Genomic DNA, 56,860 nt, shown 5'->3' on the forward strand with positions numbered 1-56,860 from the left:
CACGTAGGTTCCGCTGACCGCGGGCATGGCCCAGGCGACCATGATGCAGGAGACCACGATGATCCGGGGCACCGGGCGCAGCGTGGCCAGCAGCAGCGCCACCAGCGTGCCCACGACGATGGTGGTGACCACCGCGACCACGGCGAAGACCACCGTGTTGAGCAGGGCGACCCGCCACAGGTAGGGGTCGGTGAGCAGGGCGGCGTAGTTGGCGAGCCCGACGAAGTCGGACTCGCCCGAGACGAGGTTGCGCAGCTGGTACTCGCGGAAGGACAGCCACACGATCCGGGCGAGCGGGAGCAACAGCAGCAGTCCGATGACCGTCAGCGCGGGGGCGAGCAGCACCCAGGGCAGGAGCGCCCTGCGGCCGCGGTGGCCCAGGAGCGGCGCCCGCCGCGGCCTGGGCCGTCGCGAGGACGGCTCGGCGGAGCTGCGGACCTCGGGCCCCGGCTCGCTGTCGGCGGTGCCCAACCCGACCGGTGTTCGCACGTGTCTACCCCCCGTTGAGGATGCGCTCGATCTCGTCGGCCGCGTTCTCGGTGGCCTCGTCCACGGTGGCCTCGCCGTTGAGGATGTCCTGCTGCATGCCGACCAGGACCTTCTCGGCCTCGACCTGGGTCCAGGCGGGGGTGACGGGCACGCCCCGGCTGGCCTCGTTGAGCTGGACGGCGAAGGGCTCCAGGATGGGGTCGGCGGAGGAGGAGAAGGTGTCGACCCGGTCGACCACGCCCGGGAAGAAGCCGGTCTCCTCGGACCAGCGCATGCCGAACTCCTCGCCGGTCAGGTGCTGGACGTACTGCCAGGCGGCCTCCTCCTGGCCGGTGCCCTCGAAGACCGACAGCAGCGAGCCGCCCGCGAAGGAGGGCATGTACCCGCCGTCCTGGCCGGGCAGGGTGAAGGAGCCCAGCCTGCCCTCCAGGTCGGGGTTGGCCTCCAGGATGGCCTTGGGGTTGGCGCTGCCGAGGATGGCCATGGCGGCCTCCTCCTCCGCGACGGCCTCCATGACGGCGATCTCGTTCCAGTTGACGGCGCCGGTGGTGGAGGTGTTGTCCTCCAGGGCCAGGCCGGTGAAGAACCCGATCCCGGCACGGGCCTCCTCGCTGTCGATCTCCGAGACCCAGGTGCCGTCGGGCTGCTCGACCGCGATCTCCCCGCCGCCGCCCCAGATCCACGGCATGACCGAGTACTGGGCGTCTCCGGGCACGGGGAAGGCGATCATGTCCTCCTCGGCCTCGGACAGGGCCAGGGCGGTCTCGCGCAGCTCCTCCCAGTTCTCGGGGACCTCCAGGCCGTGCTCCTCGAAGACGTCGGTGCGGTAGACGACGGAGCGGATGGAGGCGTACCAGGGCACGCCGTAGACACCGTCGTCGAGCTGGCCCATCTCCATCAGGCCGGGGATGTACTGGGAGGTGTCGATGTCGTAGCCGGACAGGTCGTGCAGGGCTCCGGCGTCGGCGAAACCGGGGGTGAAGGTGTTGCCGAGCTCGGCGACGTCGGGCATGGTGCCGCCCGCGATGGCGGTGGAGATCTTGTTCTGGGCGTCCTGCCACGGCACGAACTCGACGTCCACCTCGATGCCGGTCTCCTCGGTGAACGCGGCGTTGGCCGCCTCGAAGAACCCCGTCTCGTCGGGGTTGGTGCCCTGCATGATCCAGACCAGGAGGCCGTCGGAGCCGGAGGCCCCGCCTCCTCCGCTCCCGCACGCCGTCGCGGCCAGGACCAGCGCCGCGGCGGCGGCGGGGAGCGGAACGTACTTGTGGGTTCTTCTGCGGGCCATCGGCACGCCTCCCGTTCCTTTCGAGGGTCCCCTCAGGGTTGGTAGGAAACCTACGTAAAGAACCGCGTCGAGTGAAGTAAACCACTACCTTTTGTGTCTGAGCCGTTAGGAGGCTGGACATATCCGGAGTGTCGCGGCCGGTACGGCGTGTCGCACGAGTCCCTTTCGTCCCGTTTGTCCCTTGCTGTGCGCCCTTACTCGGACAGTCCGGTGACCTGGCGCAGGGTGGACAGGAGTTCGGCGCGCTTGTACACGGCCAGGCCGATGGCCGCGCCGAAGGCGGCGAGCATGTGCACGTAGACCATGGGGTCGCCCCGGGTGAAGCGCTCCGCGGCCTCCTCCTCACCGACCGAGTGGGCCTCCCACGCGGTGGAGACGGCGAACTCCAGCTCGGGCGGGAGCATCTCGGCGACCATGCGGGCGACGGCCTCGCGGGAGTCGGCGGGCTTCCACACCACGCCGGTCTGCTGCACGCGGCGGCCGAGGAAGGCGGCGATGACCTTGAGCTCGGACGTGACGGCCTCGACGTCGTCGGCGGCGCGCGGGACGACCTCGTCGAGCTCCTGCCGGTTGCGGTCGGCGTAGGCCTCGATCAGGTCGATCGCGGTCCGCTTGACGTGGTCGGGCGCGTCGGGCGCGGGCGTGGTCCCGTCGGTGCTGCCGTCGGAGGATGAGGACACGTCGTGGTCCCTTCTGGTGGGTGTGCGGCCGGGGTGTGCCGGGCTGGGTCCCGCCGGTCTCGCGGCGGGGTGTGCGTCCGCCGGACACGCCCCGGGTCCATAATGCCGCGAAGCGGACCCGGCCGACCCCTGACAGGCCGAAGGTCCTCCCCCGGCGAACAAGGAGGGGGGAGGACCTTCGACGCGCCCGCGCGGGCGGCGCCCCGTGCGGTGGTCCGCGGCGGCGGGTGGGGCGGCAGGTCAGAACCAGGGGCGCAGCGGCACGTGCGCCTCGGTGCCGTCCAGCTTGACGCCCAGGATCTGGTGCAGCTGCACCACGTCGCGTTCGAAGCCGAGCACGCACCCGGCCATGTAGAGCCGCCAGACCCGGGCGGTGCCCGCGCCGACCTCGGCGACCGCCTCGTCCCAGTTGCGGTCCAGGTTGGCGCCCCAGTGCCGCAGGGTCAGGGCGTAGTGCTCGCGCAGGTTCTCCTGGTGGCGGATCTCGAACCCGGCGTCGTTCATGGCGGTCTGGATCCGGCCGGGGCCCTCCAGCTCCCCGTCGGGGAAGACGTAGCGGTTGATGACGCCCCTGCGGTTCAGGGACGGCAGGTCGTTGCGCGGCCGGGTGATGCAGTGGTTGAGCAGGCGTCCCCCGGGCACGAGCTTGTCGTTGAGCGAGGCGAAGTAGGAGGCCAGGTTGTCCGCCCCCACGTGCTCGGTCAGGCCGATGGAGCTGATCCGGTCGTAGCTGCCGTCCGGGACGTCGCGGTAGTCCATGTGGCGGACCTCGGCCAGCCCGGACAGTCCCTCCTGGGCGATCCTCTTGGCCGCCCACTCGGCCTGCTCCTTGGACAGGGTGACGCCGAGCGCACGGACCCCGTGCTCGCGGGCGGCGTGCATGACCATGCCGCCCCAGCCGCAGCCCACGTCGAGCAGGCGCATGCCCGGCTCCAGGCCGAGCTTGCGCGAGATGAGTTCGTACTTGCGGAACTGGGCGCTCTCCAGGGCTCCGTCGAAGCGGCCGACCCGGTCCCGGGCCCCGTCCTCGTCGTCGAAGACGGCGCAGGTGTAGGTCATCGACGGACCCAGGACCATCTCGTAGAAGGCGTTGGAGACGTCGTAGTGGTGGTGGATGACCTCGGCGTCGCGCTGCTTGGAGTGGCGCCAGCCCAGTCCGCTGAGGCGGCCCTGGCGCATCTCCTGCGGCGGCGGGGCGACCCGGTTGACGAACTTGACCCAGCCCACCGACCGCGCGATCTCGACCGCGTCGCGCACCGAGACCCCGAACCCGTCGGCGAAGACGAAGTCCGCCATGCGTCTGAGGGCGGTGTACATGTCCCCCTCCAGCACCAGGTGGCCTGAGACGTAGGCCCGGGCCAGGCCGACGGCGTTGGGGGACTGCGCCAGGTAGTTCACCGCGACCGGGGTCCGCACGTGCAGGGCCACGTCGCTGCCGGGGTCCCCCGCGCTGCTGCCGTCGTAGGCGGTGAACCGGATGGGCGCGTCGGGTCCGACGACGCGTTCGAAGATCTCAGCGAGCCGCATTGCTCTGTCCTTCCCTCATACCGGACGCGGTGACGTCCCCTCGGGTCGCGTCCCGTGGTCTCGTGCCGTCAGCGGTTGCGTACGCACTTGGCGTACAGGTCGAGCAGCCGGCCCTCGGGGTCGTAGGCCTCCTTGAGCCCGGCGTAGGCGGTGCCGTTGTACAGGCGCCAGAACTCCTCCTCCTCGTAGAAGGAGTCCGAGTACAGGGACTTGTGACCGCCCAGCTCGGCGACCGTCTCCTCCACCAGGCGGTTGTGGTGGGCCCGGCGCTGCCCCGGCTTCATGTCGACCAGGCCCCAGAAGCCGAAGTTCACGTAGAGGCGGTCGTGGTCGAGCGGGTAGAGCGGCCACACGTGCTCGCCCCCGCCCTGGCCGGGGCGGCGGGGCTCGCGGAGCCGGAGGGGGCACATCCACACGGGGGTCATGCCGATCTCGGCGTGGTAGGTGTCGAGGAACTCGGCGCCGCGTTCGACGCCCACCTCGATGTCCTGGATGAGGGGCTCCTTGGGCCGCCGCCCCCGGTAGTGGTTGAGGAGGCGGGAGAAGTCGGTGCGCCGGTCCCAGGCGACCAGCCTGCGGTAGACGTCGGAGCGCTTGAGGGAGCGCGGCCACAGTGCGCGCACCAGCGGGTGCTGGGTGCCGAAGGCCCGGGAGCACCAGAACCAGTCCGTGTCCCAGCGCCACAGGTAGTCGGCGATGGTGAGGTAGTCGCCGGGGCCGCTGCCCGCGTAGTGCTGGATGGACCGGTAGTAGACCTCCTGGCCGGTGTAGTCGCTGGTCCAGGGGGCCTCGTCGGTGAAGCGGGCCAGGGTCAGGTACAGCTCGTCGGGGCCGAAGGCGACCCCGTCCACGAAGTCGACCGGCTGGCCCTCGTACTCACGGTCGGCGCAGACCAGGGCGAGGGCGTCCATGGCCTCGGCGGCCTTGTGGAAGCGCACGTGGCGCAGGTGCACGTACGGGGAGACCGGTTCGAGTTCGACGCGCAGGCGCAGGCTGTAGCCCAGGGTCCCGTAGGAGTTGGGGAAGCCGTGGAAGAGGTCGCTGTACTCGTTGTCCCTGGTGGCGGTGACCACGTCGCCGCCTCCGGTGAGGATCTCCATCTCCCGGACGGCCTCGTGCGGCAGGCCGCTGCGGAAGGAGGAGGACTCGATGCCCATGCCGGTGACGGCGCCGCCGAGGGTGATGGTGCGCAGCTGGGGGACGACCGTCGGCATGAGGCCGTGCGGCAGGGTGGCGGCGACGAGGTCCTCGTAGGTGGTCATGCCGCCGACGTCGGCGAGGCGTTCCACGGGGTCGACGGAGATGACGCCGGTGAAGGCGGACACGTCCAGGGCCGGGGCGCCGGTGGGCTCGCGGAACCGGAAGAGGTTGGATGTGGGCTTGGCCAGGCGCACCGGTGCCTCCTTGGGCAGGGCCCGGTAGTCGCGGCGCAGCTTGTGGACCGCCGCTATGTGCTCGGCGAGCCCCGTCCGCGTGGAGGTGGCGCTGCCCGTGCCCTGCTGTTGAGGAGTCATCCCAGTTCCCGTTCCGGTGTCGGCGACACGCACTCGCGTGCCGGATCGGCCATGGCCGCCAGGCGGCTGGGACGGCCGATCCACTCAGTTCTACCTACCGGTAACGGCTTTGTGCCACCCCATTTGTTCCGTGTCTTGCCCCTAGTCGTCCTGCCTGCGGTCGCGTCCGGGACACGGGTGCCGCGGGCGGATCCGACGCCGCCGGGCGGTGCCCCGCCGGTGCGGTGCGGAGGTGGTCGTAGGATCGGGATTCGTGCGTATCGCTCTCGTTGACTCCGGTATCGGCATGCTCTCGACCGCGGCGGCCCTGCGTGTGGCACGGCCGGACGCCGACCTGTTCCTGTCGATGGACCCGGACCACATGCCCTGGGGTCCGCGTACCCCGGACGAGATCGTCGCGCGCGCCCTGGCCGGGGCCCGGGCCGCCCAGGAGGCCGCCGGGGACGCGGCGCTGGACGCCGTGGTGGTGCCGTGCAACACCGCGTCGGTGCACGGGCTGGCCGAACTGCGCGCCGAGTTCGAGCCGGACGTCCCGGTGATCGGGACGGTTCCCGCCATCAAGCCCGCGGCGGCGGCCGGAGGGCCGATCGCGGTGTGGTCCACCGCCGCGACCACGCGCAGCGGCTACCAACGGCAGCTCGTCGAGACCTTCGCCCGCGGCGTGGAGGTGACCGCGGTGGCCTGCGCGGGGCTGGCCGAGGCGGTGGAGTCGGCCGACCCGCGGCTGATCGACGACGCGGTGGCCTACGCCGCCGAGCTGACCCCCGGCGACGTGCACGGCGTGGTGCTCGGGTGCACGCACTACGACCTGGTGGGCGCGCAGATCTCCGCGGCCCTGGGCGGGCGGGCGGAGCTGTTCACCGCCGCCGGGGCGGTGGCCGCGCAGGCCCTGCGCCGGATCGGCGAGAGGCCCGTGGGCACCGCGCCGGGCAGGGTACGCGTGCTGGCCAGCGGCCGTCCCTCCCGGCTGCCCGCCGCCGCGCTGTCCTACCCCGCGGGGCGCTCCCTGGCGTCCGGGGTGGGCGCGGCGACCGTGTGAAGGCGCTCCCCCGCTGACGGGCCGGACGCCGTGACCGTCCGAGAGCGCCCTCGTGCTGACGGGCCGGGCATCGCGACCGCGTGAGGATGCTCCCCCCGCCGACGGGCTGAGCGCCGCGACCGGGCCAGGGCGTTCCCTGTCGGGGCGTCCGCGACCCACCCGTCAGGGGTGGGGCGCCAGGGTCCCCTGCCCTGGGGCGCCGGCCCGCACCGGACCGTCCAGCGCGCCGGCGGCGAGGGTGCTCACGAGGGTGCGCACCCCGACGGTGTCGTTGTCGTGCAGAAGGGTCTCCAGCAGGGACAGCGCCGCGCGTTGGTCCCCCGGCTGCTCGCGCACGTGGCGCCACTGGGGCTCGGTGGCCGCGTCCGAGAGCATCAGGGTCCGGCCGACCTGGCCGAGCGCGGTCAGCAGCGGGGTGTCGTGCGGCATCCTCTCCAGGGCGGCGTTGACCTGTTCGGCCTGCTGCTCGGGGTCGACCTCCTCCACGGGCTGCGCCCGCAGGAAGTCCAGCACGTCCTCGGCCGGGGCCAGCGGCCGGGCCGGGGGCATCATCGCGATCATGGCGCGCGCCTCGGCCAGGTCGCCCAGGATCTCCTCGGTGCTCCCCAGCTCCCCGATGAGCCGCTCCGCCCTCTGTGCGGAGCAGGTGGCCACCCAGCGGGCGCCGCGGACCGAGGCCAGGCGGGCGGCGGACAGGGCGAGCTCGGCTCCGCGGCGCGGCGCCCCCACCCGCTCGAAGTAGCGCGACCAGGTGGTCACCCGCACTCCCAGCCGCCAGTCGTTGCGCACCGCGCCCTGGCACACCAGGTTCTCCACCGCCTCCACCCACGCGGGCCGCAGACTCGGGTACGCCTCGGCCTCCTCCACGGTGGGCAGGGGGACGATGGCCTCCTGGGGCGGGCAGTGGCCCAGGCGGACCAGCCAGGACAGCAGCCGCGCGCGCTCGAAGCGGATGCGCCGGTGCAGGGCGGCCCGGCGCGGGTTGGCCTCGTCCAGGACCAGCTCCGCCTCCATACGGTCCAGCACCTCCAGCGCCTGGGCGTGCTCGTCCTGGTGGCGCAGGGCTCTGACGAGGGTGAACACCCCGTCGGCACCGAGCATGGCCGGGCCGGTGGCGGTGTGCTCGTAGCGCCGCAGCTCGTTCTCGGCCCGGTCGGCCATGTCCTCGTCGATGAGCAGGTTCACCCGGGCGAGGGTGAAGGAGGGCCAGGCGGGGGTGCGCTCCCAACCGGCCAGGCGCCGGGTCGAGAGCAGTTCGCGGCGCTGTCCGGTGGTGCCGCGGGCGTCGATGTTGGCGTGGCAGCGCACCAGGGTCTCCAGCAGGGACACCGGCAGCGGGCCGTGGACCAGGGGCTCGGGTTCGTCGTCGGCCGCCGCGCTCACCTGGGCGAGCGCGCGCCCGCCCTCGGCCAGGGCCCCCACGCGCACGGCCAGGGGCCAGTGCGCCAGGAAGAACAGGGTCGGCGGGCCGAAGACCCCCGGGACCGCGGCCTCGGTCGCGCCCGCCTCGGCGACCAGTCGGCGCGCGGTGCGCAGCGCCGAGCGGGCCACGGCCTCCACACGTACCGGGTCCCCGGCCTCGCAGAGCACGGGCAGGCTCGCGACCGCCTCGGCCAGCTCCGTCTGCCCGACCGCCCGGAGTCGTCGTGCGGTCTCCCCCGCCCACGTCCACATCGGCATGGTCTGCACCCCCTGTAAGCACCACGTGAGAACAGAACGTAGCAGCGCGGTGACAGGGCTGTCCGGAAAACGCGCAAAGCCGCGGAGTACGGGGATAGGCGTCCTGTCGGGGCCGTCCCGGACCGCTAGACTCGGGGGCCGTGGCGCCCGGCGGGGGCCTTCGCGAGGTCCCGAGCATCCAGCCGCGCCGAGCCGCACCGAGCCGCACCAAGGGGACATGAGCGCCGATGGGATGGCGAGACCGTTTCGGACTCCGCAAGGCCAACCGCAAGGGCAAGGCCCGTTTCGACCGGGAATCCGAGGATTCGGACATCAAGGCGCTGATCGAGTTCGCCAAGAGCCGGGTGGGTGTGGAGTTCTTCGTCGAACCGGAGACCTTCGCCACGCGGGCCACGGCGGTCGCGGTCGCGACGGACGGCGAGTGGATCCGCCGCCGGTGCGGTTCGCCCGACGTGATCCGCAAGGTGGCCAGGGACCTGGCGGTCCCGGCCTACGACGTGCAGATCGTCGGCTACCCGCAGCGGATGCGCGACTGGAGCGCACGCAACAAGCGCGGCCTGTCACTGGACGAGTGAGGGTGCGCGGGCGTACCGGGCGAGCGTAAGACTCGCCACACCGACACGCTGTTGGGGATGGTCCGAAACCCGCGACCGGGTCATTTTGGGCATTGATGACGAGTCCTTGCCGTGACTTCCTCGCCGAACGGGTTCCCTAACGGGCTTCATCCGTCGCATACTCGCCTCGGAGGGGGGACTCTGATGAAGCAGGATCTCACGGCCCTGTGCTGCGACTGCGGCACGATTCGCGAGGTGAGCGACTACCAGAGTGTGGGCGAGGCGCAGTCCGCCTACGGACTGGCCCGCTGCGTCGTCTGGCGCAAGTGCCGCACCTGCGGCTACCGCACCTACCACGCCTACATGCGCGCCGACGAGGACCGCGACGAACTGGAGGACGCCCTGCGGTTGGACGGCGCCCTGGCGGCCGAGGCCCTCGACGAGGAGGTGGAGCAGCTGCGGCTGTGCGGGGTCGAGGTCGGGCACGCCCCCGTCCCGGCGATCTGGGACGGCCAGTCCGTGGGCATGGTGACCCAGCGGCTGACCGACCGCGCCTACTCGATCGTGCTGGACCCCGAGGCGTCCGTGGTCTCCCGGCTCAAGCTCATCGACATGATGTGGAACGAACTCCTGGTGGGCGAACACGACGACCGCTGGTTCATCCAGGAGGCGGAGGACGACGGGTCCCCCGCATACGCGGTCCGGCTGTTCGGCTACCGCACGCGCGGCTGAGGCCGGACCGCGCTCGCGCGGCCCGGCCCCGGCGCCCTACCCGGCGGCGGGTTCGGGCTGGCCCGCGAGGCGGCGCAGCGCGGACCTGGCCACCGCCGGATCGGTGGTCCCCCAGTAGGGCGGCAGGGAGGCGCGCAGGAAGCCGCCGTAGCGGGCCGTGGCCAGGCGCGGGTCCAGGACGGCGATGACCCCCCGGTCCTCGGTGGAGCGCAGCAGGCGCCCGGTGCCCTGGGCGAGCAGCAGGGCGGCATGGGTGGCGGCCACCGACAGGAAGCCGTTGCCCCCGTGCGCGGCGACCGCGCGCTGGCGCGCGGAGGCCAGCGGGTCGTCGGGCCGGGGGAAGGGGATGCGGTCCACGATCACCAGGGACAGCGAGGGTCCGGGCACGTCCACGCCCTGCCACAGCGACAGGGTGCCGAACAGGCAGGACCGCTCCTCCTCGGCGAAGCGGCGCACCAGCTGCCCGGTGGAGTCCTCCCCCTGGCACAGGATCGGCTGGTCCAGGCGCTCGCGGAGTTCCTCTGCGGCCTGCTGGGCGGCGCGCATGGAGGAGAACAGGCCCAGCGCGCGGCCGTCGGCGGCCTCGATGAGTTCGCTGATCTCGTCCAAGTAGGCGGGCGCGAGGCCGTCGCGGCCGGGCGGCGGCAGGTGGGTGGCCACGTAGAGGATGCCCCTGCGGGCGTGCTCGAAGGGCGAGCCGACGTCCAGCGCGCGCCAGCGGGGCTCCCCGGCCGCGCGGTGCGGGCCGTCCTCGTCGTCGGGACCGTCCTCGTCCCGGGGTTCGGCCGGTTCCGGGCCGCGGCCCGCGGCGGCGCGCTCGGCGGCCTCCTGGGCCACCTCGCGGCCCAGGCCCCACTGGTTGGCCAGCGAGGCGAAGGAGCCGCCCAGGGTGAGGGTGGCGGAGGTCAGCACCACGGTGCGGTCGCCGAAGAGCTTCTCGCGCAGCAGTCCGCCCACGCCGAGCGGGGCGACGTGGAGCGCGGGTTGGCGTCCGGGGGTCTTGGTCAGCCAGACGACCTCGGTGCGGTCGCGCAGGGCGGGTTCGAAGGACTCCAGGACGCGCACGGCGGTGTCGTGCACCTCGCCGAGCGCGGCCAGGGCCAGGCGGCGGTCGCTGGCGCCGTCCGGGTCCAGCTCCCCGGGTGAGGGGCCGATGGCGGTGACGCAGGCCGAGGCGGTGTCGCGGGTGGCGGCGACCGCGTTGGCCAGGGCGTCGTCGATGTGGTCCAGGCGTCCGTCGGGCGACTCGGTGAACATCAGGGCGAGGCCGTCGGCGCACTCGGTCAGGCGTTCGCTGATCCCGGGTTCGACCAGGCGGGCGGCGCGCTTGGCCGCGGCGTTGACGGTGCGCTCGCCCAGGACGCCGGTGGCCACGGAGGTGGCGCGGTCGACGAGTTCGTGCGCCTCGTCGATCATGATCGTGTTGTGCTCGGGCAGGATGTGGTAGCCCTGCGACATGTCGATGGAGAGCATGGCGTGGTTGGTGACCACCACGTCCACGCCCTGGGTGGCCTCGCGGGCGAACTCGGCGAAGCACTCCTGGCCGAAGGGGCAGATGCGGGCGCCCATGCACTCGTTGGCGGCCACCGACACCTGGCGCCAGGCCAGGTCGCTGACGCCGGGCACGAGTTCGTCGCGGTCGCCGGTGACGGTGTCCTCGGCCCACTCGTGCAGGCGTGCCACCTGCCGGCCCAGCGAGGAGAGCTGGCGCGGGTCGAACAGCTCGGTGTCCTCGGCCTCCTCGCCAGCGGTCTGGAGCCGGTTGCGGCACAGGTAGTTGCGGCGGCCCTTGAGCACGGCGAACGTGGGCTCGCGGGGCAGCATCGGCGTGAGGGCCTTGGCCAGGCGCGGCAGGTCGCGCTCGATGAGCTGGTTCTGCAGGGCGATGGTGGCGGTGGAGACCACCACCGTGCTCTCCTTGGCCATGGCGTGTCTGATCGCGGGCACCAGGTAGGCCAGGGACTTTCCGGTGCCGGTACCGGCCTGGACCACCAGGTGTTCGCGCTTGTCGACCGCCTCGGCCACGGCACCGGCCATGGTCGCCTGGCCCTCGCGGCGGCTGCCGCCCAGGGCGGCGACAGCCGCGTCGAGCAGGGTGGGAACGTCGGGGAGATCTGCCACGGATCGACAGTACCGGCCGTGGAGGACAGGGCGGACGTTGTCCACAGGCAGGATCGGCCGGGGCCCGGCCGATCCTTCCCGGAGGCGCTTCAGCCCATCGTGGCCAGCAGCTCGTCCAGGGCGTCCATGGACTGCTTCAGGCCGTACTCCATGCCGGACTCGACCATGCCGTCGCGGTCCTCGACGCTCTGGAACACCGTGGTCGACGTGTAGAGGGTGCGGCCGTCCCCCTCCTCCAGGGTGGTGGTCTCCAGGCACACGTGCCCGGGCATGCCCTCGAACTCGAAGGTCTGCACGAAGCGCTCGGGCGCGACGACGTCGTGGACCACGCCGTGGAAGGCGTACTCCTGGCCGTCGGGGGCGCGCTCGACGAACCTCCAGGAACCGCCCCGGCGCAGGTCCGCGTGGTCGATGACGGTCTCGTTCTCCTTGAGCCCCACCAGCGGGCGAGGTGCTCGGCATCGGTCATGGCCCTGAACACCACGTCGCGGGGCGCGTCGAAGCTGCGCGTGACGACGATGTCGTGCCGTCCGGGCTCGGCGATCACCGTGAGGTCGCTCATGACTGTCCTCCTGTGGTCTGTGCCTGCTGGATCCGGCGGATCTCCGCGTCGAGCCGGTCGAAGCGGTCCTCCCACTGGCGGTGGTAGCGCTCGATCCACCCCGTCGCCTCCTCCAGGGGGGCGGTCTCCAGTCGGCAGGGGCGCCACTGCGCGTCGCGGCCCCGGCTGACCAGACCCGCCCGCTCCAGCACCTTCAGGTGTCGGGAGACCGCTTGAAGGCTGATGGGAAACGGTTCCGCCAGCTCGTTGACGGTGGCCTCGCCCTCGGCGAGCCTCGCCAACAGCGCCCGACGGGTCGGGTCGGCCAGTGCGGCGAACGTGAGACTCAACGGGTCGGTCGCCATCTGCGTATTCAACTTTCCTGTTAATCAACCAATACGTTGATTATGAGCCACAGCACACTACGGGTCAAGGGTGAGGGACCACTTCGATCAAACAGAAGAAGGCCGACCGCGCCCCCGGTCGCAGGGGCCCAGAGGCGAAGCATCACGTCACGGGAGAGCGCCCCGCCCACCCCGCCGACCACCACGGCCCCGACCACAGGGGGCACCCCGGGGGGGGTTCGGGGGCCTCCCCCCGGAAAGCACCAAGGGCGACCCGGCGAGCGCGTTCACGCGCGAGCAGGGTCGCCCTTCGTCCGTGGAGCTATGGGGATTCGAACCCCAGACCTCCTCCATGCCATGGAGGCGCGCTACCAACTGCGCCATAGCCCCGTGTGCCGTTCGGCAACGGTTCGAGTCTATCGGACGCGCGGGGGTGGGATGACCAGCCGCGGTGTCGGCCGCCCCACACACCCCGCGCTCCGGAGCAGCCGGGACACGCACCCCGGAACCCTCTTCGACCGCCCCCGGAAGGGGCACATGAGAGGACATGAGCGACAGACCACGACAGAACCCGGTCGACACCCTGCTCCGCTGGGAGGACCACGGCGCCGTGTGGCGGGTGGTGGGGCGGACCGCCTCCGAGGTGACGGTGGCCCTGTGCCGGTGCGACGGGGGCGAGGAGGTGGAACGCCTGGTCTCCGACGACCCGGCCCTGCGCGCCTTCGTGGACGAACGGCTCAGTCCTCCTCCAGCTTCCTGATCGCCTTCCAGTCCGCGGTCCCGGGCCCGCGCGGCGCGTGAGAGGAGGAGCAGCGGCGTCCGCGCACGGCCGGACGGGTGCGGCGAGTTCACGCATGTGCGACGGTCACGGTCCCGAACGGGCCGAAACCCCAGCCCAGGGCGGCGGCCTCCACCCTCGACGCCCCGGCGGCGCGCAGGAGGTCGCCGATCCCGCCCCGGGAAGCGGACGTTCCACCGGTGCTGACGGCGCGGCTCGAACACGGAACCCGGGCGCACCCACCGCAACCGCAACCGCAGGAGGAGCGTCTCGGAGAGAAGGGAACGCGGCCTCAACCGCAGGGGTTCGGAGGCGAAGCCCCACGTTGCGGGAGAGCACTCCACCCGCCCGCCGATTCCCGCGACCCCGACCACAGGGGGGTACCTCGGGGGGGTTCGGGGGCTCTCCCCCCGGAAAGCACCGCGGGCTGCGGCGAGCCGGTCGACGACCGGCGAGCAGCAGCCCGCGCAACGTGGAGCTATGGGGATTCGAACCCCAGACCTCCTCCATGCCATGGAGGCGCGCTACCAACTGCGCCATAGCCCCTTGTATGCCGGGCGGTTCCCCCGCTCGGCGATGGAATTACTGTACCGGAGGTTGGGAGTGGGTTGCGACCTCGGGGCACTCGGGTGGACGTGCGGTGGCCGGTTTCCGCGCCGAATACCCTGGAGTGGTGCCCGAATCAAAGCTTGAGATCCAGATGCTCCACGACCGCCTGCTGGTGAAGTCGGTCCCGGACAGGACCGAGCGGCGCAGCAGCGCCGGCCTGGTCATCCCGGACACGGTCAAGCTGGCGACCAGGCTCGCGTGGGGGGAGGTCGTCGGCGCCGGGACCAGTGCCCGTCACGTCAAGACCGGGGACCGGGTGCTCTTCGATCCCGAGGAACAGGGCGAGGTCGAGCTGAACGGCGAGCGCTACGTGATCCTGCGCGAGCGCGACGTGCACGCCGTGGCCAACGAGGCCCCCGAGCGCGGCACCGGCCTGTACCTGTAGTCCTCTCCCCCGCGGGTTCCCCGACGCGCCGCCCGGGGCGGGCGCCCGTCCTCGCGCCGCCCCGGGTCAGTCGCCCGTGCCGTCGCGGTTGGGGTTCGCGATGGCCTTGACCAGCGAGTGCACGCACAGGTTGAGGGCCTCGTAGGCGGGCGTGCGGCTGACGCTCACGTAGGCCCAGGCCGCGTAGAGCCCCGACCACAGGAGCTGCTGCGCCCATATCGGGGTGATCCTGGGGTCGATGCTGCCGTCGGCGTGGCCGCGCTCGACCAGGGCGAACAGGGCCCGGTCCGCCTCCCCGCACTCCTCCTCCAGCACCTCGTCCCAGGAGTCGTCGGACCCGAAGGCCAGCATGATCACCTTCTGGAGTCCGAAGTACTCGGGCACGAGGCGCCGGAAGGCCTCCAGACCGGTGCCCTCGGTGGTGCGCGCCCGTTCGGTGGCCTCGTTGATGAGCTCGTCGGCGTACTCGCCGAGGGCGCACACCAGGTCGGCGCGTTCGGCGAAGTAGCGCTGGAGCGTGCTGCGCGCCACACCCGCGGTTCTGGCCACCTGGGACAGGGGGGCCGAGGAGTTCTCCCCGAGCACCTTCACCGCCGCTTCGAGGATCGCGCGCCGGGTCCGGGCGCGGGTCCTCGTCTCTTCGTCTGAGGGAGCGCTCTTCACCATGCCCTCATCCTAGGCTTATCGGTAATTGGTTGACAATAATCGGTCACCTATGACCTACTTTGAAACATGACTGATCCATCGAAAGTAGACACCGGCTCGAAACCGGGTGCGCCCGAACCCCGGTTCGCCCAGCTCCGGGTGCTGTGGTCGTTCGTGCGCCCGCACCGGAACAAGCTGGCGCTGGGCCTGGTGCTGGCCCTGTTCGGCTCGGCGCTCGAACTCGCCAACCCGATGGTGATCAAGCTGGTCCTGGACACCGTCTCCGGCGGGGGCGGCCTGCTCGTGCCGATCGCCCTGCTGCTGGGCCTGTTCGTGCTGGGCACGGTGTCCGGCCTGTGGCACTGGATCCTCCTGGGCACCGTCGCCGAGAAGGTGGTGCTCGACGCGCGCACCTCGCTGGTGCGCCGCTACTTCCGCGCAGCGCTCATCCCGCTGTCGCGCCGCTCCTCCGGCGAGCTCGTCACCCGGGCGACCTCCGACACGGTCCTGCTGCGCGAGGCCGCCTCCAGCAGCGTCATCAGCCTCATCAACGGCGGCGTGCTGCTGGTGGGAACGCTGGTCATGATGGGCGTGCTGGACCTGTTCCTGCTCACGGTCACCTTCGTCGCGGTGCTCGTGGTCACCGTCCTGTTCCTGACGCTGATGCCCGCCCTGGCCAAGGCGCAGGAGAGGGCGCAGAACTCCCTGGGCCTGATGGGCGGCATGCTCGACGGCGCGCTGCGCGCGGTCCGCACGGTCAAGGTCAGCCGGGCCGAGGAGCGCCTGAGCGGCCAGATCCTCGAACACGCGCGGGAGTCCGCGCGGCACGGCGTGCGCTCGGTGCGGCGCGAGGCGGTCGCCTGGACGATCGCGTTCAGCGGGATCCAGCTCGCCATCATCTCCATCCTGGGCGTGGGCGCGCTGCGGGTGTCCTCGGGCGCGATCGAGGTCTCCACCCTCATCGCCTTCCTGCTCTACGCGTTCACCCTGATGACCCCGGTCATGGAGCTGTCCCAGAGCGTCACCACCCTCCAGTCGGGCGTGGCCGCGGCCAAGCGCATCCGCGAGGTGGAGGCCATTCCGCTCGAACCCTCCTCCGAGGCGGCGGACACGGACGCGCCGGTCCCCTCCCCGGACGGGGACCGTTCGGGCGCGCTGCTGGAACTGCGCGGGGTCACCGCGCGGTACGCGCCCGGCGCCGAGTCCGCGCTGGACGGCGTGGACCTGGCCGTCCCCCGGCGCGGGCACACCGCGATCGTGGGGCCCTCCGGCGCGGGCAAGACCACCGTGTTCTCGCTGCTGCTGCGCTTCCTCGAACCCGAGGAGGGGCAGCTGTTCCTGGACGGGACCCCCTACCGGGAGCTCACTCCCGGGCAGGTGCGCGGCCGCTTCGCCTACGTCGAGCAGGACACCCCGGTCGTCCCCGGCACCATCCGGGAGAACCTGCTGTTCAACCACCCCGACGCCACCGAGGAGGAGGTGCGCCGGGTCCTGGGCCAGGTGCGGCTGGCCGACAAGATCGACGCCCTGGAGGAGGGGCTGGACACCCCGCTGGACGCCACGTCCTTCTCCGGGGGCCAGCGCCAGCGCATCGCCCTGGCCCGCGCCCTGCTGCGCTCGCCGGACGTGCTGCTGCTGGACGAGGCCACCTCGCAGGTGGACGCGATCACCGAGGCCGCCATCACCGAGAGCGTGCGCGCCCACGCCGCGCGGGCGGCCGTGGTGACCATCGCGCACCGGCTGTCCACCGTGATCCACGCCGACACCATCGTGCTGATGGAGGACGGACGGGTGCGGGCCAGGGGCACGCACCGGGAGCTGATGGACCGGGACGACCTGTACCGGGAGCTGGTCACGGCACTGCACATCGCCGAGTCCGGGGCTCCGGACCCGGGCGGTGACCGGGCCGAGGCGGACCGGGTGACGCCGGTCACGTGAGCGCGCGGTAGCATCCGGCCAGAACCGGTGGGCGCGAGCGGTTCGACGGCCGCGGCCGCGGGGGCACGCCTCCCCGCGGCCCGGTCCGTCCTCTTCTCCGTCCCGTGCGCCGTGCCCCGCGGTGCCCGTACCCGGCGCCGCGGCGCCAGCGAGGGAACCATGACCGACTTCGCCCAGTACCAGGACGGCGTCTACGCCGACGCGACCAACGGCATCCTGCCCGGGCTGCCCTACCACCACGAGGACCTGCGCGACCTGGCGGAGAGGGCCATGGAGCCGGGTCCGTTCGGCTACGTGGAGGGCGGTGCGGGACGGGAGCGCACCGCCCGCGCCAACGTGGACGCGTTCGCCCGCTACGCGCTGCGCCCGCGCAGCCTGCGGCCGGGGGCCGAGGGGGCGGGGGGGCTGGGGGTCACCCTGTTCGGCAGGGAGTACGCCGCGCCGCTGCTGACCGCGCCGATCGGGGTCCTGGAGCAGGTGCACGAGGAGGCGGAGCTCGCCGTGGCCGAGGCCGCCAACGCCGTGGGCGTGCCGATGGTGCTGTCCACGGCCGCCTCCACCCCGATGGAGCGGGTCGCCGAGGCGGTCGACTCCTGGTGGTACCAGTTGTACTGGCCCGGCGACGACGCGCTGGCCGAGTCGTTCGTGCGGCGGGCGACGGCCGCGGGGGCGGAGGCGGTCGTCGTCACCGCCGACACCAAGCGGCTGGGATGGCGGCCCCGCGACCTGGCGCTGGGCCACCTGCCGTTCCTGCGCAGCCAGGGCACGGCGAACTACTTCAGCGACCCGGAGTTCCAGTCCCGGCTCAAGGCCGACCCGGAGCCGGGCGGGGTGTTCACCGAGGCGGTGTTCCACTTCCTGGGCGCGTTCGCCAGCAGGTCCCTGAGCACCGACAACATCGCCCGCATCCGCCGGTGGACGGACCTGCCGGTGCTGGTCAAGGGCATCGTGCGCGGGGACGAGGCCGCCGACCTGGTGGCGGCGGGCGTGGACGGGATCGTGGTCAGCAACCACGGCGGCCGGCAGGTCGACAACGCCGTGGCGGCGCTGGACGCCCTGCCCGAGGTGGTGGACGCGGTCGGCGACCGCGCCGCGGTGCTGTTCGACTCGGGTGTGCGCTCGGGCGCCGACGTGGCCGTGGCGATGGCGCTGGGGGCCGAGGCGGTGCTGCTGGGGCGGCCGTGGGTGTACGGGCTGGCCGTGGGCGGCGCCGCGGGTGTGGAGCACGTGCTGCGCGCGACGCTGGCCGAGTTGCAGATCACCGCCGAGCTGATGGGCAAGGACGCGAAGGACCTGGACGGGAGCGACGTCGTGCGCCGCTGACGCGGACACGGAGCCGGTCCCGGAGACGCCGCGCGCCGCCGGGACCGGTCCGCTTCCTTCCGGTCGCGCTGTCAGCCCTTGACGGCTCCGGAGGTCAGGCCCGCCACGATCCTGCGTTGCAGGACCAGGGCGAAGATGATCAGCGGGACCGACACCAGGACCGACGCGGCCATGATCTGCCCGATCGGGTTCTCGTAGCCGACCCGCTGGAAGGTCGCCACAAAGACCGGGACCGTCTGCACGTTCAGGTCGTTCGGGGCGAAGGAGAAGGCCAGCAGGAACTCGTTGGTGGCGTACACGAAGGTCAGGATGGCCGCCGCTCCCACGCCCGGCGCCGCCAGCGGCGCCACCACGCGCAGGAAGGCCTGGAACGGGGTGGCCCCGTCCACCTTCGCCGACTCCTCGATCTCCTTGGGGATGCCCGCGAAGAACGTGGTGAGGATGAAGACGGCCAGCGGCAGGGTCAGCGCCACGTACGGGATGATCATGCCCGCGAAGGAGTTGAGCAGGTTGATCCCGGTCCACTCGTTGAGCTGCAGGTACATCTGGTAGAGCGGGTTGACCAGCGCCACCGGCGGGAACAGGGTCGCGACCAGGGTGGCGGCCAGGATCGCGAACTTGCCCGCCAGCGGCAGCCGGGCCAGGGCGTAGCCCGCCAGCGAGGCCACCGGGATGCAGATCAGCGTGGTCACCGTCGCCACGATCAGCGAGTTGCGCAGCGCGAACTGGAAGCCCTGGTTGAAGATCTCCCGGTAGTTGCTGAAGTCGAAGGGCCCCTGGAAGATGTTCGGATCGGTGATCGCCGCCGATCCCGTCCGCAGGCTGGTCATGCCCATCCACAGGAACGGGAACAGGCACCACAGCAGCACCACGGCCAGCCCGAGCAGCTTGAGGGTGTTGCCCACCGCCGGGTGGACGCGTCGGCGCGGCTTGTGCACCGGACCGCTCGGCCTCACCGTCTCGGCCGTCATCGCTTCTCCTTCCGCGGCGCCTCACCGATCATGTGGCGGCCCATCCGGCTGATGAAGGCCAGGCCGACGAGCATGACGATGACGAACGTGACCGTGGACAACGCGTTGGCGTAGCCCAGGTCCGGGTCCCGGACCAGGTAGCGCTGCGCGTAGACCGACAGGGTGGCCAGCGAGTTCGAGTAGCCGGTGAACACGTACGCGAAGTCGAACATGCGCAGGGCGTCCACCGTGCGGAACAGCAGGGCCACGACGATCGACGGGCGCAGCAGCGGCAGGGTGATGTTCCAGAAGCGCTGGAGCGCGTTGGCCCCGTCCACCCTGGCCGCCTCGTAGTAGTCCTTCGGGATGGTCTGGAGGCCCGCGAGCAGCAGCAGGGCCACGAACGGCGCGGTCTTCCACACGTCGGCGCTGATGATGCCGACCATCGACCAGAACGGGTCGCGCAGCCAGTTGATGTCCGTGCCGAGGACGGCGTTCACGAAGCCCGGGTTGGGGTCGAACATGAACCGCCACACCTGCGCGGCCACGGCGGTCGGGATGACCCACGGGATCAGGATGACCGCGCGGGTCAGGCCCCGGCCGAGGAAGGCCTGGTGCATGATCAGCGCGAAGGCCATCCCGACGAGGAACTCCAGCGACACCGACGCGACCGTGAACACCAGGGTGTTCCAGACGGCGTTGAAGAAGCCGGAGTCGGTCAGGACGCGGACGTAGTTGTCGACGCCGGTGAACTCCTGGCGGAACCCCCGGATCTCGTAGAGGCTCATCCCGATCGCGTAGAAGACCGGGAAGAGCGCGATCACGGCCATGAAGGCGAACGACGGGGCGAGGAAGATCCGCCCCATCGCACGCTCACCCAGGCCCCTGCTCACGCGGACTCTCTGGGTCGTCGCCATGTGACCTACTCTTGTTCGAGCGCGTCGTTGGCCGCCTGGTCCACCGCCTCCAGGGCCGTGCCGGACTCCTCCTGGCCCCGGAAGGCCGGGTGCAGGTTGTCCTGCACGGCCAGGGACAGCGAGTTGTAGCCGGGCACCGGCGGGCGGGCCTGGGCCTGGGCGAGGATGTCGCCGAGCATCTGGAAGTCGGGGTCGTCGGTGTTCTCGTAGGCGCTCGCCATGGTCGGCGGCAGGCTGTTCTGGAGCAGGATGTCCTGCGCCTCGGGGTCGGTGGCCGCCCACAGGACGAACTCGCGGGCCAGCTCCTTGCTGTCGCTCAGCGTGCTGACCGCGTTGTTGAGACCGCCCAGCGCGCTGGTGGTGCCCTCACCGGTGAAGGTGGGCAGCGGGGCGACCGCGAAGTCGTCCGCGACCGCGCTCTCCTCGTCGCCCTCGCCCGCCAGGAGCGGGATGGCGTAGGGCCAGTTGCGCATGTAGACGGCCTCGCCCGCCTGGAACAGGGCGCGCGCGTCGTCCTCGACCATGGTGTCGAAGCCGTCGGCGTAGAACCCGCTCTCGTAGGCCTCGGTCATGAAGTCCAGGGCCGTGGTGGCGGCGTCGCCCTCCAGGAAGGTGCTCTGCTCCTGGGCGTCGTCGAACAGCTGGCCGCCTGCGGACCAGTACAGCTCCAGGAAGTTGACGACGAAGCCCTCGTACTGGTCGCCCTGGCCGACGTAGGCGGAGATGCCCTCCTCCTCGGCGGCCGCCATGCCGGTGTCGTAGAGCTCCTCCCAGGTCGTGGGGGGCTCCTCGACGAGGTCGGTGCGGTAGTAGAGGAACGCGCCGTTGGAGGAGTAGGGCAGCGCGAACAGCTCCTGCTGCCACTGGGAGCTGTCGACGGCGCCCTCCAGGCTGACGCCCTCGACCTCGCCGCGCAGGTCCTCCAGGCTCTCGACGTAGCCGTACTCGGCGAACTCACCGGTCCAGATGACGTCCAGGCCCAGGACGTCGAACTCCCCCGCCTGGTTCTGGAGGTCCTGGAACATGGCCTGGCGCTGCTCGTCGGCGGTGGGGGCCAGGAAGAAGATGTCGACCTGCTGGTCGGGGTTGTTCTCGTTCCACAGGCGCGCGACCTCCTCGTGGATCGCGCGGTCGGCCCCGGTGACCGCCCAGACGAACGCCGGGTCCTCGGCCAGGCCCGCGGTCTCGCCGCCCTCCCCCGCGGTCTCCTCCCCTGGGGGTTCGCCGCACGCGGTGGCCAGGGTGAGGCTCAGTGCGGCGAGCCCGGCAGCGCATGCGCGCACTGTGTACCCCTTCTGGTGTGAATGCACTGGCATGGCTCTCTCCTTACCGCGCCGGACGGGTCTCCGGGCGCGCGGCGTCGAGTGTGTGCTGGGACATCCCCCCGTGGTCGTGCGCAAACGATGCCATCGACTGTGTGATCTAGTCAACAGTGAACGCGTTTCGATATACGTCATGCACGGAAAGGAAAGGCACGCCGTCCGAATGCCCTCGTGAAAACGTTGCCATAACCGGGGTCGCGCTCCTACCGTGGACGGCATGGCCAGCCAACCCGCGAGCATGCGGGACGTCGCCCATCGAGCGGGGGTCTCCCTCTCGACGGTCTCCCGTGTGCTGCGCGGGGCCCCCGGGGTCGCCCCGGAGGTGCGCCAGCGCGTCCAGCGGGCCGCGGACGAGCTGGCCTACGTGGTCTCGCGCAACGCCTCGGGCCTGGTCACCGGCCGCACCGGGCGGGTCGCGGTGGTCGTGCCCTTCCTCCAGCCGTGGTTCTTCGGGATGGTCCTGGCGGGGGTCAGCGACGCTCTTCGCGAGGCGGACCTGGACATGCTCGTCTACCAGGTCGGCGAGACGCGGGCCAGGGAGGGCTGGACGCGGGCGCTGCCGCTGCGGCGCAACACCGACGCCGTGGTCACCGTGTCCATGGACCTGTCCGAGGAGGAGTGCCACCGGCTCGATGACGTGGGCGTGCCCGTGGTGCTGGTCGGGCAGAGGGCACCCGATCGGGCCAGCGTGTACATCGACGACCGGGCAGGCGCCGCGGGGGCCACCCGGCACCTGCTCAACCTGGGGCACACGCGCGTGGCCTACATCGCCTCACGGTCCGAGGCCTGGTCCAGCGCCAGCTCGCGGCACCGGCTGGAGGGGTACGGAGCGGCCATGGCGGAGGCGGGGCTGACGCCGCGGAGCGTGGCCAAGGCCACCGGGCACACGGGCGGTGAGCTGGCCATGGGCGAGCTCTTGTCGGACCACGACCCGCCCACGGCCGTGCTGGCCGAGTTCGACGACCTCGCTCTGGGCGCGTACCGCACGCTGCGCCGCTCGGGCGTGCGCGTGCCGGAGTCGATCTCCCTCATGGGCTTCGACAACCACGACACCGCGGCGGTGATGGACCTGACCACCGTCGACCAGGCCCCCTACGACACCGGGCTGACCGCGGGTCGGCTCACCGTGGGCATCCTCGGCGGGACGGCCACGCGCCTCCAGGTGGAGATGCCCACCCAGCTCATCCTGAGGCAGTCCACCGCCGCGCCCCGGAGCACGCGCGGCCTGTTCTCCTGACCGATCCGGAGGAACCAGCATGCAGCAGTGGTGGCGCGACGCGGTCCTGTACCAGGTCTACCCGCGCAGCTTCGCCGACGCCGACGGGGACGGGACCGGCGACATCGCGGGGATCACCGCGCGCCTGGGCCACGTCGCCGACCTGGGCGCGGACGGGATCTGGCTGTCGCCGTTCTACGCCTCGCCGTGGGTGGACGGCGGGTACGACGTGGCCGACTTCCGGGACGTGGACCCGCGCCTGGGCACCCTGGAGGACTTCGACGCGATGGTGGCCGCCGCGCACGCGCTGGGTCTGCGGGTGATGGTCGACATCGTGCCCAACCACACCTCCGAGGAGCACCCGTGGTTCCGGGAGGCGCTGGAGGCCGGCCCCGGGTCGCCCGAGCGGGAGCTGTACGTCTTCCGCGACGGGCGGGGCTCGGACGGCGAGCTGCCGCCGACCAACTGGCGTTCGACGTTCGGCGGTCCGGCGTGGACCCGCGTGGCGGACGGGCAGTGGTACCTGCACATGTTCGCGCCCGAGCAGCCGGACCTGAACTGGGACGACCCGCGGGTGCGCGAGGAGTTCCGCGGCATCCTGCGGTTCTGGAGCGGGCGCGGGGTGGACGGGTTCCGGATCGACGTGGCGTACGCGCTGGTCAAGGACCTGCGGGAGCCGTTGCGCGACCTGGTGCTGGTGGAGGGCGGCCGGTTCGAGGACATCGCGGCCAACCCGGACCACCCGTTCCTGGACCGGCCCGAGGTGCACGAGGTGTACCGGGACTGGCGGCGGGTGCTGGCGGAGTTCGACCCGCCCCGGGCCACGGTGGGCGAGGTGTGGCTGCCCGGTGAGCGGCGGGTGCTGTACACGCGCCCGGACGAGCTGGACCAGGCGTTCAACTTCGACTTCCTGAGGACCTCGTGGGACGCCGACGCCTACCGCGGCGTGATCGACTCCTCGATCGCCGACGCCGGGCAGGTCGGCACGGTGCCCACGTGGGTGATCGGCAACCACGACGTGGTGCGGCCGGTGTCGGTGCTGGGGCTGCCCCCGGGCACCGACCAGAAGGCGTGGCTGCTCTCCGACGGGCGCGACCCGGAGCCGGACCTGGAGCTGGGCACGCGGCGGGCACGGGCGCTGGCACTGCTGGAGCTGTCGCTGCCGGGGTCGGCGTACGTGTACCAGGGCGAGGAGCTGGGGCTGCCGGAGGTGGCGGACCTGCCCGCGCGGGCGCTGGAGGACCCGCGGTGGGTGCGCAGCGGGCACACCGACAAGGGGCGGGACGGGTGCCGGGTGCCGCTGCCGTGGACACGGGAAGGAGCGTCGTACGGGTTCGGCGGGGACACCCCGTGGCTGCCCCAGCCCCGAGGATGGGGCCGGTGGTCGGTGCGGGCCCAGAACGACGACCCCGGGTCCGTGCTCTCCCTGTACCGCCGGGCTCTGGCACACCGCCGGGAGTTCTCCTCGGACGAGACTCTGAGCTGGGACGACACGCTGAACCGGGGGCCGGTGCTGGCCTACTGGCGGGGTGGGGACGTGCTGGTGCTGGTCAACACGGGCGAGGAGGCGGTGGAGCTGCCGCCGGGCCGGGTGCTGGTGGCCAGCGCGGAGCTGGACGGGCGGCTCCCGGGAAACGCGGCGGTGTGGCTGCGCCGCTGACCGGCGTGCTCCCGGGGCGAAGCCCCGCCTCGCGGGAGGACGTCCCCGCCGATCACCGCGGTCCCGACCACAGGGGGCACCTCCGGGCGAAGCCCGCGTTGCGAGGAAACACGCCCCACCCGGCCGATCAACGCGGCCTCAACCCCAGGGGCCCAGAGGCGAAGCCCCACGTTGTGGGAGAGCACCCCACCCGCCCCGCCGATTCCCGCAACCCCGACCACAGGGGGGTACCTCGGGGGGTTCGGGGGGTCTCCCCCCGGAAAGCACGAAGGACGACCCGGCGAGGCGGCCGAAGGCCGCCGAGCAGGGTCGTCCTGAGTCCGTGGAGCTATGGGGATTCGAACCCCAGACCTCCTCCATGCCATGGAGGCGCGCTACCAACTGCGCCATAGCCCCTCAAGGGAGTCGATCGGACCTGTGGGGTCCTGCCGACTCCCTGAACCATAGCGGAATCCGGCCCGAACGTCGAAACGGTTCAGGCGTCGTCGCTGAGCACGACCGGCTCGGGGAGGCTGGCCGCGTTGTGCTCCATCAGCCGCCACTGCCCCCGGCGTTCCTGGAGCACCGACCAGCAGCAGTTGCTGATGGGTCCCAGGATCTCGCGCTGTTCGTCGGGGATCCCCAGCAGCCGGGCGATCCCCACTCTGAGGGCGGCGCCGTGGCTGACCACGACGAGCAGCCCCCCGGTCGGGGTCTTGCCCAGTCCGCGTTCGACGGCGGCGCGCATCCGGTCGCCGACCTCGGCGATGAGTTCGCCGTCGGGGATGTCCATCCGGGCGTGCTCGACCGGCCAGCGCGCGGAGAGTTCCGCCCCGGTCATCCCCTCCCATGAGCCGCCGAAGCGCTCGCGCAGCCCCTCGTCGAACTCCACGGGCACCCCGGAGGCCCGGGAGAGGTATCCGGCGGTGTCGGCGGCCCTGGTCAGGTCGGAGGCGACGATGACGTCGGGGTTCAACGAGGCGAGCAGCTCCCCCGCCCGCCTGGCCTGGGCGTGGCCGACCGGATCGAGTGCGATGTCGGTCTGCCCCTGGAAGCGGTTCTCCACGTTCCAGGACGTGCGTCCGTGCCGCCAGAACAGCACACGAGGGGTGTCGCTCACGTGGTGTGCCTCTCCACTCGCAGTGGGGTCGGGGTCAGAACTCGTCCAGCGGCGTGCGCTGGGCGCCGCGCGCGCCCTCGGGGAGGTCGATCTCGGGGCAGTCCTTCCACAGCCGTTCGAGGCCGTAGTAGCCGCGCTCCTCCTCGTGCTGGATGTGCACGACGATGTCGGCGTAGTCCAGCAGGACCCAGCGGCCGTCACGCTCGCCCTCGCGCCGGACCGGCTTGGCCCCGGCCTGGAGGCGGAGCTGGTCCTCGACCTCGTCGACGATCGCGCGGACCTGCCGGTCGTTGGGGGCCGAACACAGAACGAAGGCCTCGGTGATGACCAGCTGCTCGCTGACGTCGTAGGCGATGATCTCCTGGGCGAGCTTGTCGGAGGCGGCTTCCGCCGCGACCCTGACCAGCTCCAGTGCCCTGTCGGTGGCTGTCACGTTGTGCTTGCTGCCTTTCAGCTCTCTAGGTAGAGCCCGGTCTTGTTGATGTAGCGGACGATGCCGTCGGGCACCAGGTACCAGATGGGTTCGCCCTTGCGGACGCGTTCCCGGCACTCGGTCGAGGAGATGGCCAGCGCGGGGACCTCCACCAGGGAGACCTTGCCCTCGGGCAGTCCGGTGTCACTGAGGTGGTGACCGGGCCGGTTACAGCCTACGAAATGCGCGAGCTCGAAGAGTTCGTCGACGTTGTGCCAGCTCAGGATGGCGCCCAGCGCGTCCGCCCCGGTGATGAAGTACAGCTCCACGTGGGGGCCGTACTTGGCGCGCATCTCGCGGAGCGTGTCGAGGGTGTAGGTGGGCCCCGAACGGTCGATCTCGACGCGGTCCACCCGGAACTGGGGGTTCTCGGCGGTGGCGATGACCGTCATCAGGTAGCGGTCCTCGGAGGGCGTCACCTTGGCCAGGTCCTTCTGCCAGGGCTGGCCGGTGGGGACGAACACCACCTCGTCGAGCCCGAAGAGGTGCGCGACCTCACTGGCCGCCACGAGGTGGCCGTGGTGGATGGGGTCGAAGGTGCCGCCCATGATGCCGACCTTGGTCGGGCCGGTTCCTCCCCGGGGCGCGGGGGAGTCCCCGTTGCGGGATGCGTCGGAAGCTGCGTGCGCCACTGTGCGCTCCGTTTCGCCGTGGACGTTGCCGTTGCCGGGATCGGCCAACCGAGATTAGCCGACGGAGGGCACCACCGCTGTCCCCTTCCTCCCTTTTCGGTCCTCGCACCGGGACAACGAACGCCGTGTCGGGTTCCTTCCCCCGGGCGCGTCGACGGCGCCCGAAAATCGCGTCATATCTCGAAGCCGGAAACCGTGGCCAAGCGCGATCACGGCGCATAGCATGCCGATATGGCCAACACACCAGACCGCGTCCGCGTCCGGCTCTCCGAGATCTCGCCCCGCGCCTACGAACACCCCGCAGACCGTGGCGCCCTGGTGGCGCTGCGCTCGCTGCGCGGGTTCGACGAGGTGTTCAAACGCCTGTCGGGGCTGTTCAACGAGCGCGCCCTGCGACTGATGTTCCTGTCCAGTGCCGTCCGGGTCGGTCCCACCCAGTTCCCTCACGTGTACGACTACGTGCGCGACGCCGCCTACGTCCTGGACATGGACGAGGTCCCCGAGCTCTACATCCAGATGAACCCGAAGCCGAACGCCATGGCGATCGGCAGCAACCGCCCGTTCATCGTGATGACCACGGGCCTGTTCGACCTGCTGGACGCCGAGGAGCAGCGCTTCGTCATCGGCCACGAGGTCGGCCACATCCTCAGCGGCCACGCCGTCTACCGCACCATGCTGCTGGCCCTGATCCGGCTGGCCACCCGCGTGGCGTGGGTGCCGCTGGGCTTCATCGGCATCCAGGCCATCGTGGCCGCGCTGGAGGAGTGGTACCGCAAGTCCGAGCTGTCCTGCGACCGCGCCGGGATCCTCGCCAGCCAGAACCCCGAGGCGGGCAAGCGCGCCCTGATGAAGCTGGCGGGCGGCTCCAAGCTCGTGGAGATGAACCCCGACGCCTTCCTTGAGCAGGCCCGCGAGTACGAGTCCGGCGGCGACGCCCGCGACAGCCTCATCAAGCTGGTCAGCCTGGTCGGACAGACGCACCCGTTCGCGGTGGTGCGCCTGGCCGAGCTGCACCGGTGGATCGAGGACGGTTCCTACCAGAGCATCGTCAACGGCGACTACCCGCGCCGCTCCACCGACCGCGACGCCCGGGTGGGCGAGGAGGCCCGCAAGGCCGCCGACTCCTACAAGCAGTCCTGGGAGCGCACGGGCGACCCGCTGCTGGGCACCCTGCGCGACGTCGCGGGCAGCGCGGCCAGCGCGGGCGGCAAGATCTTCGACACCGTCGCCGACCGGTGGCGCAACGGCTCCTCCCGCACCAACCAGGGCTCGGGAACCTCTTCCTGACCGGGCTCTCCCCCCGACACCGGTTCCCGACGCGCGTGGGAAACGGGCGCCCGGCCGCGGGGGGCGGCACCCGCGAAGCCGACGCCGCCCGGGCGGGAGATGGTGCCGGGTTCCCGGCCCGGAGGGGCGGCCCCCGTACGCGGGCCGCCCCTCCGGCGTGACCGGCGGGTGCGCTCCCCGGCGCGCGGCTCCGCTGAGCCGGGGGCTCCTACGTCGCGAGGTGCGACCGCGTCTTCGGGCGTGTCCGGCTCAGCGCAGGTCGGCGAGGTAGGCGCGCACCCCCCGCCAGGCGGGGTGGGCGGGGTCGATGACCGCGAAGTGGTCGGCTCCGACCGGCTCGTGGTGGTCCACGGTGTCCCCCGCGGCGCGCGCGGCGGCCACGTAGACGCGGCTGTGGTCGACCGGGACGCGCTGGTCGGCGTCCCCGTGTACGACGAGTTGGGGCACCCCCAGCGGCACGCGCAGCAGCGGCGAGCTGGCGGCGTACACCCGCGCGGAGGGGGCGGGGCCCAGGAACGGCTCCACCGCTCCCTCGCCCAGTCCCTCCCGTGCGCAGCGCTCGGGGTCGGTGACCGGCGCGAGGGCGACCACGGCGCGCACGGGCGTGCGGGGGTGGAGCGCGTTGAGCAGGGCCAGGTGCCCGCCCGCCGAGTGGCCGACGGACACCGTGCGGGACAGGTCGTAGCGGCCGGGCTCGCGGGCCGCGGTCTCGGCGAGGGCCGCCAGGGCGCGGTCGACGTCGTCGAGCGTCTGCGGCCAGCCGCCCCCGTCGTCGCCGGTGCGGCGGTACTCCACGTTCCACACCGCCCACCCGGCGGCGGCCAGGTCGCGGGCCAGCGGATCCATGAGCCCGGCGTCGAGCCCGTCCCGCCACCAGCCGCCGTGCAGCAGGGCGGCGACGGGCGCGGGCGCGCCGCCCTCCGGTTCCCACAGGTGCGCGATCTGGCTGGGGTGCTCTCCGTAGGACACGGTGGTGGGCACGCGTCGCTCCTCGTCGTCGGGATGGCCTCCCGCGGACGGTAACAGCCCTCTCCCCACCTCCCCCACCGCGCGTCCCCACGATGCGCTCCGGCGGGGTCGCGGGGCCCCTGGCACACGGCAGCGCCGACGGCGGGGCCGTCGGCGCTGTCGGGCGTCCTGGCGTGACCGGAGAGCGGGTCCTAGAAGGCGGGACCGGCGGCCATGGCCTCGTCGATGGTCGTGGAGCGGGCCTCCTCGACCTCCTCGACCAGGTCGTCCTCGTGCGCCTCGAACTCCTCGACCACGGCGGCGGAGAAGCTGCGCAGGGCGATCTCCTCGGTGAGGATGTCGCCGCGGACGCGGTTGTTCTCACCGATCTGGGCGGTCGGGCTGTTGGCGGAGGTGGACAGGTCACCGCCGACGATGTTGTTGTCGATGTAGACGCCGCCGCTGACGCCGGTGACGCTCAGGTCGCCGTCGACGTAGTTGACGGAGGAGCAGAAGCCCTCCTGCTCCCCGGCGCCGACCGCGACCGGACCCGTGCCGCCGCTGTAGGTGGCCGCGCCGATCACCTCGCTGTCGCAGAGGATGCCGCCGCTGGCGGGGTTGTTGACGGTCAGGGCGCCGCGCACCACGGAGTCGTAGATGTCGGCGTACTCGACACCGTCGGCCTTGACGGCGCCGCCGATGCGCGAGCCGGAGACGTAGACGGCGCCGACCTCGGCGTTGATGCTGTGGACGGAGGAGTCCACCACGTAGGCGAAGCCGTCGGTGTTGCCGCCGTCGACCGGGACGGCGCGCAGGGCGGCACCCGTGGAGCTGTTCTCCAGGTAGGTGCCGTAGGAGCCGCGGTTGACCACGCGGTCGCCGACGGAGGTCTCCTGGGAGTCGAAGTAGGCGTCCTGCTGGACGGTCACCTTCCCCTCGATCTCACCGCCGATGATGTGCAGGTTGGCACCCTGGCGCACGGTGACGTCGCCCTGGATGACCGTGCCGTCCAGGAAGCAGCTCTTGCCGGCGGGGACCGCGAGGTCCGTGGGCAGGGTGATGGCACCGCCGTGGCCCGAGCAGAGGGTGACCAGGTCAGCCTGGGCGGGGGAGGCCATCAGCGTGACACCACCGACGGCCAGGGCGGTCGTGGCGATGGCAGCGACCTTGCTCCGGAGCTTCATTCGGGGGATTCCTTTCGTTGTGACCGTGGGGGGGCGACACTCCGAGCGATGCGGAGGCGCGCCGTGAGACACCACAGTGAAATTACCGACCAGCCGTCCCTTTGGGAATACGTGCTAGACGAAGATTCGCTTCTGTCCAGGTTTCCAGCGGGAAAACGCTCCAGATGCCAACGGTCCCCCGAACCCCGAAAGTGACTCTCGGTCGCACAACGGACACACGCGTCAGGCCGGCCCCGTGGCGTGTGGTCCTTTGCGGCCCGGGGCCGCCGCCCCGAGGGCGGCCCCGGCGCGCGCGGCTACTTGAGGTGGCCGTCCCCGGTGACCACGTACTTGGTGGAGGTCATCTCGGTCAGCCCCATCGGGCCTCTGGCGTGCAGCTTCTGGGTGGAGATGCCGATCTCCGCGCCGAAGCCGAACTCGCCGCCGTCGGTGAACCTGGTGGAGGCGTTGACCATGACCGCCGCGGAGTCCACCCGGGAGACGAAGTACCGGGAGGCCTTCAGCGAGTCGGTGACGATGGCCTCGGTGTGCTGGGTGGAGTACCTGCGGATGTGGGCCAGCGCCTCGTCGATGGTGGGCACCACCCGCACGGCCAGGTCCATGGACAGGTACTCGGTCGCCCAGTCCTCCTCCGTGGCCTCGACCACCCGGGCCCCGGTCGGGTGGGCGGCGGCGGCCTCCAGCACCCGGGGGTCGCCGTGCACGGTCACGCCGCTCTCGCCGAGGGCCCGCAGCACGCGTGGCAGGAACTCCTCGGCCACGGCCTCGTGCACCAGCAGGGTCTCGGCGGAGTTGCACACCGAGCAGCGCTGCGCCTTGGCGTTGGTGGTGATGGCCACGGCCTTGTCGAGGTCGGCGTCGGCGTCCACGTAGACGTGGCACAGGCCCTCGCCGGTCTCGATGACCGGCACGGTGGAGTCGCGCACCACGGCCTGGATGAGGGAGCCCCCGCCGCGCGGGATGAGCACGTCCACCAGGCCGCGCGCCCGCATGAGCGCGGTGGAGGACTCACGGGTGCGGCCGGGCACCATCTGGACGGCGTCCACCGGGACCCCGGTGCCCTCCAGGGCGTCCCGCAGGACCCCGACGATGGCGGTGTTGGAGGAGTAGGCCGAGGAGGAGCCGCGCAGCAGGGCGGCGTTGCCGCTCTTGAGGCACAGGGCGGCGGCGTCCACGGTGACGTTGGGGCGGCCCTCGTAGATGATGCCGATGACACCGAGCGGCACCCGGATCTGGCGCAGGTCCAGGCCGTTGGGCAGCACGGATCCGCGCACGGACTCGCCCACCGGATCGGGGAGCTCGACGATCTCGCGGACGGCCTCGGCGATGGCCTCGATCCGCTGCGGGGTGAGGGTGAGCCGGTCGACCATGGCCGGGCTGGTGCCGTCCTCGCGGGCCCGCGCCACGTCCTCGGCGTTGGCCGCGGTGATCTCGTCGGACCGCTTGACCAGGGCGTCGGCGATCGCCAGCAGCGCGGCGTCCTTGACCGCCCGGCTGAGCGGGGCGAGGTCGGCCGCCGCGTCCCTGGCCCGCCCGGCTACCGCGTGGACCTCGCGCTCGATGTCACTCATGGTGCTCTCTCTTGGTTGGGAGGCCATCCCGGCGTACCCGCCCTGCGGCGTCGAAGGGTCTCAGGGGCATGCGCCGGGGTGAACGCTTTCAGCGTATAGCGCGGCCCCGCCGGACGGAGGTTGTCCACAGGGCGGAGTCGGGCGCGCACGGCCGGGCCGTCCGGTCCGGCCCGCCACCTCGGCGTCCACCGGACGGACGCTGGTACCCCAACCCGGACCGGTCACCGGGCGTGACGTCCCACAGGCCGCACGTGAGGAAGGTCATATAACGCGGGAGACAAGGGCCCGTCTCAGGGGAACGCCCCCGACGACGGACGATAACGAAAGGTGTCGACGCGGTCACACGGCCCCGGAGAGCGCCTCGGATATCGTCGCATTCTCTCGAATGGACGCATTCCGAAGGCAGCTGCGGCCCGCCCCGCCGACGACTGGACGACGAAGTCCAGGGAACTTCTGGTCACTTCGGATTCATGGCTATGCAGCAGTACGAACTACCGTGATCGGCCGCATTTGAGTACACCAGGAACGCGAGTGCGAGAATGACAACGAATTTCGGTCCGCGAACGAGCCTCGGCGGGGCTCCGTCCACGGCAGGGGCACTGGCCCGGCTGTCCAGGATTCCGGTGCTGCGGGAGAAGTACCTCCGCCACGTCTCCGGGGCCTCCGCGCCGGAGCTGTCCGACCTCCCCACGCTCGACAGGGACGAACTGGGCCGGGCGATCGACACCCTGGTGCGCACCGACCCGTCCGCCCTGACCCGCGCCTCCCTGAACGTCATGGGGGGCACCCGGTCGACCATGCGCCTGGGGGCGGTCCCGGCGGACCTGTACCTGGACGAGATCGCGCCGCACGTGCGCCCCTTCGAACAGGGCGACCTGTTCACCACCCTCGGCACCCCGTTCCACATGCGGGCCTGCCAGGAGCTGCACAACGGACTCGCCGCCAGGGCCGGGGTGCCCACACTCTCCATGGACGCGCCGACCGACCAGATGATCGACGCCTACCTCGACCTGTTCGAGCGCCACGGGGTCAACGCCCTGGGCACCACCCTCGACACCTTCCGGAGCCTGCTCCGTTACTGCGCCGCGTCCGGCCGGGACCTCGGGTTCCTGCGCAAGGTGCTGTGGAGCGGTCCGGCCATGGACGCCGCCACCCGAGCGCTGATCCGGACACACTTTCCCCACCTGCGCACATGGGCGCTCTTCGGCTCGGCGGAGACCTGGATCATCGGGCACAGCGGCCCGGACTGCGCCAACGACACCCTCCACCCGCTCCCCCACCAGTACACGGAGATCGTCGACGGGCGCATGCTGGTGACCGTCACACACGAGAAGGCGGTCGTCCCGCTGCTGCGCTACGAGACCGGGGTCGCGGCCGAATGGACGGCCTGCCCCTGCGGCCTGCCCGGTCCCGCGGTGCGCACCCACAGCCGCATAGACGCCCCGATGGGGCCGCTCAGCCGCGTGGTCTCCCCCCTCGACCTCGTGCCGCTGGCCCTGCGGCTCGACTCGGTGGAGGCGGCCCAGGTCGTCCTGGTCGATCCCCACACCGAGGACGAACGGCTCCACCTGCGGGTCCGGCTGCGCCCGGAGACCAGGTCCGAGCTCTACACCGGCGAGTGGATCCGGCAGCACGTGCTGTCCGAGTCGCTGGGGCTGTCCGAGGTGACGGAGGAGGCTCCGGAGTCCTTCGAGGTCATCGTCTCCCGGCACATGCTGCGGGAACTCCCGGACGGGTCGGCCCCCGAGTTCCTGGTGCGCGAGGGGGGACGCCTCCGAATCCAATCGATATCGAGTCAGGGTCAGGGTTCTTATGGTACCTTCTCGGCATAGGTTCAGGAGGGCGGGTCGCACGCGCCGTATGCGGCGCCCAGGTCACACCCCCGGGTAGCACCTCCCTGAGTCGCGTCGAGCACGACCACCGAGCACAGGAGTGCGCATGCGGACTGTTCCGCTGACCACCGACGGCCCCACCGTGTCCGCCCAGGGGCTGGGCTGCATGGGGATGAGCGAGTTCTACGGCCCGGGAGACGAGGCCGACTCCCTCGCGACCCTGCACCACGCCCTGGACCTGGGCGTCGGCTTCCTCGACACCGCGGACATGTACGGGCACGGGGCCAACGAGGAGCTGGTGGGCAAGGTCGTCCGGGAACGGCGGGAGGAGGTCGTCCTCGCCACCAAGTTCGGGATCGTCCGCGACCGCGGGACCGGCGCCCGCAGCCACCGCGGGGACGCGGAGTACGTCCACGCGGCCTGCGACGCCAGCCTCTCCCGCCTGGGCGTCGAGACGATCGACCTCTACTACATGCACCGGCGCGACACCTCGGTCCCCGTCGAGGAGACGGTCGGGGCCATGGCCGAGCTGGTCGCCCAGGGCAAGGTGCGCCACCTGGGGCTGTCCGAGGTGAGCGCCGACGAACTGCGCGCCGCCCACGCCGTGCACCCGATCGCCGCCGTGCAGACGGAGTGGTCGCTGTGGAGCCGCGACGTGGAGGAGTCCGTGGTGGGCGAGTGCGCGCGGCTCGGCGTGGGCTTCGTCCCCTACTCCCCGCTGGGGCGCGGCTTCCTCACCGGGGCCCTCCCTCCGGTGGAGGAGCTGTCCGCCGACGACTTCCGCCGCGGCAAGCCGCGCTTCTCCGGCGAGAACGCCGTGCGCAACCAGGATCTGCTCGCCATCGTGCGGCGGGTGGCCGAGGCGCACGGCGCGACCCCGGGCCAGGTCGCCCTGGCGTGGGTCCACGCCCAGGCCGAGCGCTGGGGCCTGCCCGTCGTCCCCATCCCGGGAACCAAGAGGCGCGAACGCCTGGAGGAGAACGTGGGCGGCGCGGACCTGGTCCTCTCCCCGGAGGACCTCGCCGAACTCGACACCATCGCCGACGCCACCGCGGGCGCGCGGTACTGACCCTCCCCCGAGCCGGGGTGGAGCGGACGGCTCCCGGCGCCGGCCTGACGACCGGCCGACGAGCACGGAGGGACAGGCGCTCTGAGATACGATTCCCAGATGACCCAGCTTCCCATGGACCAGCGGATCGGTCATCACCTGAAGCGCGCCGAGCAGGAGCTGATCTCCGCGAAGCACGCTGTTCTGAGGCAGTTCAACCTCTCGGTCCCCCAGTACACGGTCCTGCTCGTGCTCTCGGAGGAGCCCGGGGCCTCAGGTGCGATCCTGGCCCGCAGGTGCCTGGTGACCCCCCAGACGATGTCCTCGGTCCTCGCGACCCTGAGCAGGCGCGAACTGATCGAGCGCAAGCCCCACCCGTTGCACTCCCACATCCTGGAGACGAGGCTCTCCCCCAGCGGACAGGACCTGCTCGCCAAGGCGGACGAGGCCGCGATCCGGGTGGAGATGCGGCTGAGCGAGGCGTTCAGCAGCGAGGAGGAGGGTGAGTTCGTCCGCTTCCTCAGCCGGTGCGCGGAGGTCTCCGCGGAGACCCGCACCGAACTGGCGGACCTGGGCGAGGAGTGACCCCGGTCCGGGCGGGCGCCCCGGCGTCACCGCGCGGGGAGCCGGACGGGGCCCCGCCCCGCCGCTCCGTGGGCGCCCGCCTCCCGCGCCCTCCCGGAGAGGCGCTCGCAGGGGCGCTCCCCCAGGCGTCCTGAAAGGCACCCGGACAGGCGTCCCGGGAAAGGCTTCCGGAAGAGGCCGCGCCCCCGCGGTCGGGGCGCCGACCGTTCACGCACGTCCCGGGATGGAGCGTGCACGGCCCCGGGGACCGGACACGCCCCGCCCCGCCTCCCGGGCCGGGAGGGGTCACGCGGGAACGTGGACCGGAGTCGTCCCCGCGGAGCGGACCGAACGGACCACGGAGGCCGCCCTCGCGGCCACGGGACTCCACCGCACGAGGGCCAGCCCGACGCTCATGCCGCCGCCGAACCCCGCGAGCAGGACGAGGTCGTCCCGTTCGAGCAGCCCGGCGCGGTGCACCGTGTCCAGGGCGACGGGCACCGATCCCGAACCCGTGTTGCCATGGGTCTGCACGGTCAGGTGGAGGTGGGCGTTGTCCAGGCCCAGCGACGGCCAGACGTCCTCGAGCATGGCGCCGTTGGCCTGGTGGGGCACGAAGTGGCGGATCTCCTCCCGGTCCACGCCCAGGCCGTCGAGCATCCGGTGGACCGCCTCGGGCAGCCGCCGGGTGACGTACTCGCGCACGCCGCGGCCCTCCATCGTGAAGAAGTGCCCGCCCTGTCCCAGGGTCTCCGCGGAGGCGGGCAGGCGCGAGCCCCCGGCCGGAACCCTGATCAGGTGGTGGTGGTCCCCGTCGGTGAGCAGCTGCGTCCCCACGACGCCGCCGCGGTCGTGCGCGGGCCCCAGCAGGACCGCGCCCGCGCCGTCGCCGAACAGGACCGCCGTCCTGCGGTCGCCGTAGTCGAGGATCCGGGAGTAGATGTCCGCGCCGATGACCAGCGCGTAGGCCTCCCCGTGCGGCCGCAGCAGGTGCTCGGCCACGGAGAGGGCGTAGACGAAGCCGCTGCACACGGCGTTGACGTCGAACGCCGCCGCGGACCGCGCGCCGAGCAGGTGCTGGGTGATGCTGGCCGTCGCGGGCTGGGGGTGGTCCGGGGTGGACGTGGCGACGATGACGTAGGCCAGGCGGTCCGCGGACACGCCCGCCTGTGCCAGGGCCCGTCGGCCGGCCGCCGCGGCGAGGTCGGAGGTGGCCTGGTCGGGGGCGGCGCGTCGGCGCTCGCGGATCCCCGTCTTGCGGCGGATCCACTCGTCTGTGACACCGGCGGTGCGGGCGATCGGCTCGTTGCCGACCACTTCGTCCGGCAGGTACGAGCCCGTACCGAGGATGGCGATGGTCATCGTGCTGTCTCCTTCTTGCTGGGCTGCGGGGAGGGGAGGGCCCGGGAGCGTCGCCGCACCGCGCGGAGGCGCTCCCGACCCGGCGTCACGCGTTCACCGACGGGAGGCGCGGGGCTCCCTCCGCCGCGCCGGGGCCCGGGCGGCCGGAGCGGACGCGTTCCCATCCGTTGGCCTCGGCGTGCGCGGTGAGCGTCGCGTCCTCGCCGACGGCGACCGGGACTCCCACGGCCGACAGCAGGGCGAGGTCGCTGGAGTGGTCTCCGTAGGCGGTGCACGAGGACAGGGGTACGCCTCTCACCGCCGCGGCGGCCCTGGCGGCGGTCTCCTTCGTCGCGCCGATCATGGGGACGAGGACCTCACCGGTCAGGTGCCCGCCGCGGACGACCGGCCGTGTGCCCAGTGCCCAGTGGGCTCCGGCCTCCTCCGCGATCGGGTCCAGGCAGGCGAAGAAGGAGCCCGAGAGCAGGACGACCAGGTCGCCCTCGGCCCGGTGGCGGCGCAGGCGCTCCAGCACCGGCGTGTGCCAGAAGCCCGGCACGCGCGCGGCCTCGGAGAACCACGCCCGCCCCTCGGCGCGCAGCCCCTCGACGGACTCGCCCGCCATGATGCGGTAGTAGAGGCGGTTGACGTCCTGGCGGGGCACGCCCCGGGCCGCCGCCGCCCTGAGGTGGGCCACGGCCCGTTCGTAGGAGCCGGGCGGCCTGGAGCCGTTCCCGAGGTGGAACTCCAGGAACGAGAACATGCTCTTCGGTCCGATGAGCGTCTCGTCCACGTCGAAGAACGCGATGCCGCGCCCCCGGGGCCCCGGGGTGTGCGCTCCGTTCGCGAGGGTCATGGCTTCTCCTGTCGTAGGGGTCGGTACGGTCCGCTTCACGCGGGGAGGCGGACCAGGCCGACCTCGATCCGGCAGATCGACGCGCCCCTCTGGAGCACGTCCACCTCGACGGAGGTCGGGGCGGGTTCGGGGCCGCCGGTGGGCGCGAGGAACTCCACGATTCCGCCCTGCGTGTAGTAGACGCCCTCCTCCTCGGACCCCTCCGCCCCCGCCGGAGCGGTGACGGCCCGCAACTCGGTCCGGGGCTCCAGTTCGCCGAAGCTGGTGAAGGTGGCGGTGATCTCGGTGGGGTAGGCCTTGGCCGGCGAGGTGCCCCGGACCTCCAGGAGCGTGTTCAGGGCCAGTTGGCGCCCGGCCTCGATCAGGACCATGCCCGGCAGGTGGTCCTGGGCGTGGTCGAACAGGCTCGGGTGCTGGGGCAGCACGCGCAGGGAGGCCGACACGGTGTCCCCGGCCCCCGCGAGCCCGGTCAGGACCACGTTGTCGCCGTTCGACCGGCCGACGAGGTAGGGGGCGGGGAGCTCCCCGCCGACGGTGAAGTCGAAGGTCTCCGTGGAGGGGACCGGCTCGCCGGAGCGGTTGCGCAGGCGCAGCGCCTCGTAGCTCGCCGGGGACTTGAACCGCAGGCCGACGACGGCGTTGCCGACCTCCGTGCCGTCGACGAAGAGCCGGAACCTGGCGTCGTAGCCGACGACGCGTCCTTCCTTGACCCTCTTGTCCCCGACGGAGCAGAGCATGCGGAGGGCGCACGGAGCCGTCCCCACCGTCATCAGTTCGGGGCGCGTGATGGTGATGCCCAGGGTGGTGAGCACGAACTTGTGGTCGAAGGGGACGCCGTAGTGGGTGTGCGCGATGGCCAGCCCCACCTGTCGGCATGCTTCGAGCAGCAGCACGGGGTCGTGGCGGCGGGGGCGGAGCAGGTGGTCGCCGTAGTAGGCGTGTGAACGGGGGAGCTGGGCGGCGGCCGCGTGGGCGTCCCCTCCGAGGGGCTGGGTGTCGGTGACGAAGACCTCCGCCAACGACTCCCGGTGGACGACGGTGCGGTCAACGGTCCGCTCGTAGTCCAGGGCCGGACCCTCCGTGCCTGCGGTCACGGTGTCGGTGGCGCCGTTGAGGAGGTGGTGCACGGGCATCTGCATGGTCTGTCTCACATTCCTCGGGCTTGTGGTCCTGATGTGGGGGCCGCGGGCGGAGAGCGTCTCCCCGCGGTGCGTCGGTACGGCGGGTCGGAGGCCGGGGTCCGGGGTCCGGGAGGGGCTGTCGGTGGTGGACGGTGGAGGGGAGCCGGGGCGGAGGGCCCGCGAGGACCCCGCCTAGCGGAGCTCGCGTTCCCTGACGACGAGGAACGTGACCACCGCGCCGGCCAGGGCGAGGAGCGCCAGCCCCAGGAACGTGGTGTGCATCGCGGAGGTGAGGCTGGCCGAGACGGCGTCCAGCGCGGTCGAGCGGTCCGCCTCGGCGAACTGGCCCAGCGCCGTTTCCAGTCGGCCCTGGGTGGCCTCACCCGCCAGGGTCCGCTCCTGCTCGGGGTCGGCGAAGGGGAGGTCGAGCGTGTTCAGGGACAGGGTCGCCAGCACGGACCCGGCTCCGGCGATCGCCACGCTCTCCCCGGTGATGCGCATGGTGTTGAAGATGCCCGAGGCCATCCCGGCCCGCTCGACCTCCACGGAGCTGAGCGCCGCGTTGTCCATGACGCCGAAGGCGCTTCCCACCCCCGTGCCGAACAGGGCCAGGGGAGCGGCGAGCGCCGTCCAGTGCTGGCCCGGCTGGAGGGTCATCAACCACAGGGAGCCGCCCGCGATGAGCAGGGAGCTGGTGGCGAGCATGACCCGCAGGGGGAGCCTGGCGGCGAGCTGCCCGGCCAGCATCGGCAGGGCGAGCACCGGCAGGGTCAGGGGCAGGAGCAGGGCCCCGGCCTCGGCGGCGCCGAACCCGCCGACGCCCTGGAAGAAGGGCGGCAGGTAGACGAGCAGGACCACGAAGCCGAAGGTGATGGTGAAGGGCTGGCAGACGACCACGACGAACGTGGGCCGCTTGAACAGCGAGAGGTCGAACATCGGGCGCCGGACCCGTGACTCCACCACGACGAAGGCGGCGAGGAAGACGAGGAACCCGACCGCCGACCCGATCGCGCTCAGGCTGAGCCAACCCGCCTCGGCGCCCTGGACGAAGGCGAGGGAGAGCAGGAACAGGCTGGTGCTGAAGGTCATGACGCCGCCCCAGTCCACCGAGGTGGAACCGGGGTCGCTCGACTCACGGATCGAGCGGACCAGGAGCAGGACGACGGCGGCGAACGCGAGGTTCATCAGGAACACCATGCGCCAGTCCAGGAAGTTGACCATCAGCCCGGCGACGAAGGGCCCCATGGCCAGTCCGAAGCCGAAGGAGGTCCCCAGGAGGCCGAAGGCCCGGGCCCGGGCCGCTCCCCGGAAGGAGTCGGCGAGGATCGCCGATCCGCTGGTCATGATGCCCGCGGCGCCGATGCCCTGGACCGCGCGGGCGACGTCGATGACGAGGATGTTGGAGGAGAGGCCGATCACCGTGGCCATCGCGGTGAAAACGACGAGGCCGATGACGAGGACCCGGCGCCTGCCGAAGCGGTCGGCGAGTCCGCCGGCGGCGAGCATGAACGCCGCGAAGGTGACGTTGTAGGCGTTCTGGACCCACTGGGCCTCGCCGACGCTGGCGTTCAGGTCGGCCGCGAGCTGGGTGAGCGCCACGGCCGGAGCGGTGACGGCGAGCGGCAGCATCACGCTGGACAGGGCGACGGCGACGAGTGTGGCCACCGCCTGTCCCCTGGTCAACGGGGCGGGAGCACTCCGCGCGCCCTGCCGATCCGTGGCTTCTATCGCCATTCCCCTACCCCTTAATTCGCTTCCTTATAGCCATCCATTCGTGGATGAGCATAAGGTGTCTTATGTCCATCGTCAATCTTATAGAACTGGCCACGCGCGCGGTGGGCGGACCCGGGACACCCGCCGCAACCTGTTCGATCGGAGCTCCCCGAAATGCAGTTGACCAGCGACGACACCGCTTCCACCCGCGCACACAGCACCCCCTCCGACGTCCTCGTGGTCGGTGCCGGGCCCGTGGGCCTGACCGCCGCGTGCGAGCTCCTGAGACGAGGAGTACGTGTACGGCTCATCGACCGCGCCGAGTCCGCCTCCCCCTTCCCCAAGGCCCTGCTGCTCTGGCCGCGCACCCTCGACCTGCTGGACGACCTGGGCGCCCTGGAATCCACCCGGCGGGCGGGTATCGACATCCGCAGGTTCCGCTACTACTCCTCCGGCGACCCGCTGGCCACGTTCACGTTCCCCGAGCACCTGGCTCCGGTGTGCCTGCCCCAGAACGAGACCGAGCGCGTGCTCACCGAGCGGCTGCACGCGCTCGGCGGGCGCATCGAACGGGGGGTGCGGCTGCTCGCCCTCGACGGGCTGGACTTCTCCGGCGACATCACCGCGACCGAGGGGGTGACCGCGATCCTCGAACACTCCGACGGGACCGTCGAGCGCTACCACGCGCCCTTCCTCATCGGCGCGGACGGTGCGGGCAGCGCGGTGCGCGCCCAGATCGGCACCGGCTTCGTCGGCAGCACCTACGAGTCGGCGTTCGCCCTCGTGGACTGCCACATCGAGGGGGAGCTGCCCGTCGACGAGGCGCTCTACTACCAGTCGCCCCGGGGCGCCCTGGTGATCGTCGCCCTGCCCGACGGCGTCTTCCGGTTCTTCGCCAGCCTTCCGCCCGGGGAGAAGGCGGGGGTGGACCTGCTCCAGCGGATCACGGACGAGCAGGGCCCGGGAGGGGTCCGGCTGGTCGACCCGGTGTGGGAGTCCGTGTTCCGCGTGCACCGGCGGCACGCCGACGACTTCCAGCGGGGCCGCGTCTTCCTCGCCGGGGACGCGGCGCACGTGCACAGCCCGGCCGGGGGCCAGGGCCTCAACACCGGGATGCAGGACGCGCAGAACCTGGCCTGGAAGCTGGCCGCGGTGACACGGGGCGAGGCAGGACCGGAACTGCTCTCCACCTACGGCCCCGAACGCAAGGACGTGGCGCGGCAGGTGGTGCGCGACACCGACATCCAAACACGCGGTTGGATGCTCCAGCACCCCGTGCAGACGGCGGGCCGGGACGCGGCCTTCCGCGTCCTGGAACCGGTCATGGAACGCGGATACCTGCCCGTCATGGCGGGTTACCGGTTCCGCTACACACCCGCTCGCCTCACCCAGGAGCCCACCTGGCCCTCCCTGTGCCGGGTGACCGGACGGCTGGCGGGCGCCGTCCGCACCGGCCACGCCCTCCCCCGCTCCCTCGCCGTGGACCTGGGCGTCGCCGGGCACGGGGAGGCCGGGAGCGGGCAGGGGGTCCGCGGGTGGACGCTCGCCGTCACACCCGGCCGGGGACGCACCCGCGACGGGGAGCCGTTCTCCGCGCTCGTCGCCGACCGGCCCCAGGTACGGACGGTGGCGCTGAGCGCCGACCAGGCCTCGGAGCACCGGCTGTGCTCGGCACCGGGCTACCACCTGGTCCGACCGGACGGCTACGTCGCCGCCCACGGGCACGCGCGGGACCACGCCCGCCTGAGGGTGGAACTGGCCGTGCACCTGGGGGCGGCGGACGGTCGGCGACACGCGCCCGGGGCCGCCGGGCAGGCCGCGCCGAGCCGCGCCTGAGAGCCTCCTCCACGCGGAGCCCCGGCGGTGCCGACGGCACTCGGCACCGCCGGGGCTCCGGCGCGGACCGGGGCCCACCGGCGGGACCGCCGAAGCGACACGGTCGCACCGGGCCCTCTCCCCGCGCACGCCGGGCCGCGTCCCGGCGCCTCCCGCGGCCTCCGCCTTCACCCCGCACGGCGGCCAGGAGCGGTGAGCAAGGTCACTCGACCGCATCCGGCCACCGGGGGAACACGCTCCGAGGCGTCTCCCAACAAGTACACATGACCTGCGGTGATCACACGCTTACCAGCAGGGGAAATCTTCACCATGTTCCTCGGTGGGGGAATCTGATTTACTGTCCAACGGCCCCGAACCTGCCATGCCGCCAACGAAGGCATTTCCCCGAGAAGAATTAACGGGAATTCCACATTCATTAACGTCACCGCAGCCGCCCCGGCGGGATGAACGAAATCCCTGACACCCAGAGATGCGAGCACGAGAATGACGATGAATATCGGAGGAAAAGTGGAGGGGCCGCTCTCCCTGGCCCACGCGTTACAGCGCCTGGCGAGGATCCCGTCCATGCGGCGCAAGTACGGCCGTTACCTCGTGCTGGGGCGCAGGCCCCGCCTGGTGGACCTGCCTCCCCTCACCCGTGAGGAGCTCGGCGAGGCCGTCGACACGATGATGCGGGAGTCCCCGGCCGAACTCTCCCGGGCCTCGCTCCACCTCATGGGGGGAACGACGTCCACGAGCCGGTTGGGCGCGCTCCCCTCCGACCTCCACGTGGACGAGATCGCCCCGCACCTTCAGCCCTTCGCACCGGGGGACCTGGTCGCGAGCCTGAGCACCCCGTTCCACATGCGCGCGTCGCACGACCTGCACAACGCGCTCGCCGCACGGGCCGGCGTCCCCACCCTGTCGCTCGACGCCCCGACGGACCAGATGATCGAGCCGTGCCTCGACCTCTTCGAGCGGCACGGGGTGAGCGCCCTCGCCGCCACCCTGGACACCGTCCAGCGCGTCCTGCGCTTCTGCGCCGCGTCCGGACGGCGCCTGGACTTCCTGCGCAAGGTGCTCTGGAGTGGACCGGCGATGGACGCGGGGACGCGCTCGCTGATCCGCACGCACTTCCCCCACCTGCGCACATGGGCGCTGTTCGGCTCCGCGGAGACCTGGATCATCGGGCACAGCGGACCCGACTGCGCGATCGACACCTTCCACCCGCTCCCCTACCAGCACACCGAGGTCGTCAACGGGCGCATGCTCGTGACCGTCACGCACAGGAAGGCGGTCGTCCCCCTGTTGCGCTACGACACCGGCACCGGGGCCGAGTGGACGTCGTGCACCTGCGAGCTGCCCGGCCGGCCCCTGCGGACCAACAGCCGCATAGACGCGCCCTACGGTCCGCTCAGCAGTCTGGTGTCCCCCGCCGACCTGGCGTCGCTCGCCCTCCAACTCGACTCGGTGGAAGCCGCCCAGGTGGTCCTGATCCGTCCGCACACCGAGAACGAGCGGCTGCGCCTGCGGGTCCGGCTCCGCCCCGGGACGGAGCCGGACCTGTACACCGTCGAGTGGATCCGGCACCACGTGGTGTCGGGCTGCCTGGCCCTGGCGGAGGTCATCGAGGAGGCCCCCGAGACCTTCGAGGTGACCCTCTCCCGGCGGCTGCTGGACCAGTCCTCGGACGGCTCGGCGCCGACGATGGTGGTCCGCACCGCCTCCCGGGGCCGCTGCTCCGCGTAACCCGTTCCCGCCACCCGGCCCCGCACAGGGCCGGGCGGGAATTCACCGGCGCGGCGCGAGCGCGGCTCCCGCGAAATACGGCGGGACGCGGGCTGTCACGTCGAGGAACAATTCCCTCCGTTCCCCGGGCGGGCGCGGCGGTCCGGAGGACGGGGCGCACTCCGTTACACACAACGGGTTCGGGGAACGGCGGAAAACGCCGTGCCGGCTCCGGACACACCCCAAACGCTCCGGCCCTTCCGGCCTCCCCGCCGGAGAACGACACCTCCCGGCACGGGCACGAGCCTGCGCGCCGGCCCGACCGCGTGTCCGCCCGGTCACCTTCCGCGGCGAGGCCGCCGGTCCGCGTCCGCCCTGAAAACAAGACATCGCATGGGGCGCAGGCTTCACTTTTGCATAAGAGATCGTATACTCATTCCAGATCGAACGGACAGCAGACCTGGAAGAGGAACACTGCGATGTGCGGACCCCACGTGATCCACAAGGCCCGGAAGACGTTCATGACCGCATCGGGGCACGCCCCGGAAACGCCGGGGGGCACGATCACGGCGGAGCGGTCGGCGCCGCCCGCGCGCCCGGCCGGCGCGGGCCTGGGCCGCAGGCGCATGCTGACCGGTTCGGCGGCCGTCGGCGCCGTGCTCACCGGGATCGGCGCCCTCGGAGGGCCGGTGGAGTCCGCCCACGCCCAGACCATCGCCGGGATCAGCCCGTCGCGGCTGACGGTCACCGACCTCACCCACGTCCTCCACAACGACTTCCCGATCTACCGGCCCTACATCCTCGACCCGAACATCTTCCAGTTCGCCTCGATCGAGGAGGACGGCTTCAACGCGCTCAAGCTGGAGATCGACGAGCACACCGGGACCCACTTCGACGCGCCGTGGCACTTCAACGACAGCGCTGACGCACTGCACACCCACGAGGTGGACCCGCGCGACCTGGTCTGTCCGCTCGTCGTCGTCCGCATCGCCGACCGCGCCGCGAGGCACTACGACGCCCAGGTCACCGTGGCGGACCTGCGCCGGTGGGAAAGGCGCCACGGCCGCATCCCCCGGGGCGCCCTGGTCGCCATGGACTCCGGATGGAGCGCGCGGGTACTCCAGAGCGAGGAGGCGATGCTCAACCGCGACAGCGACGGCGTCGCCCACTTCCCCGGGTTCGACATCGAGGCGATCGACTGGCTGCTGAGCGCGCGGGACATCGCCGGGATCGCCGTGGACACCCCGAGCTTCGACTACGGGCCCGACTCCGCCTCCAACCCCGAGGCGCACGTGTTCCTCCTCGGAGAGAACAAGTACGCCGTCGAGATGGTCGCCCACCTGGAGAGGGCTCCCGAGAGCGGCGCTATGGCGATCGTCGGCGTCGCCAACATCCGGGGCGGTTCCGGCGGCCCCGTACGCCTGTTGGCCCTCTCCTGAGGCGACGGGGGCCGCGGGGCCCCGGCGGCGGTCCTGCGCCCCGGGGCCCGACCGCCCTTCCGGTGGAGACCCGGCCGTCCCCGGGCCCCCGGACGGGCGACCGCCCTCCGCCGCTCAGCTCCACCCGTAGCGGGCCCGCAGGACGTCGGCGACCATCCAGAACAGCTCCTCGTCCATGACGGCCGCCTCCCGGCGGATGTCGTCCTCGTCGAACTCGAAGAGCCGGTCCACCCGCACGTAGGAGTCGCGCTGTTCCCGGTCCCAGGGGCCCGAGCCGACGGGCAGCCAGTCCTGGCGCTCCCACGCGTCGGGGCGCCGGGAGGACAGCATCAGCCCGTGCAGCCGCCCGCCCCGGCGGCCGACCACCAGCAGCGGGCGGTCCTTGCCCCGCCCCGGGTCCTCCTCGTAGGGGACCCACGTCCACACGATCTCGCCCGCGTCGGCGAGTCCGTCGCGCTCGGGCGCGTAGACGAGCCTGGTGGCGCTGGCGGCGGTGGGGATCTCGCGGACCTCGCCCCGGTGGGGGTGGTCCTCGCTTCGGCGCGTCGTTCGTTCGCTCACGCCCGCATCCTAGGGCCTCCGCCCCGCCCCGGAGGTCTCACAGGTCCTGGACGGTGCCGATGATCCGCGCCCGTGCCCGGCTGCCCTCGGGAACCGGGACCAGCGGGTAGACGTGGAAGGCCCCCTCCTCCTCGTGCAGGTCCACCTCTCCCCCGGCCCGCGCGACGAGCGAGCGCAGGCGCCGGGTGTCGGGCAGGAACACGTCGCGGGTGCCGATGTAGAGGTCCATGGGCGGCAGGCCGGAGAGCACGCCGTTGACGGGGCTGAGCCGGGGCAGGGACAGGTCGTCGCCGTCCGCCCACACCTTGGCGGCCTCCTTGAGGCCGACCGGGCTGAGCCAGGGGTCCCGGCCCTCCACCTCGGCGATGTCGGGGTTGGACATGGTCAGGTCCGTCCACGGGGAGACCAGGATGAGCCGCGCGGGCTGGGGCAGGCCCTCCCCGGGCAGCGTCTGCGCGAGGGCGAGCGCCAGCCCGGCCCCGGCCGAGTCCCCGGCGAACACCGTGCGCTCCGGCGCGACGTGCTCCAGCAGGTCGCGGTACACGGTGTGGAGGAAGCCGAACGCCTCGCGGTAGGTGTGCTGGGGCGCCAGCCCGTAGATGGGCACCTCCACCCGGCAGCCCACGTCCGCCATGCGCGAGATCAGCACCCAGTGCCAGGGGGAGATCTCGCTGATGTAGGAGCCCCCGTGCACGTACAGGACGGCCTTGTCGGGGTCCTCCTCCCGGTCCCGGGCGAGGACCGTGTAGCTCGCGAAGCCCCCGACCTCCCGCCGGGTGGTCTCGTGGCGCTTGGCGACCCAGTGCGGCGGCTCGGGGTCGTCCTTGGCCTCGTCGATGCGCTCGCGCGCGCCCTCGACGGTCTCCATGGGGCGCTTGCGCGCCACCCGGAACGCCACCGCGAGCATTCTCGCCACCAGGCTAGGCATGGGTGTCTCCACTCTCCTCGGGGGTGTCCCCGACATTGCCACAGAGGTGTCGCGGCGGTCCGGGTACGTGGTCTAGAGCACGACCAGGTCGTCCCGGTGCACCAGCTCGCGCTCGTAGGAGGGGCCCATCTCGCGGGCCAGCCACCGCGTGGACCTGCCCATCAGGTCGGGCACCTCGGCGGCGTCGTAGTTGACCAGTCCGCGGGCGACGACGGCGCCGTCCTCGTCGCACAGGTCCACCGGGTCGCCCGCGTTGAAGTCGCCGGTCACCCTCACCACACCGGCCGGGAGCAGGGACGCCTTCTCCCGTACCACCGCCGTGACCGCGCCGGGGTCCAGGACCAGGCTGCCCCGGCCCGCCGTGGCGTGCGCCAGCCACAGCTGGCGGGCCGAAGGGCGCCGTCCCCGCGCCGGGGCGAACAAGGTGCCCGCGGGCCCGCCCTCCAGGGCCGTGCGGGCGTTCGCGGCGGAGGTGAGCAGGGTGTGCACTCCCGCCTCCGTGGCGATCCGCGCCGACGCCACCTTGGTGACCATCCCGCCGGTGCCCACGCCCCGCCCGCCCGCGCTGCCGATGTCGATCCCGTCCAGGTCCGCCGGGCCGCGCACGAGGCTGACCACCGACGACCCCGGAGCGGAGGGGTTGCCGTCGTACAGGGCGTCCACGTCCGAGAGCAGCACCAGCGCGTCGGCGCGCATCAGGTGCGCCACCAGGGCCGCTAGGCGGTCGTTGTCGCCGAACCGCAGCTCGTGCGTGGCCACGGTGTCGTTCTCGTTGACGATGGGCAGGGCGCCGATGTCCAGCAGGCGGCGCAGCGTGCGTTGGGCGTTGCGGTGCTGCACCCTCCGCATCATGTCCTCGACCGTGAGCAGGACCTGCGCCGCGGTGAGGCCGTGCCCGGCCAGCTCGGCCGTGTACGCGGCCAGCAGCAGCCCCTGGCCCACGCTGGCGGCGGCCTGCTGGGAGGCCAGGTCACGGGGCCTGCGGGCCATGCCGAGCGGGGTCATCCCGGCCGCGACCGCCCCGGAGGAGACCAGGATGACCTCCTGGCCCGCGGCGCGGCGGTCCGCCAGCACCCGGACCAGGTCGCGGATGCGGCAGGAGTCGATCCGGCCGTCGGGTGTGGTCAGGGAGGACGATCCCACCTTGACCACGACCCGGCGCGCGGCGGCCACCGCCGCGCGCCCGGAGGCCTCCAGGGAGTCGGTCTGTTCGATTCCTGCGCTGTGCACCGTGTGGGGCTTTCCATCCAGTGGCGCGGCACCGGGCGCCGCGCTCGTGCCTGTCGGCCGGGCCGTCGGTCCCCGCGCGGGTCAGCCCAGCCGGGCGTCGGATCCGCGCGGGCCGGACGGGACGACCTCGGCGTCCGTGGAGGGGTCCCAGTCGAAGACCACGGAGTCCTCCTCGGTGCCGATGTGCACCTCGGCGCCCTCGGTGGCGCCCGCCTTGGCCAGCTGCTCCTCGATGCCGAGGCGGTTGAGGCGCTCGGCGAGGTAGCCGACGGCCTCGTCGTTGGAGAAGTCGGTCTGGCGCACCCAGCGGGCGGGCTTGTCGCCGCGCACCTGGAAGGCGTTGCCGCCCAGCGGCACCACCTGGAAGGGCGCGTCACCGATGGCCTGGGGACGGATCACGACCCGGGTGGGCTCCGCGGGCGGTGCGGCCTCGCGGGCCGCGGCCACCTGCTCGCCCAGGGCGAAGGACAGTTCGCGCAGCCCTTCGCGGGAGGCCGCGGAGACCTCCAGGACGCGGTAGCCGCGCTCGACCAGCATCGGGGTGACCAGCTCGGCGAGCTCGCGGGCCTCGGGGACGTCCACCTTGTTCAGGGCGACCAGGCGCGGCCGGTCGGACAGGTCCACTCCGGTGCTGCGGCCGTAGGCGGACAGCTCCGCCTCCAGTGCCTCCAGGTCGCTGACCGGGTCGCGGCCCTGCTCGTAGGTGGCGCAGTCCAGCACGTGCAGGAGGGTGGAGCAGCGCTCGATGTGGCGCAGGAACTCCAGGCCCAGCCCCTTGCCGTCGCTGGCTCCGGGGATGAGGCCGGGCACGTCGGCGATGACGTACTGGACGTTGCCCGCCTCCACCACGCCCAGGTTGGGCACCAGGGTGGTGAACGGGTAGTCGGCGATCTTGGGCCGGGCCGCGGACATGGCGGCGATCAGGGACGACTTGCCCGCGCTGGGGAAGCCCACCAGGCCGACGTCGGCGATGGTCTTCATCTCCAGGCGCACGTCGAAGCCCTGGCCCTCCTCGCCCTTGAGGGCGAAGCCGGGGGCCTTGCGCCGCTTGGTGGCCAGCGCGGCGTTGCCCAGGCCGCCGTGGCCGCCCTCGGCGAGCACCAGCCGGGTGCCGTGGCCGACCAGGTCGGCGACGACCTCGCCGTCCATACGGCTGACCACGGTGCCGTCGGGCACCTTGAGGACGAGGTCCTCGCCCTTGGCCCCGGCGCGGTGGCCGCCCTGGCCGGGCGTGCCGTTGCCGGCGGTGCGGTGCGGGCGGCGCTGGTAGTCCAGCAGGGTCGCGGTCTGGGTGTCGACCTCCAGCACGACGTCCCCGCCGTGGCCGCCGTTGCCGCCGTCCGGACCGCCCAGCGGCTTGAACTTCTCCCGGTGCACGGAGGCACAGCCATGCCCGCCGTTCCCGGCCTTGACGTGCAAGACCGCCTCGTCGACGAAGTCAGGCATAGCTCTCCCCGTTACTCTCCGGCCCCCGAGCGGGGCCTGGACACACACGCGTCATCCAGTGACAACGCAAGGGGCGGGCCAGTGTTCCCTGGCCCGCCCTGTACAACGTCCGCGCGCGTGCCTACTCGGCGGCGACGGGAACGATGTTGACGGCCTTGCGGCCGCGGAAGTTGCCGAACTTGACCTCGCCGGCGACCAGCGCGAACAGCGTGTCGTCTCCACCGCGGCCGACGTTGGCGCCGGGGTGGAACTTGGTGCCGCGCTGACGGATCAGGATCTCACCAGCCGAGACGCTCTGGCCGCCGAAGCGCTTGACGCCGAGGCGCTTGGCGTTCGAGTCACGACCGTTACGGCTGGACGAAGCGCCCTTCTTGTGTGCCATATCTTCCAGGCCTCCTACTTCGCCGCGATGCCGGTGACGCGCACCTGGGTGTGCTTCTGGCGGTGACCCTGGCGCTTCTTGTAACCGGTCTTGTTCTTGTACTTCAGGATGTTGATCTTGGGGCCCTTGGTCTCACCGAGGACCTCGGCGCTGACCGTGTAGCCGCTCAGCTTGTCGACGTCGCTGATGACGTTGTCACCGTCGACGACGAGGATGGGCTGCCATGTGATGGTGGCGCCGGTCTCGTCGGAGACCTTGTCGATGTTCAGGACGTCATCGACAGACACCTTCTCCTGTCGGCCGCCCGCTCGCACGATCGCGTACACCGGGTAACTCTCTTCCTGCTCGCTCAACGAATAATGCTCGGGACCATCCCCGAGGCATGAGCCCGGGGTCCGGGTCCGACCGCACCTGTGCCCAGATCGGCCGGGAGGCCCATCCCCGTGTGGGCGGGGAGGTGCCTCGTTCCACGATCCACTGATCGCCTGTAGCGGGGCGCGGGGATCCGAGGGAAACAAACCCTGCGTGGAGAGCACTTCGGTGTCGGGGCGCGCGAGTGTGGTGGCATAGCGCGCCGACGCACCGTCCCTCAGATTACCATCGGCCCGCCACGGGCCTGTACACGTGCCGTGGTCCGGACCGGGCTGGTGCCGGTCCGGACCACGGCGGGGCTACCGCCCCTGACTCAGCCCGCGTCCACGGCGGTCGGCGGGGTGGCCGCCGCCCTGGTGCGCCGGGTGCGGCGACGCTTGGGCCGCTCGGCGGCCTCGTCGTCACCGGCCTCGGCGGGCGTCTCGGCGGCGGTCGCGTCCGCCTCGGCGGGGGCGCTCTCACCGCCCGCGGCCTCGGCCTCACCGGTGTCGGCCGCCCCGCGGGCGGTACGACGGGTGGTGCGCCGGGCGCGGGTCTTCTTGGCCGGGGCCTCCTCGGGGGCTTCCGCGGCCTGCTCGGGCTGCGCGGCCTCAGGAGCCTCCTCCGTGGCGGTGATCTCCTCCTGCTCCTCCGCGGCGGCCTCGGCCTTGCGGGAGCGGGAGGCCCGCTTACGGGTCTTCTTGGCGGGCTCGGAGGCCGGGGCCTCGGCCGTCTGCGGGGCCTCGGGTGCCTCCTCGGTCCGCGCCGCGTCCGCCTCGGCGGACTCGTCGGAGTCAGCGCCCGCCTTCTCGGCCTTCTCCGGCCCGTCGGCCCCGTCGGCCTTCTCGGAGGACGGCTTCTGGGCCTTCTCCGGCTTCTCGGCCGCCTGGTCGGGCTCGCCCTTGCCCTTCTTCTTCTTGCGGCCGTTGCCGCTGCCGCCGCCCTTGCTCTCGACCGGGTCGCTGGCGACCACCAGGCCGCGGCCGTTGCAGTGCTCGCAGCTGTGCGAGAAGGCCTCCAGCAGGCCCTGGCCGACCCGCTTGCGGGTCATCTGGACCAGCCCCAGCGAGGTCACCTCGGCCACCTGGTGCTTGGTGCGGTCGCGCGAGAGGCACTCCAGCATGCGCCGCAGCACCAGGTCGCGGTTGGACTCCAGGACCATGTCGATGAAGTCGATGACGATGATGCCGCCGATGTCGCGCAACCGGAGCTGGCGGACGATCTCCTCGGCCGCCTCCAGGTTGTTCTTGGTGACCGTCTCCTCCAGGTTGCCGCCCTGACCGGTGAACTTGCCGGTGTTGACGTCGACCACGGTCATGGCCTCGGTGCGGTCGATGACCAGCGATCCGCCGCTGGGCAGCCAGACCTTGCGCTCCAGGGCCTTGTTGATCTGCTCGTCGACGCGGTAGGCGGCGAAGACGTCGCGGTCCTCGTTCCAGTGCGAGAGGCGCTCGGAGAGGTTGGGGGCCACGTAGTCCACGTACTCGCGGACGGTGGTCCAGGCCTCCTCACCGGACACGACGAGGCTGGAGAAGTCCTCGTTGAACACGTCGCGCACGACCCGCACCGTCAGGTCGGGCTCGCTGTTGAGCAGCGAGGGGGCGTTGGCCGACTTGGACTTGCGCTTGATGGAGTCCCACTGCTTGGCGAGACGGGTGATGTCGCGCTCCAGCTCCTCCTCGCTGGCCCCCTCGGCGGCCGTGCGCACGATGACGCCCGCGCCGGAGGGCATGACCTTCTTGAGGATCTGCTTGAGGCGCGCGCGCTCCTTGTCGGGGAGCTTGCGGCTGATGCCAGTCATCGAACCGCCGGGCACGTACACGAGGTAGCGGCCGGGCAGGCTGATCTGGCTGGTCAGGCGGGCGCCCTTGTGGCCGACGGGGTCCTTGGTGACCTGCACCAGGACCGACTGGCCGGACTTGAGCACCGACTCGATGCGCTTGGGCTGGCCGTCCAGGCCGAAGGAGTCCCAGTTGACCTCGCCCGCGTACAGGACGGCGTTGCGGCCCTTGCCGATGTCGACGAACGCGGCCTCCATCGAGGGCAGCACGTTCTGCACCCGGCCCAGGTACACGTTGCCCACGTAGGAGCGGTGCGTGGCCCGGTCGACGTAGTGCTCGACGAGGATGTCGTCCTCGAGGACGGCGATCTGGGTGCGGTCCTCGACGCGGCGCACCACCAGGTCCCGCTTGACCGACTCCCGCCGCGCCAGGAACTCCGACTCGGTGACGATGGGGGCGCGGCGGCGGCCCTGCTCACGGCCCTCGCGGCGGCGCTGCTTCTTGGCCTCCAGCCGGGTGGAGCCGCGGACCGCCTGGACCTCGTCCTCGATCGGCTTCTCCTGGCGGGGCTCGCGCACCCGGACCACGGTGTTGGGCGGGTCGTCCGGGGTGGCCTCGGGGCCCTCTCCCCCGCCGGAGCGGCGGCGACGGCGGCGCCGACGGCGGCTGCTGCGGTCGTCGGACTCGGCGGACTCGTCGGCCGCGCCGTCGTCCTCGCCCCGGTCCCTGTCGCCGTGCTGCTCCGCCTTGTCCTCGGCGGACTCGGGGGCCTCGGCGGACTCGTCCTCGTCCGCGCGGGAGCGGCCGCGTCCCCGGCCTCCGCGACGGCGGCGACGGCGGCTGGGGCGGTCGTCGTCCCCGTCGCCGGTCTCCTCCGCGACGGCGGCCTGGGCGGTCTCCTCCTCGGCCTCCTCGGACTCCTCCTCGGCCTCCGCCGGGGCGGTGCTGCGTGCGGGCACGGGGGCGGCGCTGGCCACCGGGGGCTGGAAGAGCAGGGAGGGGGCCTGGAAGACGTTGCCGCCGCCCGCCTCCACGGTCTCCTCGTCCTTGGCGGGCTCGTCGGCCGCCTCGGAGGGCGCGGGCCCGGCGGTCTCCGCGGCCGGGGCGGAGCGGGCGCGCGAACGGCCGCGGCTCCTGGCCGTGGAGGGGGCGGTGTCCTCCGAGGCGGAGGAGGCGCGCGAACGGCGCGGAGCGGCCTCCTCGTCAGCGGAGGCACGGGCCCGGCGCGGAGCGGTGCCCTCGTCGTCAGCGGAGGCGCGCGAACGGCGCGGGGCGGCGTCCTCGTCGGGACGGCCCGCGGCGCGCACGGTGCGCCTGCGCGAGGTGGTGGCCACCGAGGTCTTGACCGTGCCCCCCTCGCCGGAACCGGCGAGGGAGGTGACGGGCGCGGAGGGGGGGGTGAAGACGTCGTCGGGTTCGGGGGGTGGTCCGGCGGCGCGGCGGACGCCCTTGGCGGGCGCGGGCGTGGTCACGCGCACCTCACCGCCCCCCGTGGAGGGCGCCGCCGCCGTGTTGTTGGTTGTTTCAGTTGTACCCGCGGTGCCGTCGGCACCGTTGTTGGGCTCGTTGTCGAGCATCCGGGCGGTCTCCCGTCAGAGTCCTCGGGCGCGCCGCGACCTCTCGGTCGGCGGCGCGGCTCACGAGAACTGTCGTCGCTGTGTCAGCGCCGGCGGCGCCGGGGCGCCGTCGGGGCAAAGTCCTGTGGTGTCGCCCATGTTCCCCGCTTCGGGGCCGCTCATCCGCGCGGTCCCGCCATGGGCGTTGACGGCCGTGGTGCGTCTTCGCGCCGCTCCTCCGCGTTGTCGTCCGCGGGTCCGGAGCTCGTGTGGGCTTCGGGCCGGTCCTGGGAGAGCGGGTCCGCGATCGCACCTGTCGTCTCGTCCAGCGGCCCCTGCGCCAGCCGGGTCATCATCGGAGATGACGGCGGCGCGAGGTCGGCCACGCGGCGAAGGCCGGTCAGCACGTCGTCCGGTCGAACAGCAGGTGTCGTGTGCCGTACGACCATCCGAAGTATGGCATATGTCGTGTGATGTTCCTCTGGGGCGCGCCCGAGGGATTCAGCGCACACGTCGATGCGGACCACCGCCGGCCGTGTGTCGAAGCGGCGACGGCCCTTCTTCGTCATCCGCTCCACCTCGACGCTGTCGGCGGCCAGATAGGCGGCCACCGCCCTGGCGGCGTCGTCGGGGTCGACGCCAGCCATCTCCACGCGCCATTCGGAGGCCTGGAGCCGGTCGGCCAGCCCGGGATGTCGGGCCTCGACGACCTCGACGACGTCGATGCCCTGGGGCATGGCCGCGTCGATGTCGGCTCGGACCCTCTCGGGCGGGCGGTGCTCGGCCAGAGTGAGCTCAAGGTACTCCGCCTCGCTGGCGACCCCGGTGGGGGCCGCGCCGGTGTAGGAGACCTTGGGGTGAGGTGAGAAGCCAGCGGAGAAAGCCACGGGTACGGAGGCCCTGCGCAGGGCGCGCTCCAGAGCCCGGGCGATGTCGCGGTGGCTGGCGAACCTCATGCGTCCGCGCTTGGCGTAGTGGACGCGAAGCCGCTGTCCGGGTTTGGCCGTGGAGGGTGAGGTGGTGCCCTCGGATGCGGGGGGCAGCTCAACTCCTTTCCTCATGCCCCCTGGTGCGGTCGGCGGGGCGACCTGAAGGGGCTGTTCCTCGTCCTGTTCAGCGTACGGTGCGCCGTGGTGCACATGCGCCAGCAGGACTACGCATACCGGTATCTCCCCCACTGACCTGCGGTCGAAAAGTCCCCGAGCGGTCGAAGCGGACACCGGAGCCGTGTTCACCAGCAGAACGCGGGGTTCGCCGAAAAAAATCCGAAGAAAATCTGGATCCGATGGCAACCCCCCGCGTAGCCCGCGAGTCCTATTACACGTACGGCCCGGCGCGAGCGGGGCGCCGGGCCGTACACCTTCCTCCCCCGGGCCACTCCCCTTCGAGGGTCGAGAGAGCGCCCGGAGCGCGAAATCCTACTTCACACCCTCCCGGGGCACGTGAGCCGCCCCCTGCCCCGGCACGAACACCACGGCCCCTGACCCCACCGACGACCGGTGGGAGCAGGGGTTCGTCCGTGTCCGGCCTCGGCCGGAGACCTCCCGGGCCCGCGCGGCACACCGCCGCGACCGGGCGGCTGTCCGGCTAGACCACGTTGAGCGGCAGCAGCGGACGGCCCTCCGCGGGGGCGTTGATCTGGATCTCGGTGCCCATGCTCGGGCAGACCCCGCAGTCGTAGCAGGGGTTCCAGCGGCAGTCGTCCACCTCCAGCGACTCCTCGCCGTACAGCGAGTCCTGCCAGTCCTGCCACAGCCACGACCGGTCCAGGCCCGCGTCCAGGTGGTCCCAGGGCAGGACCTCGTCCTCGTCGCGCTCGCGGGTGGTGAACCAGTCCACGTCCACCGGGAGGTCGGCCAGGGCGGCCTCGGCGGCCTCGGACCACCGGTCGTAGGAGAAGTGCTCGCTCCAGCCGTCGAAGCGGCCCCCCGAGCGCCACACCTCCTCGACCACCCGGCCGACCCTGCGGTCCCCCCGGGAGAGCAGGCCCTCGATGATGGAGGGTCGGCCCTCGTGGTAGCGCAGACCGATCGACTTGCCGTACTTGCGGTCGCCCCGCAGCCTGTCGCGCAGCTTGCGCAGCCGGGCGTCGACGGCCTCGTGCGAGGTCTGCGCCGCCCACTGGAACGGGGTCTGCGGCTTGGGCACGAACCCGCCGATGGACACCGTGCAGCGGATGTCCTTGCGGCCGGTCACCTCACGGCCGGTCCGGATCACCTCGGTGGCCAGGTCGGCGATGGCCAGGACGTCCTGGTCCTCCTCGGTGGGCAGGCCGCACATGAAGTACAGCTTCACCTGCCGCCACCCGGCCGCGTACGCGGCGGTGACGGTGCGGATGAGGTCCTCCTCGGTGACCATCTTGTTGATCACCCGGCGCATCCGCTCGCTGCCGCCCTCCGGCGCGAACGTCAGGCCGGAGCGGCGCCCGTTGCGGGTCAGCTCGTTGGCCAGGTCGATGTTGAACGCGTCCACGCGGGTGGAGGGCAGGGACAGGCCGGTGTTGGTGCCCTCGTAGCGGTCGGCGAGCCCCTTGGCGATCTGCCCGATCTCGCTGTGGTCGGCGCTGGACAGCGACAGCAGCCCCACCTCCTGGAAGCCGGAGGCCTCGACGCCGTCCTCGACCATCTTCGTGACGGTCTCCTTGTTGCGCTCGCGCACCGGCCGGGTGATCATCCCCGCCTGGCAGAACCGGCAGCCGCGCGTGCAGCCGCGGAAGATCTCCACGCTGTAGCGCTCGTGCACGGACTCGGCGGTCGGCACGATCGGCTTCTTGGGGTAGGGCCACTGGTCCAGGTCCATCACGGTGTGCTTCTGCACCGTGCCGGGCACCCCGGGCCGGTTGGGCGTGTAGGAGGCGATCCGCCCGTCCTCGTGGTAGGCCACGTCGAAGAAGCGGGGCACGTACACGCCCCCGGTCGCGGCCAGGCGCAGCAGCAGGCCGTCGCGCCCGCCGGGCTCGCCCTCCTCCTTGAACTCGCGGATGATCTCGGTGATGGCGAGGGTGATCTCCTCGCCGTCGCCCAGGACCACCGCGTCCAGGAAGTCGGCGATCGGCTCGGGGTTGAACGCCGAGTGTCCGCCGGCCAGCACGACCGGGTGGTCGGCGGTGCGGTCGGCCGCGCGCAGCGGGATGCCCGCCAGGTCCAGCGCGGTGAGCATGTTGGTGTAGCCCATCTCGCTGGCGAAGCTCAGCCCGAGCACGTCGAAGGCGGCCAGCGGCCGGTGCGAGTCCACGGTGAAGTGGGGCACGCCGTGCTCGCGCATCAGCTTCTCCAGGTCCGGCCACACCGCGTAGGCGCGCTCGGCCAGCACGCCCTCGCGCTCGTTGAGGACCTCGTACAGGATCTGGACGCCCTGGTTGGGCACTCCCACCTCGTAGGCGTCCGGGTACATCAGCGCCCAGCGCACCCGGGTCTCGTCCCATTCCTTGACCACGGAGTTGAGCTCGCCACCGACGTACTGGATGGGCTTGGCCACCTGCGTCAGCAGGGGTTCCAGCCGCGGGAAGAGGCTTTCGACGGACATGGTGTGGGCCTTCGTTCGGCGGACATCGTGTCGGGTGTGCGTGGACCCCCGCCGTCGCGGGGGTCGGCGCGGTGACGCGTGGAGCGCGCCCGCGCTGATGTTCCCAGGCTACCGGCGCCACGGGCCCCGGGCCGCTCCGTCCACAGGTCCGGTCGGACCGCGGCGGGCCCGGTTCCGTCCGCGCCCCGCCGCGGTCCT

General features: G+C 72.1%; 47 protein-coding genes, 3 tRNA genes and 1 pseudogene (1 of these 51 cut by a window edge). 16 read left to right on the top strand and 35 right to left on the bottom strand.

Annotated elements, in window-relative coordinates; all coding sequences use genetic code 11:
* The 5 genes from UIS43_RS10320 to UIS43_RS10340 all read right to left on the bottom strand — a co-directional run.
* Positions 1-381, bottom strand: partial view of a carbohydrate ABC transporter permease gene (locus tag UIS43_RS10320; protein WP_049800380.1) — the beginning only. The gene continues 525 nt to the left of window position 1, outside the view; only the first 381 of its 906 coding nucleotides appear in the window; its start codon is at positions 379-381; the stop codon falls past the left edge of the window.
* Between the two features lie 112 nt (positions 382-493).
* A complete protein-coding gene (locus UIS43_RS10325) occupies positions 494-1,777 on the bottom strand; it encodes a sugar ABC transporter substrate-binding protein (protein ID WP_013154350.1) in 1,284 nt (427 codons plus the stop codon).
* A 194-nt stretch (positions 1,778-1,971) separates the two neighbouring features.
* Positions 1,972-2,457, bottom strand: a complete 486-nt coding sequence (locus UIS43_RS10330) for a hypothetical protein (RefSeq protein ID WP_013154351.1) — start codon at positions 2,455-2,457, stop codon at positions 1,972-1,974.
* A 240-nt stretch (positions 2,458-2,697) separates the two neighbouring features.
* Complete coding sequence (locus UIS43_RS10335; RefSeq protein WP_013154352.1) at positions 2,698-3,984, bottom strand: cyclopropane-fatty-acyl-phospholipid synthase family protein; 1,287 nt, start codon at positions 3,982-3,984, stop codon at positions 2,698-2,700.
* A 68-nt stretch (positions 3,985-4,052) separates the two neighbouring features.
* Complete coding sequence (locus tag UIS43_RS10340) at positions 4,053-5,498, bottom strand: FAD-binding protein (protein WP_013154353.1); 1,446 nt, start codon at positions 5,496-5,498, stop codon at positions 4,053-4,055.
* A gap of 253 nt (positions 5,499-5,751) precedes the next feature.
* On the opposite strand from UIS43_RS10340, the gene UIS43_RS10345 reads away from it, so the two are divergent.
* Positions 5,752-6,537 (top strand): glutamate racemase, encoded by a 786-nt coding sequence (locus UIS43_RS10345; RefSeq protein ID WP_013154354.1) that lies wholly within the window; start codon positions 5,752-5,754, stop codon positions 6,535-6,537.
* A 162-nt stretch (positions 6,538-6,699) separates the two neighbouring features.
* Here the strand turns inward: UIS43_RS10345 and UIS43_RS10350 are convergent, their stop codons facing one another.
* Positions 6,700-8,217 (bottom strand): hypothetical protein, encoded by a 1,518-nt coding sequence (locus UIS43_RS10350; protein WP_370013033.1) that lies wholly within the window; start codon positions 8,215-8,217, stop codon positions 6,700-6,702.
* A 227-nt stretch (positions 8,218-8,444) separates the two neighbouring features.
* Between UIS43_RS10350 and UIS43_RS10355 the strand changes: the two genes are divergently transcribed.
* Positions 8,445-8,792 carry a hypothetical protein gene (locus UIS43_RS10355; RefSeq protein WP_013154356.1) on the top strand — a complete coding sequence of 116 codons (348 nt, stop codon included), beginning with the start codon at positions 8,445-8,447 and terminating at the stop codon, positions 8,790-8,792.
* 183 nt (positions 8,793-8,975) lie between these two features.
* On the top strand, positions 8,976-9,503 hold the full coding sequence (locus UIS43_RS10360) for a DUF6315 family protein (RefSeq protein WP_013154357.1): 528 nt from the start codon (positions 8,976-8,978) through the stop codon (positions 9,501-9,503).
* Between the two features lie 36 nt (positions 9,504-9,539).
* On the opposite strand, the gene UIS43_RS10365 is transcribed toward UIS43_RS10360, so the two are convergent.
* From UIS43_RS10365 to UIS43_RS10380, 4 genes and pseudogenes are all read right to left on the bottom strand, one after another.
* On the bottom strand, positions 9,540-11,624 hold the full coding sequence (locus tag UIS43_RS10365; protein WP_370013034.1) for an ATP-dependent DNA helicase: 2,085 nt from the start codon (positions 11,622-11,624) through the stop codon (positions 9,540-9,542).
* 89 nt (positions 11,625-11,713) lie between these two features.
* Positions 11,714-12,186: pseudogene (locus tag UIS43_RS10370) on the bottom strand (SRPBCC family protein).
* Positions 12,183-12,530, bottom strand: a complete 348-nt coding sequence (locus UIS43_RS10375; RefSeq protein WP_013154360.1) for a helix-turn-helix transcriptional regulator — start codon at positions 12,528-12,530, stop codon at positions 12,183-12,185. Before UIS43_RS10375 ends, UIS43_RS10370 begins: the two are co-directional and overlap by 4 nt.
* 296 nt (positions 12,531-12,826) lie before the next feature.
* Positions 12,827-12,899, bottom strand: a tRNA-Ala gene (locus UIS43_RS10380).
* A 157-nt stretch (positions 12,900-13,056) separates the two neighbouring features.
* On the opposite strand from UIS43_RS10380, the gene UIS43_RS10385 reads away from it, so the two are divergent.
* Entirely contained in the window at positions 13,057-13,269 is a 213-nt protein-coding gene (locus UIS43_RS10385) for a hypothetical protein (RefSeq protein WP_013154361.1), read from the top strand.
* Between the two features lie 491 nt (positions 13,270-13,760).
* Here UIS43_RS10385 and UIS43_RS10390 read toward each other — a convergent pair.
* Positions 13,761-13,833: transfer RNA gene (locus tag UIS43_RS10390), tRNA-Ala, on the bottom strand.
* 154 nt (positions 13,834-13,987) lie between these two features.
* On the opposite strand from UIS43_RS10390, the gene UIS43_RS10395 reads away from it, so the two are divergent.
* On the top strand, positions 13,988-14,281 hold the full coding sequence (locus UIS43_RS10395; RefSeq protein WP_017568462.1) for a co-chaperone GroES: 294 nt from the start codon (positions 13,988-13,990) through the stop codon (positions 14,279-14,281).
* Between the two features lie 66 nt (positions 14,282-14,347).
* On the opposite strand, the gene UIS43_RS10400 is transcribed toward UIS43_RS10395, so the two are convergent.
* Positions 14,348-14,947 carry a TetR/AcrR family transcriptional regulator gene (locus UIS43_RS10400; protein ID WP_370013036.1) on the bottom strand — a complete coding sequence of 200 codons (600 nt, stop codon included), beginning with the start codon at positions 14,945-14,947 and terminating at the stop codon, positions 14,348-14,350.
* A gap of 138 nt (positions 14,948-15,085) precedes the next feature.
* Here UIS43_RS10400 and UIS43_RS10405 point away from each other — a divergent pair, with 138 nt between their 5' ends.
* Both UIS43_RS10405 and UIS43_RS10410 read left to right on the top strand, forming a co-directional pair.
* A complete protein-coding gene (locus UIS43_RS10405) occupies positions 15,086-16,864 on the top strand; it encodes an ABC transporter ATP-binding protein (protein WP_370013243.1) in 1,779 nt (592 codons plus the stop codon).
* 159 nt (positions 16,865-17,023) lie between these two features.
* On the top strand, positions 17,024-18,187 hold the full coding sequence (locus UIS43_RS10410) for an alpha-hydroxy-acid oxidizing protein (protein WP_370013038.1): 1,164 nt from the start codon (positions 17,024-17,026) through the stop codon (positions 18,185-18,187).
* A 71-nt stretch (positions 18,188-18,258) separates the two neighbouring features.
* Here UIS43_RS10410 and UIS43_RS10415 read toward each other — a convergent pair whose 3' ends face one another.
* From UIS43_RS10415 to UIS43_RS10425, 3 genes are read right to left on the bottom strand one after another with little or no spacing between them, the layout of a single operon-like run.
* Complete coding sequence (locus tag UIS43_RS10415) at positions 18,259-19,158, bottom strand: carbohydrate ABC transporter permease (protein WP_013154366.1); 900 nt, start codon at positions 19,156-19,158, stop codon at positions 18,259-18,261.
* Positions 19,155-20,003, bottom strand: a complete 849-nt coding sequence (locus UIS43_RS10420) for a carbohydrate ABC transporter permease (RefSeq protein ID WP_019609619.1) — start codon at positions 20,001-20,003, stop codon at positions 19,155-19,157. Before UIS43_RS10420 ends, UIS43_RS10415 begins: the two co-directional genes overlap by 4 nt.
* Positions 20,004-20,059: 56 nt before the next feature.
* Positions 20,060-21,370: an ABC transporter substrate-binding protein gene (locus UIS43_RS10425; protein ID WP_013154368.1), complete on the bottom strand. Its 1,311-nt coding sequence runs from the start codon at positions 21,368-21,370 to the stop codon at positions 20,060-20,062.
* A gap of 223 nt (positions 21,371-21,593) precedes the next feature.
* On the opposite strand from UIS43_RS10425, the gene UIS43_RS10430 reads away from it, so the two are divergent.
* Both UIS43_RS10430 and UIS43_RS10435 read left to right on the top strand, forming a co-directional pair.
* The gene (locus UIS43_RS10430) at positions 21,594-22,613 is read left to right on the top strand and encodes a LacI family DNA-binding transcriptional regulator (protein ID WP_071622522.1); all 1,020 of its coding nucleotides are present in this window, start codon (positions 21,594-21,596) and stop codon (positions 22,611-22,613) included.
* A 19-nt stretch (positions 22,614-22,632) separates the two neighbouring features.
* Positions 22,633-24,252 (top strand): glycoside hydrolase family 13 protein, encoded by a 1,620-nt coding sequence (locus tag UIS43_RS10435; RefSeq protein WP_370013040.1) that lies wholly within the window; start codon positions 22,633-22,635, stop codon positions 24,250-24,252.
* Positions 24,253-24,575: 323 nt separating this feature from the next.
* Here the strand turns inward: UIS43_RS10435 and UIS43_RS10440 are convergent.
* The 4 genes from UIS43_RS10440 to nadD form a co-directional block, all read right to left on the bottom strand.
* Positions 24,576-24,648 (bottom strand) — tRNA-Ala (locus tag UIS43_RS10440).
* Between the two features lie 79 nt (positions 24,649-24,727).
* Positions 24,728-25,351, bottom strand: coding sequence for a histidine phosphatase family protein (locus tag UIS43_RS10445; protein WP_013154370.1), 624 nt, complete (start codon positions 25,349-25,351; stop codon positions 24,728-24,730).
* Positions 25,352-25,385: 34 nt separating this feature from the next.
* Positions 25,386-25,784 carry a ribosome silencing factor gene (rsfS, locus tag UIS43_RS10450; protein ID WP_013154371.1) on the bottom strand — a complete coding sequence of 133 codons (399 nt, stop codon included), beginning with the start codon at positions 25,782-25,784 and terminating at the stop codon, positions 25,386-25,388.
* 17 nt (positions 25,785-25,801) lie between these two features.
* Positions 25,802-26,455, bottom strand: a complete 654-nt coding sequence (nadD, locus tag UIS43_RS10455; RefSeq protein WP_013154372.1) for a nicotinate-nucleotide adenylyltransferase — start codon at positions 26,453-26,455, stop codon at positions 25,802-25,804.
* 231 nt (positions 26,456-26,686) lie between these two features.
* Here nadD and UIS43_RS10460 point away from each other — a divergent pair, with 231 nt between their 5' ends.
* Positions 26,687-27,742 carry a M48 family metallopeptidase gene (locus tag UIS43_RS10460; protein ID WP_013154373.1) on the top strand — a complete coding sequence of 352 codons (1,056 nt, stop codon included), beginning with the start codon at positions 26,687-26,689 and terminating at the stop codon, positions 27,740-27,742.
* A 249-nt stretch (positions 27,743-27,991) separates the two neighbouring features.
* Here UIS43_RS10460 and UIS43_RS10465 read toward each other — a convergent pair whose 3' ends face one another.
* The 3 genes from UIS43_RS10465 to UIS43_RS10475 all read right to left on the bottom strand — a co-directional run bounded on the left by UIS43_RS10465 (position 27,992) and on the right by UIS43_RS10475 (position 31,445).
* Positions 27,992-28,723 (bottom strand): S9 family peptidase, encoded by a 732-nt coding sequence (locus UIS43_RS10465; RefSeq protein ID WP_071622524.1) that lies wholly within the window; start codon positions 28,721-28,723, stop codon positions 27,992-27,994.
* Between the two features lie 179 nt (positions 28,724-28,902).
* Positions 28,903-29,874, bottom strand: a complete 972-nt coding sequence (locus UIS43_RS10470; RefSeq protein WP_071622525.1) for a hypothetical protein — start codon at positions 29,872-29,874, stop codon at positions 28,903-28,905.
* 296 nt (positions 29,875-30,170) lie between these two features.
* Positions 30,171-31,445, bottom strand: a complete 1,275-nt coding sequence (locus UIS43_RS10475; RefSeq protein ID WP_013154376.1) for a glutamate-5-semialdehyde dehydrogenase — start codon at positions 31,443-31,445, stop codon at positions 30,171-30,173.
* Between the two features lie 539 nt (positions 31,446-31,984).
* Here UIS43_RS10475 and UIS43_RS10480 point away from each other — a divergent pair.
* The 3 genes from UIS43_RS10480 (at position 31,985) to UIS43_RS10490 (ending at position 34,910) form a co-directional block, all read left to right on the top strand.
* Positions 31,985-33,277: an AMP-dependent synthetase gene (locus tag UIS43_RS10480; RefSeq protein WP_232051686.1), complete on the top strand. Its 1,293-nt coding sequence runs from the start codon at positions 31,985-31,987 to the stop codon at positions 33,275-33,277.
* A gap of 106 nt (positions 33,278-33,383) precedes the next feature.
* Complete coding sequence (locus UIS43_RS10485; RefSeq protein ID WP_071622526.1) at positions 33,384-34,346, top strand: aldo/keto reductase; 963 nt, start codon at positions 33,384-33,386, stop codon at positions 34,344-34,346.
* 99 nt (positions 34,347-34,445) lie between these two features.
* Positions 34,446-34,910, top strand: a complete 465-nt coding sequence (locus UIS43_RS10490) for a MarR family winged helix-turn-helix transcriptional regulator (RefSeq protein ID WP_013154379.1) — start codon at positions 34,446-34,448, stop codon at positions 34,908-34,910.
* Positions 34,911-35,195: 285 nt separating this feature from the next.
* Here the strand turns inward: UIS43_RS10490 and UIS43_RS10495 are convergent, their stop codons facing one another.
* The 4 genes from UIS43_RS10495 to UIS43_RS10510 form a co-directional block, all read right to left on the bottom strand.
* Entirely contained in the window at positions 35,196-36,251 is a 1,056-nt protein-coding gene (locus tag UIS43_RS10495; protein WP_013154380.1) for a 3-oxoacyl-ACP synthase III family protein, read from the bottom strand.
* Positions 36,252-36,336: 85 nt separating this feature from the next.
* Positions 36,337-37,086, bottom strand: coding sequence for an HAD family hydrolase (locus tag UIS43_RS10500; protein ID WP_370013045.1), 750 nt, complete (start codon positions 37,084-37,086; stop codon positions 36,337-36,339).
* Between the two features lie 35 nt (positions 37,087-37,121).
* On the bottom strand, positions 37,122-38,237 hold the full coding sequence (locus UIS43_RS10505; protein ID WP_370013047.1) for a ScbA/BarX family gamma-butyrolactone biosynthesis protein: 1,116 nt from the start codon (positions 38,235-38,237) through the stop codon (positions 37,122-37,124).
* Positions 38,238-38,399: 162 nt separating this feature from the next.
* Positions 38,400-39,872 (bottom strand): MFS transporter, encoded by a 1,473-nt coding sequence (locus UIS43_RS10510; protein WP_117199100.1) that lies wholly within the window; start codon positions 39,870-39,872, stop codon positions 38,400-38,402.
* A gap of 222 nt (positions 39,873-40,094) precedes the next feature.
* Here UIS43_RS10510 and UIS43_RS10515 point away from each other — a divergent pair, with 222 nt between their 5' ends.
* From UIS43_RS10515 to UIS43_RS10525, 3 genes are all read left to right on the top strand, one after another.
* The gene (locus UIS43_RS10515) at positions 40,095-41,756 is read left to right on the top strand and encodes an FAD-dependent monooxygenase (protein WP_013154384.1); all 1,662 of its coding nucleotides are present in this window, start codon (positions 40,095-40,097) and stop codon (positions 41,754-41,756) included.
* 483 nt (positions 41,757-42,239) lie between these two features.
* Positions 42,240-43,484 (top strand): AMP-dependent synthetase, encoded by a 1,245-nt coding sequence (locus UIS43_RS10520; protein ID WP_232051688.1) that lies wholly within the window; start codon positions 42,240-42,242, stop codon positions 43,482-43,484.
* A gap of 458 nt (positions 43,485-43,942) precedes the next feature.
* Complete coding sequence (locus tag UIS43_RS10525) at positions 43,943-44,902, top strand: cyclase family protein (protein WP_370013048.1); 960 nt, start codon at positions 43,943-43,945, stop codon at positions 44,900-44,902.
* Positions 44,903-45,016: 114 nt separating this feature from the next.
* On the opposite strand, the gene UIS43_RS10530 is transcribed toward UIS43_RS10525, so the two are convergent.
* The 9 genes from UIS43_RS10530 to UIS43_RS10570 form a co-directional block, all read right to left on the bottom strand.
* Positions 45,017-45,463: a type II toxin-antitoxin system PemK/MazF family toxin gene (locus UIS43_RS10530; protein ID WP_013154387.1), complete on the bottom strand. Its 447-nt coding sequence runs from the start codon at positions 45,461-45,463 to the stop codon at positions 45,017-45,019.
* A 37-nt stretch (positions 45,464-45,500) separates the two neighbouring features.
* A complete protein-coding gene (locus tag UIS43_RS10535; protein ID WP_013154388.1) occupies positions 45,501-46,391 on the bottom strand; it encodes an alpha/beta hydrolase fold domain-containing protein in 891 nt (296 codons plus the stop codon).
* 72 nt (positions 46,392-46,463) lie between these two features.
* Positions 46,464-47,621, bottom strand: coding sequence for a glutamate 5-kinase (gene proB, locus UIS43_RS10540; protein ID WP_013154389.1), 1,158 nt, complete (start codon positions 47,619-47,621; stop codon positions 46,464-46,466).
* An 81-nt stretch (positions 47,622-47,702) separates the two neighbouring features.
* A complete protein-coding gene (gene obgE / locus UIS43_RS10545; RefSeq protein WP_013154390.1) occupies positions 47,703-49,067 on the bottom strand; it encodes a GTPase ObgE in 1,365 nt (454 codons plus the stop codon).
* Between the two features lie 121 nt (positions 49,068-49,188).
* A complete protein-coding gene (rpmA, locus tag UIS43_RS10550) occupies positions 49,189-49,449 on the bottom strand; it encodes a 50S ribosomal protein L27 (protein WP_019609598.1) in 261 nt (86 codons plus the stop codon).
* A gap of 14 nt (positions 49,450-49,463) precedes the next feature.
* Positions 49,464-49,775 carry a 50S ribosomal protein L21 gene (rplU, locus tag UIS43_RS10555; RefSeq protein WP_019609597.1) on the bottom strand — a complete coding sequence of 104 codons (312 nt, stop codon included), beginning with the start codon at positions 49,773-49,775 and terminating at the stop codon, positions 49,464-49,466.
* A gap of 359 nt (positions 49,776-50,134) precedes the next feature.
* Positions 50,135-53,158, bottom strand: coding sequence for an Rne/Rng family ribonuclease (locus tag UIS43_RS10560; RefSeq protein ID WP_370013050.1), 3,024 nt, complete (start codon positions 53,156-53,158; stop codon positions 50,135-50,137).
* Between the two features lie 158 nt (positions 53,159-53,316).
* The gene (locus UIS43_RS10565; RefSeq protein ID WP_041552821.1) at positions 53,317-54,093 is read right to left on the bottom strand and encodes a TIGR03936 family radical SAM-associated protein; all 777 of its coding nucleotides are present in this window, start codon (positions 54,091-54,093) and stop codon (positions 53,317-53,319) included.
* Positions 54,094-54,724: 631 nt separating this feature from the next.
* Positions 54,725-56,662 (bottom strand): TIGR03960 family B12-binding radical SAM protein, encoded by a 1,938-nt coding sequence (locus UIS43_RS10570; protein WP_370013052.1) that lies wholly within the window; start codon positions 56,660-56,662, stop codon positions 54,725-54,727.
* Positions 56,663-56,860: the final 198 nt, after the last annotated feature.

Origin of the sequence: Nocardiopsis sp. LDBS0036, assembly GCF_041228755.1 — a bacterium.
GTDB lineage: Bacteria > Actinomycetota > Actinomycetes > Streptosporangiales > Streptosporangiaceae > Nocardiopsis > Nocardiopsis dassonvillei.

Excerpts from the sequence above, each read along its gene's own strand:
- UIS43_RS10325 (WP_013154350.1), bottom strand. The coding sequence starts at position 1,777 with ATGGCCCGCAGAAGAACCCACAAGTACGTTCCGCTCCCCGCCGCCGCC.
- UIS43_RS10335 (WP_013154352.1), bottom strand. The coding sequence starts at position 3,984 with ATGCGGCTCGCTGAGATCTTCGAACGCGTCGTCGGACCCGACGCGCCC.
- UIS43_RS10340 (WP_013154353.1), bottom strand. The coding sequence starts at position 5,498 with ATGACTCCTCAACAGCAGGGCACGGGCAGCGCCACCTCCACGCGGACG.
- UIS43_RS10350 (WP_370013033.1), bottom strand. The coding sequence starts at position 8,217 with ATGCCGATGTGGACGTGGGCGGGGGAGACCGCACGACGACTCCGGGCG.
- UIS43_RS10355 (WP_013154356.1), top strand. The coding sequence starts at position 8,445 with ATGGGATGGCGAGACCGTTTCGGACTCCGCAAGGCCAACCGCAAGGGC.
- UIS43_RS10360 (WP_013154357.1), top strand. The coding sequence starts at position 8,976 with ATGAAGCAGGATCTCACGGCCCTGTGCTGCGACTGCGGCACGATTCGC.
- UIS43_RS10375 (WP_013154360.1), bottom strand. The coding sequence starts at position 12,530 with ATGGCGACCGACCCGTTGAGTCTCACGTTCGCCGCACTGGCCGACCCG.
- UIS43_RS10385 (WP_013154361.1), top strand. The coding sequence starts at position 13,057 with ATGAGCGACAGACCACGACAGAACCCGGTCGACACCCTGCTCCGCTGG.
- UIS43_RS10395 (WP_017568462.1), top strand. The coding sequence starts at position 13,988 with ATGCTCCACGACCGCCTGCTGGTGAAGTCGGTCCCGGACAGGACCGAG.
- UIS43_RS10400 (WP_370013036.1), bottom strand. The coding sequence starts at position 14,947 with ATGGTGAAGAGCGCTCCCTCAGACGAAGAGACGAGGACCCGCGCCCGG.
- UIS43_RS10410 (WP_370013038.1), top strand. The coding sequence starts at position 17,024 with ATGACCGACTTCGCCCAGTACCAGGACGGCGTCTACGCCGACGCGACC.
- UIS43_RS10415 (WP_013154366.1), bottom strand. The coding sequence starts at position 19,158 with ATGACGGCCGAGACGGTGAGGCCGAGCGGTCCGGTGCACAAGCCGCGC.
- UIS43_RS10420 (WP_019609619.1), bottom strand. The coding sequence starts at position 20,003 with ATGGGGCGGATCTTCCTCGCCCCGTCGTTCGCCTTCATGGCCGTGATC.
- UIS43_RS10425 (WP_013154368.1), bottom strand. The coding sequence starts at position 21,370 with ATGCCAGTGCATTCACACCAGAAGGGGTACACAGTGCGCGCATGCGCT.
- UIS43_RS10430 (WP_071622522.1), top strand. The coding sequence starts at position 21,594 with ATGGCCAGCCAACCCGCGAGCATGCGGGACGTCGCCCATCGAGCGGGG.
- UIS43_RS10435 (WP_370013040.1), top strand. The coding sequence starts at position 22,633 with ATGCAGCAGTGGTGGCGCGACGCGGTCCTGTACCAGGTCTACCCGCGC.
- UIS43_RS10460 (WP_013154373.1), top strand. The coding sequence starts at position 26,687 with ATGGCCAACACACCAGACCGCGTCCGCGTCCGGCTCTCCGAGATCTCG.
- UIS43_RS10470 (WP_071622525.1), bottom strand. The coding sequence starts at position 29,874 with ATGAAGCTCCGGAGCAAGGTCGCTGCCATCGCCACGACCGCCCTGGCC.
- UIS43_RS10475 (WP_013154376.1), bottom strand. The coding sequence starts at position 31,445 with ATGAGTGACATCGAGCGCGAGGTCCACGCGGTAGCCGGGCGGGCCAGG.
- UIS43_RS10480 (WP_232051686.1), top strand. The coding sequence starts at position 31,985 with ATGACAACGAATTTCGGTCCGCGAACGAGCCTCGGCGGGGCTCCGTCC.
- UIS43_RS10485 (WP_071622526.1), top strand. The coding sequence starts at position 33,384 with ATGCGGACTGTTCCGCTGACCACCGACGGCCCCACCGTGTCCGCCCAG.
- UIS43_RS10490 (WP_013154379.1), top strand. The coding sequence starts at position 34,446 with ATGACCCAGCTTCCCATGGACCAGCGGATCGGTCATCACCTGAAGCGC.
- UIS43_RS10495 (WP_013154380.1), bottom strand. The coding sequence starts at position 36,251 with ATGACCATCGCCATCCTCGGTACGGGCTCGTACCTGCCGGACGAAGTG.
- UIS43_RS10500 (WP_370013045.1), bottom strand. The coding sequence starts at position 37,086 with ATGACCCTCGCGAACGGAGCGCACACCCCGGGGCCCCGGGGGCGCGGC.
- UIS43_RS10515 (WP_013154384.1), top strand. The coding sequence starts at position 40,095 with ATGCAGTTGACCAGCGACGACACCGCTTCCACCCGCGCACACAGCACC.
- UIS43_RS10520 (WP_232051688.1), top strand. The coding sequence starts at position 42,240 with ATGACGATGAATATCGGAGGAAAAGTGGAGGGGCCGCTCTCCCTGGCC.
- UIS43_RS10525 (WP_370013048.1), top strand. The coding sequence starts at position 43,943 with ATGTGCGGACCCCACGTGATCCACAAGGCCCGGAAGACGTTCATGACC.
- UIS43_RS10535 (WP_013154388.1), bottom strand. The coding sequence starts at position 46,391 with ATGCCTAGCCTGGTGGCGAGAATGCTCGCGGTGGCGTTCCGGGTGGCG.
- obgE (WP_013154390.1), bottom strand. The coding sequence starts at position 49,067 with ATGCCTGACTTCGTCGACGAGGCGGTCTTGCACGTCAAGGCCGGGAAC.
- rpmA (WP_019609598.1), bottom strand. The coding sequence starts at position 49,449 with ATGGCACACAAGAAGGGCGCTTCGTCCAGCCGTAACGGTCGTGACTCG.
- UIS43_RS10560 (WP_370013050.1), bottom strand. The coding sequence starts at position 53,158 with ATGCTCGACAACGAGCCCAACAACGGTGCCGACGGCACCGCGGGTACA.
- UIS43_RS10565 (WP_041552821.1), bottom strand. The coding sequence starts at position 54,093 with ATGAGGTTCGCCAGCCACCGCGACATCGCCCGGGCTCTGGAGCGCGCC.
- UIS43_RS10570 (WP_370013052.1), bottom strand. The coding sequence starts at position 56,662 with ATGTCCGTCGAAAGCCTCTTCCCGCGGCTGGAACCCCTGCTGACGCAG.